Source organism: Spirochaetae bacterium HGW-Spirochaetae-1, from assembly GCA_002839375.1.
Classification (GTDB): Bacteria; Spirochaetota; UBA4802; order UBA4802; family UBA5550; genus PGXY01.
The window spans coordinates 115,344-173,014 of the sequence record PGXY01000007.1; the positions used below are offsets into that span (position 1 = coordinate 115,344).

Sequence of the window (57,671 nt, forward strand, 5' to 3'; positions counted from 1 at the left end):
GACCCATCACCGCGGTCATTACCGTCATTATTTTGGGACGGATTCGTTTGACCGCGCCGTGAACTATGGCTTCTTTCAGTTCATGAAGATTATTAAGCCTTCCGTTCTTTTTCGCATCATTATAGGATAGGTCCAGAAACAACAGCATGAATACGCCGGTCTCGGCATCGAGCCCCATGAGAGCAATCAAACCCACCCATACCGCTATGGAGGTGTGATAGCCCAGCACGTACATGAGCCAGATCGCACCCACGGCTGAAAACGGTACGGCAAGCATTACCACCGATGCCTTGAATGCTGATTTTGTATTCATGTACAAGAGCACGAATATCAGCAGGATCGTGATGGGCAGAACTATTTTTAATCGATCAGCAACCCGCTGCATGTTTTCATACTGCCCGCTCCAGGTGAGGGAATACCCGGCGGGCATCCTGATATTCTTGCGGACAATTTCTTTCGCTTCCTTTACGTATGATCCCACATCACGATCGGCGATATCGACATACACATATCCGGCCAGCCTCCCGTTTTCATCGCGTATCATTGCCGGTCCGTATGTCAGCTTGATGTCGGCCACTTCCTTCATCGGCACCTGGACGCCCTTCATTGTTGTAATGAATACACGTTCCAGATCATCCACCTGGGTACGCATTGATCGCGGATACCTGACGTTAATGGAATATCTCTCTCTCCCTTCAATTGTCATGGATACGGTATCGCCGCCTATGGCGCTCATAACGACCTCCTGAAAGTCGTCTATGTTCAGGCCGTAACGCGCAAGCGCCTCTCTTTTCGGAGTGAGGTCAACGTAAAAGCCACCCCCTACCCGCTCGGCAAAAACGCTCCGTGTACCCTTAACATTCTTAAGCACGGTCTCGATTTCACCGCCAACCCGCTGTATCTCGTTGAGGTCCGAACCGAATATCTTGATGCCCACGGGGGTCCTTACACCGGTGGTCAGCATGTCGATACGCCCTTTAATCGGCATTGTCCATGCATTACTATTCCCGGGAATCTGCATTTTCTCATCCATTAAAGCGATAAGCTCGTCATAGCTTATTTTATCGGGCCAGATCCGGCGCAGCAGCCATTTAAGCGGCGCAGGCGCCCAGGAAGAATACCAGCGGTTTTTGTCACGCCATTCTTCCTGAGGACGAAGATGTATGGTAGTTTCCATCATGGAAAAAGGCGCGGGGTCCGTAGAAGTGTCGGCGCGGCCCGCTTTGCCGAAAACCGTATGTACTTCCGGAAAGGATTTTAATATTTTATCCTGCATGAGCAACAGGTTACGCGCCTCGGTCACGGAAATGCCCGGCAGCGTTGTGGGCATATACAGTATGGTCCCCTCGTTGAGCGGAGGCATAAACTCCGACCCGAGCCGGCAATAAACGGGAATTGATGTAATAACCAGCAGCATGGCGGCGGCTATCACCCTCTTCGGGTGTTCCAGAACCCACCTGCACGGCCCGTCATAGAGCCTGAAAAGGACACTGCTTATGGGGTGTTTTTCCTCGGGATAATACTTTCCAACAAAAAGGCTGGTCATGGTCCGGGAGAGCCACGGGGGTTTAAGATGGAACGGTTCAAGCCTCGTAAAAAGCATACGCACAGCCGGGTCGAGCGTGACGGCAAGCAGAGCAGCAATGCCGATGGTCAACGTCTTTGTCCAGGCCAGCGGCGAAAAGAGACGGCCTTCCTGGTCCACCAGGGTGAATACGGGAAGAAATGCCACGGCGATCACCAGCAGAGAGAAAAAGACCGACGGCCCCACTTCCATGAGCGCTTCAAGCCTGACCTCATGAAAGTCGCCTTTGCGGCCCCCGGCAATCCATTGTTCAATTTTTTTATATGCGTTTTCCACTTCAACGATGGCCCCATCGACGAGCACTCCAATTGAAATGGCGATTCCCGCAAGACTCATAATGTTGGAAGAAATACCGAAAAAATACATGGGGATAAAAGCCAGCACAACTGATATGGGAATGGTTATAATAGGCACCATTGCCGAGGGAAAATGCCAGAGGAATAGAAGAATGACGAGACTCACGATGACCATTTCTACTATAAGCTCGTCTTTCAGGTTGTCTATGGATTTACGTATCAGATCTGACCGGTCATAGACCGTTTTAATTTCAACGCCCGATGGAAGAGTCGGTTTTAAATCCTCAATTCTTGATTTTATCCGTTCGATGACCCTCAACGCGTTCTCTCCGTGGCGTATTATAACAATGCCGCCCGTTACATCACCGAGCCCGTCAAGTTCCGCAAGCCCGCGGCGGATCTGGGGGCCCAGAGTAATCGTCGCCACGTTTTCCAGCATGACGGGGGTTCCGCCGCTTTCCTTGAGTGGTATTTTTTTAAGGTCGTCGGTGCTCTTTACGTATCCCTTGGCCCGTACCATGAACTCTTTTCCGGACCATTCAATAAGGCGTCCTCCGGCTTCATTATTATTTTTCTTGATAGCGTCAATTATATTCACCAGCGATAAGTTGTACGCATGAAGAAGGTCCGGATTGACAATAACCTGGTATTGTTTTTCAAAGCCGCCGATGCTTGCCACTTCGGCCACGCCGGGTATGCTCTGCAGTTCATATTTCAGCGTCCAGTCCTGGAAGGACCTGAGGCTTGCCAGGTCATGGGTGCCGGATTTATCAATAAGCACATACTGAAAAACCCATCCGACGCCCGTTGCGTCGGGACCCATTTCCATCTTGGCTCCTGAAGGCAGACTCCCCTGAATTTTCGAGAGGTATTCCAGCACCCGGCTGCGCGCCCAGTATATGTCAGTTCCGTCCTTAAAAATAACGTACACGTAGGAAAAACCGAAATCGCTGTAGCCGCGAATAGCCTTTACGCGTGGTGCTCCGAGAAGAGCTGTTATTATCGGGTAGGTGACCTGGTCTTCCAGGATGTCGGGACTACGGTCCCATTTCGTATACACAATCACCTGTGTGTCGGAGAGGTCCGGGATCGCGTCCAGGGGAATATTATTTATGGCATACACTGCATAGGCGAATGCCGCCGATATAAGGAGAATCACCAGCATCTTATTGTGTGCGGAAAATGAAATGATTTTTTTAATCATCGGTTCATTCCTGGTGCTGATGCCCGCCTTCAGTGCCCTTTTCATCCATGGCTCTATCGGGCTCCATACCCGATCCTTCCTTGCCGCTCACTGACCTGAAAGCGGCCTTCAGGGAAGATTCCGAATCAATAAGAAAGTTCGCCGATGTGACCACTCTCTCGCCTTCCTTTACACCGGAAATCACCTCGTAATACCCGTCAGCGGAATGAATGCCCGTTTTAATTTCATAGGGCACGATAAGATCACCCTTACCCTCGATGAAGATATAATTGAACAATCCCGTCTTCATGACCGCCTGGTCCGGAACGGCCAGCTTTTTACCCATGGTAAATGACAGTACCGCGTCCCCATACATATTTGGCTTGAGAATCAATCCCCCGTTGGGTATCTCCACCCTGGCTTTGAGAACGCGCGTCTCATCGTCCAGGAAGGGATTCAGAAAACTGATTCTTCCTTTAAAAGACTTTCCCTGCCAGTATGAAAGCGTCACATCCACGGACATGCCGATTTTGACAAAGGGAAGATCCGATTCATGAATATCCAGCACTCCCCATACACGTGAAAGATCAACAATCGACATGAGAGGATCGTTCATCATAATTTTCTGACCCTCGAGAACCATTTTCTCAGTCACATATCCCGACGCGGGGGCATACAGGATCACTACACGATCAATCTTACCCGACACTTTAATCTTATTGATTTGCGCCTCCGATATATCCAGGAGCCGGAGACGTTCGTGCACCGCCGATTCAATTTCCCTCATGCTGCGTGCGATATCGGAATTGTCATCCTCGGAAAACTTCTGAACGGCCTTGATCGCTGAAAGATATTCCTGCTGCGCCGAGAGCAGTTCCGGACTGTATATGGACAGAAGGGGGCTCCCTCTTCTGACAAATTGTCCGGTCTGATTCACATAGAGCTTCTCCACCCACCCGTTCATCTTGGTCATTACCCTGTACTGCCGGGTTTCATCGGGCACAATTTTTACTGATGTGCGTATTTCCTTCCTGATATTTCTGAACCCGACCCTTTCAAAGGACAGTCCGATCATTTCCCTCTTATCCCTGGTTATGGTCACCGGCGCCAGCCCAACGGGCGTCTTAATATCATCGACACTCCCGGGTTCAAAGGGGATCATATCCATCCCCATGGAATCCTTGCCGGGATGATCACTGATTTCGCCGGGATTCATACTGGACCGGTACATGGTCTTTTTATGCTTTGGTTCCGGCACAATGGGGACAAGCTTCATACCGCAAATGGGACAGTCGCCGGGTTTGTCCTGAACAATCTGAGGATGCATGGGGCAGGTATAAAGCTGTTTCTGCTCAGCCTGATGTAATTTATGACCCAGGGGCGTATGGTATATGATAGCATATCCCCCCGTAATAATCACCATTGCCGCCACTATGAATATTTTCAATCGACGCTTCACCGTATTACCTCTACACCCATCAGTGCATTCATTTCCGAATATGACGTATAATATTCCTTCACAGCCATGAACTGTTCTTTCCGGTACCGCAGGAGCATACGCACGGTATCCACAACGGGCATGAACTCAACGGAGCTTGTCCTGTAGCGCGCCATGGTGGTCTCCAGTGCAAGTTCCGTCTGGGGGATGAGCTTGTCATGATAAAGAAAATACAGATCCCTCCACCGTGTCATCTGGCTTGCCAGTGTTTCCGCTCTGGCAAACAGTTTATTCAGAAAATCCTCCCTCATATTTTTCGCCGATTCATTTTTTTTCTTCATCTCGTCGATCATGGGGATATTCTTTTTCCAGAACCATGCGGGAATGGAAAAAGAGACCATTGCCGAAACCATGTCGTCCCTCTTCTCAGCGCCATTGTCCTGCCGCTGCATATAGGAGACGCCGACATCCATGTCAGGCACGTATTCTGATTTTTTCAGTGATATCTCGTTGCCGCTGATTTCCACATTCAGGGAGAGCAGCTTCAGCTGCGGATTCGACGCCAGTATTTCACTGCGCACGGTTTCCATGGGGATAGAGCTGAAATCCTTCACCGGCAGTTCCGCGGCGGAAATTTTCACTGTCCTTCCGGCGAGGTAATTCAGGTTCTGTTCCATTTCCTTCTGTTTTTGTACCAGAGTAATGATTTCCCCGTCTATCAGATTATATTCAACATTAGCCTTGATGACATTCGCGATATTTCCCGTTCCCGCCTTTGTGGCCGCGACCTCGCTGTCTATTACAAGCCTGATCTGTTTTTTAATATCCTCAAGAATACCGATGGAAGAAATGGTATACATCAGTTCATAATAATACATTCTCACCATATGAAGAGTTTCAACCCTTTCAGCCTTGAGTATTGTCAGTGCTTTGTCATATTCGAGAACAGCTATTTTCCTGCGGTATGAGAGTTTGCCGAGAGGAATCATCTGTGAAAGGCCTATCTCTTTAGAAGTCATGCCTTCTTTTGAGAAGGAAAACGATGCGAGGGGAAGATTGTTAAGGCCCAGTTTCAGTTTCGGGTCTTCCAGAGCATCGCTCTGCGACACCCGTGCCTTCATCATGAGAACTTCCCCTTCCATGGCTTTAATACGCGGGTTCCCATCAAGCACCATCCTCTGCAGATCATGTATAGTGAATGATTCTCCATAAATAGGAAGCCATATCAACACAAGGGGAAGTAATAATTTTTTCATGATGAATAATTTTCCAATTTTAACTCCGTACTCCGGGTCTGCGGTTTTTCTCCATGACAGAAAATTTTGTCATCAAGATATCATTCTATTTGCCGCGCTTGTGTTTCGAATGATCCTCAGGGGCCTTTTCAGGAATTACGCCGTCTTTCCTGAGTTCCTTCATGTACTTTTCAGGGTCCTTATTAAAATTTTGCATGCAATCCTGGCAGCAGAAGTATACCCGGTTGCCCTTGTAATCCACGTATACGGTTTTATCGATGGGGCCTTTCATTACCGGGCAGATTGTCTGCACAGTGCCTTTTTTATCGGCCCCTTCCGCCGTGTGCGACATGGGTCCCATCAGCAATACTCCTCCTGCGGCAATCACTAAGAGAACGATCAATGTTTTCTTCATCGCAGTTCCTCCATAAATATTTATTTTAAAGGTCGTCTGTAAATATCGTCCGTGCCCGCGTACCGGCTTCCGAAATATGTACTTACAGTACTACTGTTCAGACATTTATTCAAGTAATTTGTTTTCGCTTTTTTCAAATACTCCTATATTTGCTTTTCACTGAATGTCTCTCTGAACATGACGATGGATAACTCGACCCCGTTCATTGATCCCGAAAAATGTCATGGATCACGACAGTATCATGCTAAATTATCGCTTGATCTGATCGCGAACATATCATATACTAGGCCGATATTTATTTCTTCCGGAGCTTGTGAATGAAAAACCTCTTCTCGCGGATATTAAAGATTTATGATGAAAGGGATTTTCTCCTTTACCAGAAGGCAAAGGTTATCGCCTCTCTCAATATCGTAATCATTGCATTAACCTGTATCACCATCGTCAGCACCCTTGCAATCCAGGTTAAGATTAAGCCTAATATAATTTTAACCGAATCAATCGTCCTCCTCTATGGTATTGCGGCTCTGGTTCTGCTCCGCAGGGGATATTATCATGTTTCGGCCCATGGAATAATAATAGCAATCATGATAGCCGTCTGGACCGTCATGTCCCTGGACAAGGCCCATATAGTAAGCCGCCTGGACAGCATCGCCTATATCCTGGCTATAATGACACTAACCTCTATTGCGGTCGTCCGGAGGAAATGGATTATTATTCTCTATGGAGCCGTAAACCAGGTTGTCCTCATAATTTATGCTTATGTTTTTCTTTTTCTTCCCGCTGAAACCCCCTTCATAGCCAACTCATCAAAATTCGATTATCTGCTGGACAACAGCATCTCCATTTTCTTAATCACTTTTGTTGCCTACAAGGTGTTCTCCATAAACCAGAAGTCGCTTGTGAGAGCGGAGGAGGAAATAGCCAGGAGACGGCTATCGGAGGAACATATCCGGGATAAAAATACGGAACTTGCCACTACAAACGAAGAACTGGAAGCAACCAACGAGGAGCTCCAGGCCACTATGGAGGAACTGGAGGCCTCCAACGAGGAATTCGAGGTGATCAACGAGGAACTGATAACGGCGTACCATAACCTTGAGGAGAGCGAAGCAAAGCTGCGCAATATTTTCATGGCGGCGCCCGTGGGCATTATCTCTGTTAAGAACAGGACCATCCAGTGGGCCAGTGACTACTTTTTCGGCATGCTGGGCTATTCCCACGACGAGATCGTCGGCAGTGATGCCCGGGTCTTCTTCGAAAGTGAGGAGGAATATAATCACCTGGGGTCCTTCGCCGCCAGGGCCCTTGAAACAGGCAAAACCATGGAGCTGGAGACGCGTTACCGGAAAAAAGACGGCACTCTCATCGACGTCCTCCTGAGCGGGCGCGCCCTGAACCCGGCGGACAGGGAACCGGATTTTATCGTCATTGCCGTGGATATTTCCAGCCTGAAAAAAATGGAAAACAGTCTCATGGAGAGCGAAGAAAAATTCCGCACCATTGCGGAACAGTCCCTCATGGGAGTAGTCATGGTACAGAATCACCGGTTCATATTCGTCAACCAGGCCGTTAGCGACATCAATGAATACAGCGTTGAAGAAATGCTGAGCTGGACGCCGGAGAAATATGCCGAAACCATTTATCCCGAGGATCTACCCCGCATACTGGAAATCACAAGAAAAAAAGAAAACGGTGAAATGCCCTATGCTGGAAACAACCAGTGGCGCATTGTGGCCAGGTCTGGCAAAACAAAGTGGGTGGAAACATCGTCAAGCCCCGTTACAATTGGAGGAAAACCGGCACTGCTGACAACCGTGATCGACATCACCGAAAGAAAAAAAGCCGAGAAAGAAAATCATGAACGGCTGCGTTCCCTGGAAATACTGGAAATGATCGACCGCGCCATCCGCGGGACACTGGATTTGGACAAGATGATGAAAAACGTCCTTACCATTCTTCTCGATATATACGACTGCGACCGGGCCTGGTTCTTCTATCCTGCCGACCCTGAGGCTGATACGTGGAATCTCCCCATGGTAATGTCCAGGCCTGAGTATAATATGGATGCACACCTGAAGATTGATACACCCATGATCAATAAAATGCGTATTGCCATCAAATCCATACTGGCGAAAAACGCCCCCACGGCAACCGTAGAACTGGAAGGGAAATCCTTATCGGAGATCACCGGAGATTACAGCATCAAATCCCTCCTGGTAATGCCCATATATCCCCGCCTGGGCAAACCCTGGCTCGTCGGGCTTCACCAATGCTCGCATGCCAGGTCATGGACCGACAGCGAAATAAATCTGCTGAAAGAAACGGGCCGCAAAATGTCCGACGCCCTTTCGAGTCTCATTTTCTTCCGCGATCTCATGGAAAGCGAAGACCGCTTCAGGACTATGATAGATCTCGCGCCCTACCCTATAGCCATGTCGGAGAAGGACGGTAAAGTCACCTACCTGAACCGGGCCTTCAGGGATGTTTTCGGCTACACCCATGATGATCTGCCGCACCTTGACCAGTGGTGGCAAAAAGCCTATCCTGATCCGGTTTACCGTGACAAGGTCAGCGCCATGTGGGATATTGCCACGCAGGAGGCCCTTCGGGAAAACCGGCCCATATCACCGCAGGAATGGATTGTCACCTGCAAAGACGGCAGCATGCGCAACATTGAGTTCCGCATGGTTCCCATCGGTGATGTATCCTTTACCGTCATGGATGACCTGACGGAGAAAAAGATCACGCAGGAAATGATGATACAATCGGAAAAAATGATGACCGTTGGCAGCCTTGCCGCGGGCATGGCCCATGAAATAAACAATCCCCTGGGCATAATCCTCCAGGGAATCCAGAACACCCTGCGGCGCGTGAATCCCGACAATGTGAAAAACGATGCCGTGGCCCGCGAGTGCGACACCGCCATCAGACAGATACACGGCTACCTGGAAAAACAGAATATCCTTTCATACCTGGACGGCATACGCGAGGCGGGAAACAGGGCGGCAAAAATAGTGGCCAGCATGCTGCAGTTCAGCAGAAAAAGCGATTCGGAAATGAAATCCGTGGACCTGAATACACTCATTGAACAGACCCTGGAAATAGCGGCCCAGGACTATGACCTGAAAAAAAGCTATGATTTTAAAAAAATCTCGGTAATGAAAAATTTCGGGCCGGCTATCCCGGCCATCCGCTGCATCGAGACGGAAATCGAACAGGTGCTGCTGAACCTGTTAAAAAACGCGGCCCAGGCCATGAACGAGATTCACGACCCGGACTATGCCCCTGAAATTCACATAACCACGGCACAGGACGGTGAGTTCGCCATACTGCAGGTTTACGACAACGGCCCCGGTATCGGAGAAGATACCATCAAGCATATATTCGAGCCCTTTTATACCACAAAAAGCGTGGGGACCGGAACGGGACTGGGGCTGTCCGTGTCATATTTCATCATAACCAATAACCATGGCGGTGAAATATCCGCCGAATCGGAACCGGGAAAAGGAGTGACCTTTACGGTAAAAATTCCCCTGGCATGGAGGATGCATGGATGATGCTTTCGCAACCTCCACCGGACCATCCTCTCACTCCCGGGGTTCTGATGAATAAGACGGGGTGCAGACATCCTTTATTTTTCATCACATACCTTGTTATCGCAGCATGTATTGCCGTTTCAAACAACAGCGTTTATGCAGCCGAGGACAGACCGACGCTGATAGTGCGCGGAGACCAGGACTATCCTCCCTTTGAATATATCAATGAGCTTGGCATTTCCGATGGATATAACATCGACATCATGACGGCAGTGGCCCGTGTCATGAACCTGGACATCAGCATAAGCCTCGGCCCCTGGGACCAGGTGAGGCGGGAACTGGAAGAGGGAAAAATCGATGTCCTCATGGGCATGTATAAAACCGTGGAAAGGGACCGCCTCGTTGATTTCAGCGTGCCCCACCTCGTTGTTTCCTACAGCATATTCGTTCGTGATGATTCCCCCCCGATCCGTTCCATTGACGACCTGAAGGGAAAAACAATTATCGTGCAGAAAGATGATCTGGGACACGATTTTATCAGGGAGCAAAAAATAACAGAGAAAATTATCATTGAAAGGGACTGGGTAAACACCCTCAAGACACTGGCCCGGGGAGCCGGCGACTGCGCCGTTGTTTCCCGGCTCCAGGGAATACGTCTCATCAAAAACCTCAATATTAAAAATATTCATGCCGTTGGTCCACCCCTGCTGCAGCGGGGCTACTGCATCGCCGTCCCCCAGGGACGCAGAGATCTCCTGGCGGAGATAAACGAGGGCCTGGGCATATTGAAGGCCACGGGGGAGTATGACCGCATTTATGAGAAGTGGTTCGGCATCTACGAGGAAAGGCCCCTGGGCCGATACATGAAATATATCTTATGGGCGCTGATCCCGCTGACATTCATGGCGTTAACGGGCTACCTGTGGTCCTGGTCCCTGCGGAAACAGGTGGCGGCCCGTACCGGCGCACTGCGGGAAAGCGAGGAAAAGTTCAGGCTCATCGCGGAACAGACCATGCTGGGCATCATCATCATCCAGGACGGAAAGGTAAAATACGTCAACCATGCCGTGGCCGAAATCAATGAATATTCCATTGAAGAAATGCTGGCCTGGGATGCACAGGATTACCTGAAAACGGTACATCACGATGATGTTCCAAAGGTGATCGATCATGCCCGGAAGACCCAGACCTTTGAAAATGCATCGGCCGTCAGCGATGAATGGCGGCTGATATCCCGTTCAGGACGGACGAAATGGATCGCCGTGTATTCCCGGCCCGTTCAATTCATGGGTCGGCAGTCCGACCTGAGCGCCGTCGTAGACATTACCGAAAACAAGCGGATGCAGGAACTCATGGTTCAGAATGAAAAGATGGCCACTGTGGGAAACCTGGCCGCAGGCATGGCCCACGAGCTGAACAATCCCCTGGGCATAATTCTCCAGGGCCTGCAGAACATGGTGAACCGTCTTGATCCCGGGAGCGAAGCGAACAGGAAAAGCGCCCTGGAATGCGGCACCACCATGGAAGCCATTCACGCATATTTCGGAAAAAGAAAAATCGACCGGTATCTGCAGGGCATCCATGAAGCGGGAGAACGGGCCAGCGATATCATCATCGGCATGCTGCAGTTCACCAGAAAAAGCGGGGTTGAAAAGAAAAAGGAAAACATCAACAGCCTGATGGATAACGCCATTGAATTTCTTGCCAGCGATTACAACTTCAGGATAAAATATGATTTTAAAAAGATAGACATTCAGCGGGAATATGAAACGGATATAATTCCCTGTCGCTGTGTGAAAACCGAGATTGAACAGGTCTTCCTGAATATCGTCAAAAACGCCGCCCAGGCTCTTACCGCAGTCAATGATGAGGAATTATCCCCCTCGATCCATATCAGGACAGCAACGCTGCCTTCATGCATCCAGATACGCATCACTGACAACGGTCCCGGCATGGACAGTGAAACAGTTCATAACATTTTTGATCCCTTCTTTTCAACAAAGGGTGCCGGCCTGGGCACAGGCCTTGGCCTTTCCGTTTCCTATTTCATCATCACGGAAAAACACGGCGGGACACTGCGTGCCCTTTCGGAACCGGGAAAGGGCACGACGTTTATCATTGAACTGCCAGTCTGAACGGGGAATCAGTCCTCCACCGGATCATATCGTATTCTATTGACTCGACTCTGGTATAAATAATTAATAATTCGCGCAAAGTCGCAGAGGCGCAAAGTTTTTTTAATGTTTTTATTTGAATCTCGCCGACAACCTTTAAATCAGGAAGTGATATACTTACATTGTTTCCAGCATAACGCTTTGCGTCTTTGCGCGATTATCTTTAAAATTCTTTATCAAACTCTAGCTTTTATTCGCGCTTCACTTTGATGCACGTAACATATCCCTGCAGGGCTGTACAAATAAAGCACATCTATTGAAAAAATAGATATATTATATAAAGAGGCTAAATATACGATTCTCTCTGCACCAGGTATTTTAGTTTTTTACAATATTTTAAATAAGGGGGATATTAGTTATGATAGCAAAGCACACTACAACTACTGAACATAAAATAAAAGACATAGAAATGTTTAAAATCCGGAAACTCATCCAGGACCAGAGACTCTACTTCGAATCGGGGGCCACGAGAAACATCAACTTCAGGATAGAACAGCTCAAAAAACTGCGCCGGGCGATTAAGAACCGCAACGATGAAATCCTGGAGGCCCTGCACAAAGACCTGCATAAACCGGCCTTTGAGGCATATATCAGCGAGATGGCCTTTATCTACGAGGAACTGGACCTGGCCATAGGCAAAACCCGCTCATGGGCCAGGTCCCGGCGCGCCGGGACCCCCTGGGTTCTGCAGCCCGCATCAAGCCGCATCGTACCTGAACCCTACGGTGTGACCCTCATCATTGCCCCGTGGAACTATCCCTTCCAGCTGGCCATGGCGCCTCTCATTCCCGCCATTGCTGCGGGAAATACTGCCATTGTCAAACCGTCGAACCAGGCGCCTGCCACGGCACGGGTCATGGCCGATCTTATCAGGGATACCTTCGACAAGGAATATATAGCCGCAGTCGAGGGCGGCCATGAAGCCGGGGAGTTTCTCCTGGATCAGCACTTCGATTACATCTTCTTTACCGGTGGCACAACGGTGGGACGGAAGGTCATGGAAGCGGCGGCGAAAAATCTCACCCCCGTGACCCTGGAACTGGGCGGTAAAAGCCCCGTCATCGTAGACAGGGACGCCGATCTTGACGACACGGCAAGGAAAATCGTCTGGGGCAAATTCTTTAACGCCGGACAGACATGCCTGGCGCCGGATTACCTTCTGGTCCACAGCGAGGTAAAGGTGCGCCTCCTGGAAAACCTGAAAAAAGTACTCCATGACCATTACGGCGACAAGCCGGAAAAGAGTCCCGACTACGGACGGATAATCAACCGCAGCCATTTTCTGCGCCTTTATCATCTTATGAAATCGGGCCGCACCGTGACAGGAGGAAAAACACATGAAGGGAATCTGTATATCGCCCCAACGATCCTCGATTCCGTCACGCTCAAGGACCCTGTCATGCAGGAGGAGATATTCGGCCCTCTTCTTCCCGTGATGGAATTTAAAGACATCGATGAAGCCGTTTCCCTGGTGAATAAAATGCCGAAGCCCCTGGGCCTGTATCTTTTTACAAAAAACCGGAACACGGAGAAAAAAATTCTGGAGTCCGTACCTGCAGGCGGTGTATCCATCAATGACGTAATGCTCCACGTGGGCAATTACCATCTCCCCTTCGGCGGCATAGGAGGAAGCGGCATGGGTTCCTATCACGGCATATGGGGATTCAACTCCTTCTCGCACCTGAAGGGCGTATTTAAAAGAAAGATGAGCCTTGACCTGCTTTTTCGGTATCCGCCCTACCGGGTACCGCTGAAGTGGTTGAGGAGGATATTCGGATAGAATGGAAAAATGAATCCAGTCCCGTAGTAATGAACGGGTTCAAACCGTTCATTACTACGGGATAGAAATCCTGCATTTACCCCACTGAACTTCGTTCATAAATTTTTTTTAATTCTATTTGACAACCGGCCGGACGGTATAACCATATTGCCAGCTTTAAGCAAGGGGACATCGGCATGAAAAAAAACAGACGGCTGATTACGGCACTCATTACTGTCATGATGATGGGATGCGCTTCCACACACTACAGTAAAGAAGATATAAAAAAAGAAGTCCAGAAAACAGGCATAGCGGAATCGCATTTCATTAAAATAGAATCCCGGAGCATCCATTACCTGGAGGCGGGCCGGGGCGAGCCCATGATCCTCATTCACGGCTGGCTCTGCTGGGGCGCCTACTGGAAAAAAATGATTCCCCACCTGAAAGACAGCTACCACCTCTACGCGCCGGACCTCCTGGGTCACGGCCTCTCGGACAAGCCCCTGGATGAAAAAATAAGCTACAACACCGAGGCCCAGGCAAAAAGAATACTGGCCATGATGGACGCCCTCTCCATAAAATCGGCATACATCGTTGGGCACAGTATGGGCGGCGAGATTGCCGCCAAGATGGCCATATTGGCCCCGGAGCGTGTCAGGGGACTGGTGCTCATCTGCGCCGCCGGCATGAAGGAAACACCGAAGAGGCTGCCCTGGTATATTCGCACGGGAAGATTTCTGCATATTGAAAGTCCCGCAGGCAGTATGCTCAACGAAACAATGATCCGCTGGTTCGTGCCGGGACTCATGTTCTACAAGGAAAATCCCATGCCCGAAGAATTCGTCGAGGATATTAAGATGACCAATCTGTCGGGGAAGAAAGACCGGAAGGCCATGGTGCGGGTCACCAAGGAAGGACTATTTCAGGATTTTCTCGATAAGCGAACAGCGGCGATAACCATGCCCACTCTCATCATTTCGGCGAAATATGATCGCGTCGTGGTGCCGGAAATGGGCGAGCGTTATCACAAACTTATTCCGCAGTCACAGTACCTGTTGATCGACCGCGCCGCCCACATGGCTCCCTGGGAAGAGGCGGAACAAATATCGACGGAAATCACGCGTTTCCTGGCGGCTCCGTAAAATATAATCTAAATCCGCTTTAACAATATTAATCTAAACCACCATAATATAGCATCCTGAAGTATATTCAAAAACTCCGGGAAAATCAATTATTTCCCTTTACTTTTGCGTTATAATATAGCACTATGAAATTAATACTCAGAATTAGTAGTATACACGAGAGAAATCTTTTCTGGGTATAATAAACGGCATAAAAGGAGATAACATGGGAGATAAAAGTCCAAAATCAATAGGTAAGAATAAAAAACAAAAAGACAACGAAAAAGTCAAAACAGCGCAGAAAGCCCAGGCGCAAATTGATGCCAAGAAGTCTAATGCAATTAATCCAAAAAAAAAGTGAGGCCGCTGATCAAAGGTAAACTTAATACCCTTTAAACTCCGGCCGCACACTGGGTCAACATAGTTGGCTCTTTTTTTTGAGATAACTATGTTGGCTCAAGGGATAACAGCATTAATACTGCCTGGTCATAGATGCGGTTTAAACATGAATCATTTAAGAAGTATTACCTGAGGATATAGATGAACAGCCGCAAAAACCGCAACCTCACAAATCGCATAAAAACTCTTCTCTTCAATGAAGAATTTCCTCAAAAATATGCTGGAGGCCCTCCCCCTCTGCGTTCAACGCTTTTCAGTGCCGAACAGATGGATAAGCACGGAAAAATCATTGCAGGCATACATATCCTCCGCCCCGAAACCGCCAGAAACCAGGATCTTCTGTCGCGCCTGACCGAAAACGAATCCATTCTGCTTGAGGTTCAAACCCTGCTCAGCGAAGCAGTCAGGGAAAACCGCAGAATTACACCAGCTGGTGAATGGCTGCTTGATAACTTCTACCTTATTGAAGAGCATATCCAGACAGGCAGAAAACATCTCCCTAAAGGTTACAGCCGTGAATTGCCCTGCCTTCAGAATGGTCAATCCGCAGGCCTCCCGCGAGTATATGACATCGCCATGGAGTTGATATCCCATGGAGATGGCCGGGTAGACCCTAATAACCTCACAAGATTCATCGCATCTTATCAAAGTATATCCGCCCTGAAATTAGGAGAACTCTGGGCGATTCCGATTATGCTGCGTCTCACCTTGATTGAAAATCTCCGGCGCGTTGCGGCATGCATAGCAGCGAACATGACCGAGCAGGACCTCGCCGGATACTGGGCAGACAGGATGCTCGACATTATCGAAAAAGATGCAAAAAGCCTGATCCTGATTGTCGCCGAGATGGCGCACTCAAATCCGAATATGACGAGCGCGTTTGTCGCTGAACTGTCGCGCCGCCTTCAGGGACAGAGCTCAGCTCTTGCATTGCCTCTGACCTGGATAGAACAGCAGCTCTCGGAAACAGGCCTGACAATCAAGCAGTTGGTGCATTCTGAAATTCAACAGCAGGCAGCGGACCAGGTCTCGATTAGCAACAGTATCGGAAGTCTCCGTTTCCTGAGCGCGATGGACTGGCATGAATTTGTCGAATCCATGAGCATAGTCGATCATACGCTGCGCGAAGATCCTGGTGGATTCTACAGCGAGATGGACTTTAAAACGCGCGATCGATATCGCCATGTGATTGAAAAAGTGGCAAAGAACAGCCGTCTAAATATAACCGAAACTGAGGTGGCACGAGAGGCCATACAGCTTGCCCGGGAAGGTGCTGAGAATAATGGAATAACTGACAGGACGGCTCATGTCGGATTTTACCTTATTGAAAAAGGGTTTTCAAGGCTCGAACGCAAAGCAAAGATCCGCTTGTCACCTAGATCGACCATTAAAAAAACAGGTGCCCGGTTCCCTTTGTTTATTTTTCTCGTTACGATCATGGCACTTACGGCAATCTTTACTATCGGGCTGTTTGCCAAGGCCCATACCGGTGGAATGAATGGGTGGATGCTTATATTGTTCACAATTCTCACCGTCCTTTGCACCGTTCATCCCGCTGTAGCCCTGACAAACTGGCTGGCAACCCTTCTTGTCAACCCCGACCTGCTTCCCCGGATGGATTTCTCCGAAGGTATCCCCTCCGAATTGCGCACTCTGGTTGTTGTGCCTACCATGATCACAAGCCCTGAAAACATAGCCGATCTTGTCGAGGCTCTCGAAGTACGCTTCCTTGCGAACAGTGATGAAAATGTATATTTTGGTCTGCTTACTGACTTGAAAGATGCTGACAAAGAGACACTGCCCGAGGATGAATTACTGACAGGGCTGGCCCGGGAGAAAATAGAGCACCTGAATAAAAAGTATCACGGATCAAAAGGAGATTCATTCTTCCTCTTTCATCGTCCTCGCCTCTGGAACAGCAAAGAGCGGTTGTGGATGGGATACGAACGCAAGCGCGGAAAGCTTGCAGATCTTAATTCACTTCTGCGTGGCGGGTCCGAGGGCCACTTCTCACTTATTGTCGGGAAAATTGAAATTTTATCGAGCATCAAATATGTGATTACACTTGATACGGATACGCAGCTCCCCCGTGATTCGGCGCGCCAGTTCGTGGGCGCAATGGCCCATCCTCTCAACCGAGCTCGCTATGATAATAAAAAGAAATATATTGTTGAGGGATATGGAATTATACAGCCGCGCGTTGCCGTTATTCTGCCTGCTGTGAACCGTTCGCGTTATGCGCGGCTGAACGGGAGTGAATCCGGGATTGACCCATATACCCGCGTTGTATCCGATGTTTACCAGGACCTGTTTCATGAAGGCTCATTCATCGGCAAGGGCATCTATGAGGTTGATTCATTTGAACAGGCGCTGAAGGATCGTTTACCTGAAAACCTTATCCTCAGCCACGATCTGCTCGAAGGCTGTTATGCGCGCGCAGGTTTATTGAGTGATGTACAGCTTTACGACGAATATCCATCAAATTATCACGAAGATGTCGTCAGGCGGCGGCGATGGATACGCGGGGATTGGCAGATCATATCGTGGATCCTCCCCTTCGTTCCGGGACATGACGGTCACCTGCGCCGCAATCCGGTTTCTCTCCTCTCCCGGTGGAAAATTTTTGACAACCTGCGCCGCAGTTTAACACCTGTGGCACTTACGCTCTTTATTTTGCTTGGCTGGATATTTCAATCTCCGGCCTGGTTCTGGACTCTTTCAGCGGCAACCATGATTCTGGTTCCCTCTCTGTTCAGCACAGTTCTCAATCTGTTTAGAAAACCCAAGGAGATGCTTTTAAACCAGCATCTCGTCTCCACCTTGCGATCCGCAGGCATGAATTTTGCACAGGGTTTATTTACCATCGTGTGTCTTCCCTATGAAGCATATTACAGCACAAATGCGATTTTGCGTACTGGATGGCGGATGCTCATCTTGCACAGACGGCTTCTCGAATGGAATCCGTCAGGCGGTATGAGAAGCAGAGCCAGTCTCATGGATTCGTACCTCGAAATGTTTATCGCACCGGTTATCGCATTAACAACCATGATCTATCTGGCAATATCAAATTCTTCAGCGCTTCCGGCTGCATTACCGATATTGATTCTCTGGGCAGCCTCTCCGGCAATCGCCTATTGGATCAGCAGGCCGATATCCCGCCGTGAAGCACATCTATCGGATGAACAAAATTTATTTTTACGCAAGCTTGCCCGAAAAACCTGGGCCTATTTCGAAAAGTTCGTAGGTCCTGAAGACAACTGGCTCCCCCCTGATAATTTTCAGGAAGCCCCGTCGGGGATAGTTGCCCACCGGACTTCTCCAACCAACATCGGGCTTTCACTCCTCGCGAATCTTACTGCGTATGACTTCGGCTATATCCCGGCAGGACAGTTGATCGAGCGCTCCGGCAATACACTTGACGCGATGAAAAAACTCGAACAACACCGCGGTCACTTCTATAACTGGTACGATACACTGACCCTGGATCCCCTGCCTCCCCTGTATATATCTACAGTTGACAGCGGAAACCTGGCAGGACATCTCCTGGTGCTCAAACCGGGCTTGATCGCACTTCCTGATCATTATATAGTCAATCCCGGACTATTTAACGGAATTGCCGATACACTCAGAATTTGCATAGATGCCGCCGAAACCGTCATTCCTCCGCCTCTCACTCAGTTCATGATAGAAATCGAATCCGTGATAAATACCAGCCCAACTACGCTCACCTCCGCCCGGCAATGTCTTGAACGTCTTATAGAATACGCAGAAAAAACCGTGTCCGCTTCGGATACCCGATTGGGAAGTGAATCGCTATGGTGGGCACAAGATTTGATCGGCCAATGCCGGGCAGCCCTTGAAGAATTAATCTACCTTGCCCCGTGGACATCACTCTACCCCACCAAAGACAAATTGCCGATAGATCAGAGAATAGACAGGATTCCGACATTGCGCGAACTAGCGCAAATGGAAATTGATATTTTACCGTCAATTCCATACCCCTCAGTTGAACCCGAAGAGTTCAATGTATCCGATGAACTTCGCAGGCTCATTCTACAGTCAATCAGCCGCGCCACGCTCAGAATTGCCGACATCGAGCGCCTTGCAGATCAAGCTGAACACTTCGCTCTCATGGAATACGACTTTCTTTACGATAAAAAACAACATCTTCTGACTATCGGCTATAACGTGGACCAGCATCGCGCTGACTCGGGCTATTACGATCTTCTTGCTTCTGAAGCACGCCTGTGCAGTTTTATTGCAATTGCCCAAAGGCAGCTGCCCCAGGAAAGCTGGTTTGCACTTGGACGCCTGCTCACTTCCGACGGAAGCGAACCTGTTCTGCTTTCATGGAGCGGATCTATGTTCGAGTACCTGATGCCGCTCCTCGTAATGCCGACATATGAAAATACCCTGCTGGATCAAACTTACAAAGCAGTTATTAAACGCCAGATCGGATATGGGAAGCTGCGCAACGTACCGTGGGGTATTTCTGAATCAGGTTATAACGCACTGGGAATCCGACTCGACTATCAGTACCGCGCGTTCGGCGTGCCGGGACTTGGACTCAAACGTGGACTTGCCGATGACCTTGTAATTGCACCTTATGCCTCGATGCTTGCCCTTATGGTTGCCCCGGAAGAGGCGGTTAAAAACCTTGAGCAGCTCTCCGCTCTTAAATTTGAGGGAAGATACGGCCTCTATGAAGCTATTGACTATACTCCATCACGACTCCCTCTTGGGCAACAACACGCGGTCGTTAAATCTTATATGTCTCATCATTCCGGTATGAGTTTGCTCTCACTTTCCTATCTGCTTCTGAACCGACCGATGCAGAAACGTTTTGAAGCCAATCCGCTTTGCAAGGCTGCCATGCTTCTGCTTCAGGAGAAAATACCTGATGCTACATCGCTTTATTTAAATGCAGCCGGGGCATCTGAAACTCAAATTGGCACCGCCCCGCCGGATATACCGATGCGCATCTTCTCAAACCCTGATAGTAAGGCCCCGGAAGTGCAGCTTCTGTCGAACGGCAGATACCACGTAATGGTTACAACCGCAGGAGGCGGTTATAGCCGGTGGAAGGATATCGCGGTTACCCGCTGGCGCGAAGACACTACCTGTGATAACCATGGAGCATTCTGCTACATCCGCGACATGGAAAGCCGGGAATATTGGTCTACCGCATATCAACCGACACTCAAAGCACCAAAGAATTATGAGGTAATTTTTTCAGAAGGCCGCGCAGAATTCAGACGCCGAGATTTTGATATTGATACGTATACCTCGATCGTTGTATCACCCGAAGATGATATCGAACTTCGCAGAGTCCGCCTTACTAACTTTTCAAAAAAAACCAGAACGATGGAAATAACAAGCTACGCGGAAACCGTACTCGCACCTTTTTATGCAGAAGCGCTGCATCCCGCCTTCAGTAATCTTTTTGTGCAGACCGAGATTGTTTCCTCAAAGCATGTTATTCTCAGCAACCGCCGCCCGCGCTCCATAGATGAAAAAACACCATGGATGTTTCATGTAATGACCTTACAGGAAGGCAACATGATCAGAGTCTCACATGAAACAAACCGGATGCAGTTTATCGGTCGCGGTAATTCCCTCGTCAACCCCCGGGCAATTTGTGATCCCGATCCCCTAAAAGAGAACGAAGGTTCTGTACTAGACCCGATTTCCGCAATCAGATATGTCATTACTCTTGAACCGGAGGAATCAGCTGTTATCGACATGGTTTCCGGAATAGGAGAAACACGTGAAGAAGCCCTGCGCCTTGCAGAAAAATACCGAGACCGGAGTCTTTCTGACCGTGTATTCGATCTTGCATGGACACACAGCCAGGTGGTACTGCGGCAGCTAAATATCACTGAAGCAGAAGCGCAATTATACGGACACCTTGCGGGTTTTATTATCCATGCACATTTATACCTGCGCGCAGATCGGAACATCATAAAAAGCAACCTTCGCGGACAGTCCGGCCTCTGGGGTTACTCCATATCCGGTGACCTGCCAATAGTACTTCTTCAGATTGAAAACGCGGTTAATATTGATCTGGTCCGCCAGCTCGTTAGCGCTCACGCATACTGGCGCCTGAAAGGGCTTGCGGTAGACCTCGTTATATGGAATGACGACCATGCCGGCTACCGGCAGATTCTTCATGAACAGATACTCGGCCTTATCGCAGCAGGCATTGAGAGCAATCCTGCCGACAGGTCAGGCGAAATATTTGTGAGAAATACCGACCAGATATCGGGCGAAGACCAGGTTCTAATGCAAACCGTTGCCCGTGCCATCATCACCGACAGGCTGGGACTGCTGGCAGAGCAGATCACAAGGAAAAACATGGCGCGAATGCCCGTTCCTCAACTTGTGCCTGTAAGAACCATACGCGCTGAAGAGCCTGCAGCAGTCGTAGAGCCGCGAACCGACCTGATCCATTTTAATGGATACGGGGGATTCACCCCGGACGGTCGCGAATACATCACTACGACCGGACAGGGACAAAATACACCCGCGCCATGGGTGAATATACTGGCTAACAAAAACTTCGGAACTGTAATTTCTGAAAGCGGTATGGGCTATACCTGGTCTGAAAACGCCCATGAGTTTCGCCTCACCCCGTGGGACAACGATCCCGTCTGCGACACGGGAGGTGAAGCTTTTTACATACGAGATGAAGAGCGCGGCCACTTCTGGTCCCCCATGCCGCTTCCGAAGCGAGGATCATCCCCGTATGTGACCCGACACGGATTCGGCTACAGCGTATTCGAACACACCGAGCGCGGCATCAGTACAGAGGTGTGGGTATATGTGGCTCTTGACGCAAGCATCAAATTTACCGTGGTGAAGATACATAATCTTTCAAAACGCCCGCGCCGCCTCTCTCTGACCGGATACACTGAATGGGTACTGGGCGACCTGCGCTGTAAATCCTCGATGCATGTGGTCACCCGGCAGGACCCCCTGACCGGTGCAATTTTCGCACACAATCAATTCAACAAGGAGTTTGAAGGCCGGACCGCATTCTTCGATGTGGACAATGATATCCGCACTATAACCTGCGACCGGACTGAATTCATTGGCCGCAACGGAACACTCAGGGAACCGGCAGCTATGACAAAAATAAAGCTTTCCAACCGTACCGGTGCAGCCCTTGATCCCTGTGCAGCCATCCGGGTTCCCTTTGATCTCGATGGAGGAGAGGAATGCGAAATAATCTTCAGACTCGGATCAGGCATGGACTCCAATGATGCCAATTCACTGCTACGACGATTCCGTGGTGCCTCCGCAGCACGCGGCTCCCTCGAAGCGGTATGGGACTATTGGAAACACACCCTGGGTGCGGTACAAGTTGAGACCCCCGATCAATCATTGAACGTACTGGCTAACGGCTGGCTTATATACCAGGTTCTTGCATGCCGCATGTGGGCACGAAGCGGATATTACCAATCAGGTGGCGCGTACGGTTTCCGCGATCAGCTCCAGGACGCCATGGCCATCATACATACCGAGCCGGGTCTCCTTCGCGAACACCTGCTCCTCTGTGCCGCGCATCAATTCGAAGAGGGAGACGTTCAGCACTGGTGGCATCCTCCGCTTGACCGGGGCGTACGCACACACTGCTCAGACGATTTCCTCTGGCTGCCTCTGGCTACTGCACGATATATCCTCTGTACCGGAGACACAGGCGTACTGGATGAACCTGTCTCTTTCATTAAAGGCCGCCCGGTAAGCGAAGACGAAGACTCATACTATGATCTTCCTATACGTTCGGATGAAACTGCTACGCTATATGATCATTGCATACGCGCCCTCAAGAGGGCACAGCGCTACGGTGTGCATGGCCTGCCGCTCATCGGCTCAGGAGACTGGAACGACGGCATGGAATTTATCGGTAAACACGGAAAAGGTGAAAGTGTGTGGCTTGCATTTTTCTTCTATAATACGCTCATGCAGTTTTCAAAGATTGCAGAGATTCATAACGACCGTCCTTTTGCCGAGCATTGTCAGACGGAAGCCGCAAAACTGCGCGAGAATATTGAAGCTAATGCATGGGACGGAGAGTGGTACCGCCGGGCTTATTTCGATGACGGCACCCCCCTCGGATCAGCAAAAAATGCCGAATGCCAGATCGATTCTATCGCTCAAAGCTGGTCAATTTTATCAGGCGCAGGGTATCCGGGCCGCTCGCGTATGGCAATGAAATCACTTGATCGGCGCCTGGTCCGCCGCAGCAGCTCACTCGTACAGCTTCTAGACCCGCCATTCGATAAATCGGATTTAAACCCCGGATACATCAAGGGATACGTTCCGGGCGTAAGAGAAAATGGCGGCCAGTACACACATGCAGCGGTCTGGGCTGCGATGGCTTTCGCGGCATCAGGTGAAGGTGAAAAAGCATGGGAGCTCATGGGCATGATAAACCCGGTCAACCACGGGAGCACATTTAACGATATTGCTACTTACAGGGTTGAACCTTATGTAATGGCTGCTGATGTATATGGCCAGGCCCCTCATACAGGCCGCGGTGGCTGGACCTGGTACACTGGCTCAGCCGGATGGATGTACCGTCTTATTATTGAATCACTCCTGGGTCTTCGTCTTGACAAACAGACTCTGCATATAGAACCGTGTCTGCACCCCGATTGGAAAAACATCAAGGTGCACTACAGATACCGGGAAACGGTTTATCATATTTCCATAATTAAGATAATCGAAGAGAGCCGTGAACCAGGGTTAACCATAGATGGAAAATCATGGCAGGGTTCGGCAATACCGCTTGTCGACGACCACAAAGAACATTCGGTTGAGGTGAGGATAATAAATACATAATACCATGCCAGCTCAGGATGAGCTAAAAGGGCTCTGCCAAAACTTAATTATCAGAGGTTCCCTTATATTATTGTCTCATCCTCAGGGGCCTTCCACACGATTCCTGCCGTTGTCCTTGGCCCGGTAAAGAGCGCGATCGGCCATATGAAGGGCCTCCTCAATTGAACATGGATTCTCGGCCTGAATGTTTACCAGGCCAAAGCTCATGGTCAGATGAATCTCCACACCGTCATGTTCGACCATGGCGTCTTCAATTCCCCGACGGAGACGCTCAGCCAGGTCACTTGCCTGGGCAAGCGTGCAGCCCGGAAGAATGATCACGAACTCCTCGCCACCGTAGCGGGCTATAAAGTCATAAGGCCTCAGGCTGTCCTTCAGTATCCGGGCGGCATGAACGAGTATGGTATCTCCGAACTGGTGCCCCCAGGTATCATTAATTTTCTTAAAAAAATCCAGGTCGGACATGATCAAACTGAAGGGACTTCCCGTTCGCCGGGACCGGTTGAATTCAGCGGAGAGCCTTTCTATCAGCGCCTGGCGGTTATGAATACCCGTGAGCATATCATGCGTTGCCTGGTGAAGCAGTTTGTGCTGCTGAGATTCCATTACCCGGTGATGGGAATAGCCGATAAAACCAAGGCCGGAAAAAGAAGCAAGGGTGTTAAAATAGAAGAGCAGCTTATTATAAAAGATATCCGTCACGGTCACAGGAGGATACATTCGCGAGTATTCGAACAATACGCCGACCAGGAAAAAGAGCGACAGGCTTACGATTATTTTTACCGCTACACGCTGCCTCGTGAGAAAGATGATACCGGCAAGCGCGATATGATAAAAACAATAACCCTGGTCCCAGCCCAGGGCTATTGAACTGACCGTAGCATGGTAGGAAATTTCCAGAATCCAGAGCAGAAAACTTGCCCGCATGCGGGAATGGGTATTGAGCCAGAAACAGAGCGCATCCAGGCCGACACATAGGATGTTGTTGAATATTACCAGGTTGTTGCCTGCATGGATAAAAAGGGGGGTAAAGAGAATATGTCCGGTTATAGAAAAGGTATAAATGTAATTGTTCACCACATATTCATAACGTTCGTTGTACGAAAGGTGCACCGGGAAACGGTATAGAATCCGGAATATTCTGGTCATAGTCGGCATCATATTCCATACAACCTTCCCTGTGCCGTTTATATGGTCAAGTACATTTACAGGTGTGATGCAACTGTCGCCGGAAAAAATAACAGTAAATAAGTGCAGGTCCGAAGCCGCTCCCGTCACTTCAGGGCTCTGACCCCCTCCTTAATACTTCCTGATTCCACAGCCTCCATGAACTCCTCTCCCAGAACACGTCCCATCTCAACTACCTTTTCCCAGTACCGGACCCGTTCCCCGTCCCTGCCCCTGAAGAGTTTAAAATCTTTTCTGTCGGGGATTTTCCCGTAGGGCAAATTCGCAATGAATTCCCTGGAGGGACAGACCATAACCACATTGGCCGTGTTCGCCTCCGACGCTCTTCGCCAGGGAAGCGTCTTGTCAAACCATCCCGGAACAATACGATGATGAAAATGAGGGTATAACACCAGTGATTCGGCAATGCCGTAGGATATGTCCAGGTGGTAATCCAGCATGCCGCCGTCACGATATATTCCCCCGGGTGCCCCGGCAATATCCCTCACTCCCGACATCGCCAGGGGAATGGACCCCGAAGCCATAACGGCATCGCGAAGGTTTTCCCCATTGAGAGGAATGCGATGCAGGGTGAAACCATCCATGTCTATGAAGGGCGGCATGTCGCGGGAGTCGAAAAACAGGGTCCGCTCGAAAAAATATCCCATACTGCTGCGACTGGCGGCATTGCACAGGGCCGCGAGGCCCAGGGCAGGTAAAAGCAGCGCCTTGCTGTCACTGGAGGTGAGCAGCCGTGAACGGTCGGCCATTATATTGAGCCGTAAAAAGGGATGATTCAGTATTTCCATCTCAGCCCTGCCACCCAGGTACCGGTCCAGCACCCGCCATCCCTCGGCAGTCACCTCTCCCGGCGAGGGTCTGGGACCGTAGCTCTGCCGGAGATAGGCCTCCTCGAGAAGATCCAGAGCCCTCATGCCGTCGGTCCGGGCCAGGGCAGCAAAGCGCCATGCCCCGATAGAAGAACCCAGCAGAAAAAGGGGCGACGTCCTCCCGCTGAAAAATGATCCGAAAATGACGCGATCCAGTGATCCCAGGACAAGCCATTTGGGTCCGCCTGCCGCACCAGCCATAATTTTCACCCGTTCCGGCCTCAGGCCTTCATCATGTATGATTTCCAGGGCCTTTACCCCGGCATAAACTTCAATATTCTTCTGCATTCCTGTTCCTCCCTTTATTCCCTGTCAACCCGTTCCCGGCTCTGACCCTCCATATGCCCCTGGGGGCTCTGACCCCTTTTTTCTTGTTTTTTCTTGAGGCCCCTCACGTTACGAACTCTTTTCCCGATATTTTGTTGACAGGCCTGATTATCTCTGCAAATATTTTATAGTCAATTAATTTACAAGGTTTTAAATTTTAAATGTTCTTTAAACAATTGAGAAATCTTGATACATATCAGCCGCATTTTTACAAATCAATGACTGTCGGACATTATAATGCTTTGAATTGCTCAATCTGCTCAATCTGCTCAATCAGGCCGGAGGGGATTGCCCGATGCTGAATTGTATAATAAATCATCTGCTTTTTTTCGGCGGGAGCCTGGCCCTGACCATGGCCCTTGTTCAGTTCGCCCAGGTTCTCCGCGACAGCAAGCACCTCTGGCTCGGAATTTTTTTTTCCTGCATTTCATTTACGGGGTTCCAGCAATACTATTTCGGCGTCTACGGTATACCCAATCTTTATCTGTCGCAATGGCCGGGCCAGGTGGTAATTTTTCTGTTAGGCCCTTCGATATTTTTCTTCTATAAGAAACTTTTTTACCATGATTTCAGGATTCGTCCCCGGCACGCCGCCCATTTCATCCCTGCATTGATCTCAATCGGTGTCGATATTGTCATGTTCTATTCAGCAGCAGATGAAAACCCGGTCCTTCCATATATTCGCGGAATAATAATCCAATATAATCTTTTCTATATATTATCGGGAGCGACAATTTTCATTTCGTATGATATCTATATTCTTCTTAAGGAAGATTTCATTTTTTTAATCAGGAGAAAAAACAACAACAAGGTTAACCGAATCGCCCTTTTTTATGTAGTCATGGTGCTCATGATCGGCATTATGCTGTTCTACGCAATCGCTGCCGGAAATGTTACGCTGGCTCGCTTTGTTATGACTCTCATGATCCTGCCATTCCTGTATATATTTCTCGTCGGTTACCTCAACCCGGAATTGATAAGCATCTTCGCCAGCGAGGTCAGAAAGAATGTGTATGAGCGCTCACTCATCAAAGGCCTGGACGTTGATGTGCTTAAAAGCCGGCTGAAGGATCTCATGGAAGTAGACAAGGTATACTGCGATGAAGACCTGAGTCTGAAACGGCTCGCCGACATGCTTTCCCTCACTCCTCACCAGCTTTCAGAATTCCTGAACAAGCATCTTGATATCAACTTCAATTATTACATCAACCGGTACCGTATTGACGAAGCAGTTAATCTCATGCAGACTCAGCCCGAGCGGTCAATCACCTCCATCTGCTATTCAGTAGGATTTAACAGCAAATCCGCCTTTTACGAAGCCTTCACAAAATTCATCGGCATGTCCCCTGCCCGATACAGAAAGAATAAAAGTAAATAGAACACGAGTATATTTTCCTGATTTATAATTCTGGAAAAAAATTTCTTCCTTTATTATCCGTCCGGACGACTTTTTTTCTATCCCGTGCATTATATTATCAGAGCCGCATGCACCTTTCACTTTTTATACGTATCGATTCTTTATCCCAGTACATAGCCATATATCATTCTTCAGTGAACAGAAATTCTATACGGCATCATATCATCATACAATTACGAGGGGCTCACTAAAGTCATCAAAATAATGTCCCTTGTGAGATTAACATCATACAAACGGAGGCAATACATGAAAGATTTACAGCTGCAGAACGTAGACATAATTGTAGTGGGTTCGGGAAGCGGCGGAGCCCGTGTCGCCAGCGAACTGGCCGGTAAAGGTAAAAAAGTGCTCATACTCGAAGGCAGCGGCGGAAACAGGATACACGGTACCTTCCTCTGGTCATTGCTTCACATATTCCTCCCCTTTAAAAGTATGCTTTTCACTCCGGAACTGCTCGGCATGGTACGCGGTCTCACTACGGGCGGAAGTTCGGTGTTTTATTACGGGACCGCGTTCCCGGTTATACACGAAGCTTTTAAAAAATATGGGATTGATATCACTGCAGAGGAAAAGGAGGCCCGAAAGGAACTGCCCATCGGCCCTCTCAAGGATGCCATGGTAACCCCCATGGCCAGGCGGATTATGGAAAGCGCCCGGTCGCTCGGATATGACTGGAAACAACTTGATAAGTTCATGTATCAGGACCGTTGGCGGCCCGGTTATCAATTCGGCTACTATGGCGACAGGAAAAACGTAAAATGGAGCGCCAAAATGGACGTTGACGAGGCTATAAAAAAAGGCGCCGTGCTGCTGAACAGGGCGAAGGTTAAAAAAGTTATTTTCGACGGGACAAGGGCCACGGGAGTTGAAATGAAATACCGGGGACGAACCGTGCAGGTGACGGCAAAAACAATAATCGTGGCTGCCGGCGGAATCGGCACACCGGTCGTGCTCCGCAAGTCAGGCATAAAGGGCGTCGGTTACAATTATTTTTTTGACCCGCTCATCACCGTATGCGGAAAGGTAAAGGATGTCAGAAAACGGAAAGATGAAATCCCCATGACGGCCGGCTGCGTTATGCGCGATGAAGGGATTGTCATGACCGATATGGCCGAGCCCTTCATGCTGGACCAGGTATTCACCGTGTCGGCTTTTCGATTCTGGAGGATATTTGAAACAAGAAAAACTCTCCGCATCATGATTAAAATCAGGGATGACCTGTCAGGAAACCTCACGGACCGCGGCGGGGTGCGGAAAAGACTCACCCCTGCCGACAGGGAAAAGCTCCGCAAGGGATACGATATGGCAAAGAACATCCTTCTTAATGCGGGCGCAAAGGGAATTTACAAAACCTGGAAGCTTGCGGCACATCCCGGTGGAACCGTCCGTGTGGGGCATATGTTAGATGCCGATCTCAAGTTGAAAGGATATGACAACCTGTATGTATGTGATTGCTCCGTGATTCCCGAACCGTTCGGGCTGCCGCCGGTGCTGACACTCGTATGCCTGGGGAAACGCCTGGCGAAGCACCTGCTGACTGAAAAAAAAGGCACTTCCAGGGCAAAAAAGCCCGCCTACGCACTCAAAAATTGAAAATACAGTTCTATGCCGGACCGTCTACTACCATTGACGGCCCGGCACACCATTGAGGAGGATGCCAGATGAACATTAAAAATACAGGTTCCGCAAAGAAGGCCGGCTACGACGGCGATGAAAACCGGGCGTTTCTCGGCAGCTTTATAAAGTCCTTCACACGGACCGAGGAATTCCGCGAAGTCGTTCACGCGGCCCTTCCTGAAGTATTCACCCTGTGGGCCGGGAAAAGCAGGATCAAGAAAAAACTTGCCGGCACCCTGGGCAGGTTCCTGGCAAAAGGATTCGCACCCCGGGGTGAATCAGCGGGAAGCCCCGTATTAGAAACCTGCGGAGACCCTGAATTCATACGGCAGGCCTCCACGCAGATGCCGGAAATTTTCAATGCCGTGATTGCCGGTCTCAACGCCTTTTCCAGGGGCCTGTCTGAAATGCCCGTGGATGAGCACCGCCGCTGCCTGAAATCGGTTATTGAAAATGCCGATGCGGGAGGAATCGGCGAGTTAATCACCAACCTGTTCAAAAGCGCCAACCTGCACCGGAGCGACCCTGATTCTCTGGTCGAAACACTCAGGCCGAAGGTCAGGTCCCTTATTGCCGGGATTGATTTTGGCGAATTAAAGGAAGCAGTGGACGGTTCGGCCGACAGCGTTACTGCTCTGACGGAAATGATCAATGAAGAGATGTGGGAATATCCCGCAAAGATGGTATGCCTGCTGTCACTCCTTCCCTCCCTGTTAAATATGGCGGTTCGGTCAGCGGTGAAAACAACGGCGCCTATCAACAGGCTGGCCCCGGATCTCCTGACCGATGTCGTCCTTTCCCTGGTACGCGAAATTGACGGTAAAAGTATAGGCTCACTTATAAACGAGCTGTGTGAAATAATAAGAAAAATCCATACCGGCAGCTCCCTTATAGGCGACAGGGGCAACCATGCCTTTTCCGCGGCAGTGTCGCAGCTTGGTGCCGCCACCCTGGGTTCCGTTGATATCCTTCTCCTTCTCAAGGCGCGGGGAATGCTTCGCGATATTGGAGACCTGGCAAGAATTTCCGCCGCAGAGATTCTCGGACAGAATCCCGCAATCGCCGCGGATTTTTTCCAGGGTCATTTCAGATCCCTGGTATCCTGGGTGCGGGCCTGGAGCCTGAAAGCCGATATCTTTGAAAGGGTTTTCACCGATGAGGACATTGCCAGGGAATTTGCCCGGGGCATGGGAGAGCTTGATGCCCAGGAGATGGCTTTCACGGCAAGCAGCATTTGCGGACTTTTCAACCAGGTTCGGCGTCTCTCGCCGGGAACGATTAAAAACTTCCTGTCGCAGTTTTTCAGTTCCCTCAATGAATCCACCGTGGCCGATGCTGCGCGTTGGTTTACCGGGGATCTTGTCCAATCAATGGAGCCTATAGCGCCGGAGATAATGCCGCCGATTATCAGCGGTATTGCAGAACTTATTGCCCCCCATGGAGAGATGTCAGCAGAAATGCAGGAAGCCTGTGAAAAACTCAGGAACGTTTTCAACCGCAAGGAGGTTTCGGCATGAATAAAGCATTCATGGAAGCGGCACTTACACTGAACAATGATTATGTCCGGGAGTGGAAACAGGCCGGCAATAAGATCATAGGCTATACCTGTTCATATGTTCCCGACGAGCTCTTTTCAGCTGCCGGGATTCTGCCGTACCGGATACGGGGATTCGGCGCGACAGAGGCAACCATTGGAGATACATATTTCGGACCCTTTATATGCAGCCTCCCCAAGGCGATGCTGCAACTGGCAGGAGAAGGAAAGTTTGATTTCCTCGACGGTGCCATAATCACCCCGGGATGCGATTCCATGAGGCGTCTCGACGAGTGCTGGCGCAAGGCCGGCGAGGATATCACGGGGATCATGCCGAAGTTTTTCTTCCACTTCGGGGTACCCCATAAATATACCGATTACTCTGTGAAATGGTTCATCGATGAGATACTGCGACTTAAATCGGCCGTAGAGACCCATTTCGACAGAACAATAACCGGGGAAAAACTCAGTGATGCCATACGGCTCTTCAATAAAAGCCGTGATCTCCTGGACGAGCTCGACAGGCTCCGGATCAGCGACGCTCCGGCCATCACGGGTACCGAGGCCATGGCGGTAATACTCGCCGGAACCACGATGCCCCGCGTCCCCTACGTGGAGCTGCTGGAGAAACTTATCAGCGACATTAAAAACAGCAATACGAGGATAAGCGGCATGACCAGGCTCATGCTTGTGGGCAGCGCCAGCGATGACGTAAATCTTGTGCAGTTAATCGAGGGAAACAAGGCCATCGTTGTAGGAGATAATCTCTGTTTCGGATCACGCTTTCATGTCGACCGCGTCGAAGAAGATGGAGACCCCATAGAATCCCTGGCAAAACGATACCTGGCAAAGAATGAATGCCCCCGCATGTACGGAGAGTATGCAGGCCGCCTGAAAATGCTCATGGACAAGGCCGGCAAGGCAAAAGTCGATGGGGTAATCTTACAGAATATCCGTTTCTGCGACCTTCACGGCTCTGAGAACGGTCTTTTTGAGCGTGATCTCGAGAAAGCCGGCATACCATGCCTGAAGATTGAGCGCGAATACGGCCCGCTGGTGGAAACGGGCCGGTTGAAAATGCGTGTCGACGCATTCCTGGAAAGAATCGGACAGAGGAGGCAAACTGCATGAGACCTGAATTAAAAGAATACAAGTTTGATACGATGCTCTGGAGCACTTTCGTTGCCGCGTCAAAATTAAAAAATGGATCGGAAAAGGAATATCGCAGCATGCTGCCCTATATCCCCTACTTCAACAGTACCGTTGACGCGCTGCTGAGATTGGGAGAACCGGGACGGCTTTTCATCGAATGCATAGCGAAGTATTTCGAGAATTATATAACGGCACGTGACAGGGGTTTTCATAATGCCGTCACGACATTCTGCTTCTCCCCGTCCATCCTCTATGCCATGGACGTATTTCCCATTTGCCTTGAGGTAATCTCCGTAGCCCAGACCTTTGCGTACAAACGGGGAACTGCTGAATTTCTCGACTATTGCAATGAAGTGGGATATACGGAAACCTCGTGTTCGTCCCAGAGGGGAACCCTCGGCGCTTTTCTTGCCGGTCTGGGCGCTGACATCGATATGATACTGACCAATACACCCGGCGTATGCGACACCAACGCGAATGCTTTCGCCTTTGCAGCGGCGTATCTCAACAAGCCGTTCTTTTCACTCGATATACCGCCGGTCCTGGTGGATCCCAGGACAGATGAATTCCAGGATTCTGATTTCAGGGCCCTCATCATTTTTCTTGAAAAGCAAACGGGCAGAAAACTCGACCGGGACCGTCTCCGCATCGTGCTCGACGAGGTCGCGAAGCAGGAGGAAATCGTTGCCGAGCTGGAAGACCTGGCGCGAATTGTTCCCAATCCGCTTCCCGTCGCCTATAATCTCATGGTCTATGCATCGCGCTTCCTCTTCTCCGGGATGAAGGAATGCACGGCAGTGCTGGAGTCAATGCGCAGGATTGGGACCGACAATGCTGATAATGGCCTTTCCGGTCTCTCCGGCGGTGTCGAAAAGATGCGTACTTTCTTCTGTTATATTGATCACTACACCAACAGCTTAAAGCTCTGGGATTTCCTCGACAGGAACGGTATCTGTTACCAGGGGAACATTCTCAGCCGTTCCTGGGCCAATACCGCTCCCCATGTAAAGGAATATCATACCGAAGCAGCGGCCTACTCTTTCGATAAAACCGACCTGGACTCCATGATCAGGACCATGGCCGACCACAACTCCCGCATGCCCATGATAAAATCGATCCGCGGGCCCTATGACGCACCGGACATGTGGCTCCAGGACACCCTGTCACTGGCAAAAATGTACAATGCCGACTGCATCATATATAATGGTACACCGGGATGCCGGAACACCTGGGGCATGGTAAAACTCCTGGCGCGGGACACCGAAAAGGCCGGTATTCCAACATTCATCATGTATGGCGATGCCTTTGATGACCGGGTTGAATCCTGGGAGGCGTCACAGGACCGGCTTGAAGAATTTTTCCGAGTACGGAGGTTAATGGCATGATAGTAGCCGGATGCGACGTGGGTTCCCTCACATCAAAAGCAGTGATAATGAAGGAGGGGAAAATAATCGAATCAATGATAATAAAGTCAAAGGCAAAGCCCGGTGACTCGGCAGATGAAGTCATGCGGCAGGCCCTTTCCAGGGCAGGACTCACCATGGAGGATATTTCGTATTGCGTTGGTACGGGATACGGCCGTGACAGAATTTCTTTTGTAAACGAGGCGCTTACCGAGATCGCCTGTCACGGCAGGGGCGCCCAGTGGCTGATCCCATCGGCACGAACCGTCATCGATATCGGCGGGCAGGACTGCAAAGCGCTGCGGCTCGACGCGAACGGCAACATGGTGAAGTTCACCGCCAACGACAAGTGCGCGTCGGGTACCGGCCGTTTTCTCGAGGTCATGGCGCGGGTTCTCCATGTGGAGCTTTCCGATCTTGGACAGTTATCCTCAGCATCAAAGAGCCCCATCAACCTGGCATCGGCCTGCACGGTATGGGCCCAGGCCGATGTTATCCAGCACCTTAACAACGGCGTTCCCGTGGCAGACATCGCAGCGGGCATCAATAGCGCCATGGCTGCCCGAATGTCGATCATCGTGAACAATATCGGCTTCGAACGGGATGTTGTCATGACCGGCGGCGTTGCCAAAAATACCGGCGTGGTATCAGCCCTTGAAAAATTGCTTGGATTGCGCATCAAGCGTGTCACCAAATCGGACCCGCAGCTCGCCGGCGCCATCGGTGCGGCACTCTACGCAGAGGATAAGTCAAAAGGAGGAAAAGCATGATTGTAGCAGGGTGTGATGTGGGCTCACTGACCGCGAAGGCAGTCATCATGCAGAACAATGAGATAATGTCATCGGCAGTTGCCCTGGCAAAGCAATCACCGGAGGAATCGGCCCGCGAAGTCATGGACATGGCCATTAAAGCAGCGGGGCTTAGCATGAAGGACCTGGCATGCTGTGTCGGCACCGGGTACGGCAGGAAACATATTTCCTTCGTCAACAGCATAGAATCGGAAATAGCCTGCCACGCCCGGGGCGCGGTATGGCAGGCTCCGACCGTCAGAACGGTCATTGATATCGGCGGCCAGGATGCAAAAGCCATCAGCGTCGATGGATCGGGCGCCGTGATCCGCTTCATCTATAACGACAAATGCGCATCGGGGACCGGCCGATTCCTGGAGGTTATAGCGGACGCCCTTGAGGTCAGGCTTGATGATCTGGGTGATATCTCAAAAAAATCAACGAAGAAAATAACCCTTTCGAACCAGTGCGTCGTTTTTGCCGAAACGGAGATCATCTCCCTGGTCAATGACGGCGCCGAAATCCCCGATATCATCCATGCCCTCCATAATGCCGTAGCAAACAGGGCCGCCGCCCTGGCGAAAAGCATCGCCGTAGGCGGAGATGTTGTCATGACCGGGGGTGTTGCCAGGAATACGGGGATGTTCGAGTCCCTGAAGAACGCCATGGGCGTAAACCTTATCATGGTAAAAAACCCGCAGATAAACGGCGCCATCGGTGCCGCTATCATGGCAGAGGACTCCCTGCGTACGGGCGAAAGGGATGCAGCGCACCGGAAAGAAGAAGTCCCTGCGAATTGAGGCGCATTGAAACTTTTCGAAAATATCATCACCGGTCTCAGGTCATGGATGGATGACATGAAGGGATCATCCGCCGTCTATAATGAACGCTCTGTCGTTCATGGGACCTGGCCGGCAGGCGAACGGGGCAATATAGTATTGCAGAACGATACCGCCGTGGAGCTGGGCAATCCCCGCGATGAATCGGCATCATTCCTGTTATGGACAGACGACGGGGACCTGGTCCACGACGGCATGTTTACCTGCATCGGACCGGAAATATCATCCTATTCCCCCAGCCGCCTGCCCCTGGGCAAGGCGGTCATACTTGCCGTTACAGGCTTCACCGAGGACAACTGTTATGAGCGATACCGCGAAATTGAATTGATACGGTATGATCTCAACCTCAGGGGCTACATGCTGCGTGCCGTATCCCAGCACATGCGGGAATGGAGCCGGATAAGCAGGCAGGCCATGGAGGACGGGTTTTCTCTCGAGATACTCGCTTCGGTCCTCATGGAGCGGTACCGCCGGCTTGACTATGTTATAGCCGTGGAGATTCTCTTCGTGACCTCATCACCGGAGGATGTACGCTCACTCCGGCACATGGGCGAAGGGGCAATGCGCCTTATAGGGGCAATGAATAAGATGGCCCGTGAGCTTTCCTTCGATTGCGGGACATGCGACTATACTGACATCTGCGCAGAAATTGAAGGTTTGCGCTCAATGCGTAATTCAACAAAAAATAAGATTTCCTGTTGAATGATACAATTCCACGAGGAGTGAATATATGAAACAATCCGCCGATATTTCCCTGTTTGACGATCTCCTGGATGAACCATTAAACCGCCTCGTTGAACAGGCCATGGATGAGAAGCGAGTCCCCGTGGGCTACACCTGCAGTTATGTCCCTGAAACACTCCTTTCCGCGGGAAAGCTTTTCCCGGTGCGCCTGAGGGCTCCCGGACTTACGGGGACCGAGCTGGCCGATACGTATCTCTCCAACGTCATCTGCTCCTATACCAAGAGCCTCCTGGAATATGCCCTGGGCGGAGGCTATGACTACCTGGGCGGTATCGTCTTTACTGCAAATTGCGATCATATGCGTCGCCTCATGGATAACATTGAGTACCTCCGGAAACCGTCCTTTATCCACACCCTTGACGTTCCGCACCGGCGTGGCGAAGCTGCCCTTGACTGGTTCACAGAAGAACTGGCCGTCCTTGCTGAAAAGCTTTCAGAACATTTCGGCATAGATGCTTTCGGCGACAATCTCGCGGGGGCAGTCAGAAACCGCAACATGTTTTCCCGTCTCATCAGGGCAATCGGTGAACTGAGAAAGCATGACCCTCCCCTCATCACGGGTGGAGAGTTTCAGCGGATAATGATAGCCTCCCAGGTCACTCCCGTTGATCTCCTCGTACCGCTGCTGGAGGATTTTCACCGGGAGGCGATCGAACGGGATGGAGTCGGCCATTACCGGGCACGGATCATGGTTGTGGGCGGCGAGCTTGACGATTCTTCCTTTATCGATATCATCGAATCCACGGGCGGTCTCGTCGTGGCTGACCGGTTCTGCACCGGGTCCCTTCCCGCCCTCGATCCCGTTCCGGAGAACGGTGATCCCCTGAGGGACATCGCGGAACATACACTCAACAAAATCCTCTGCCCGCGGATGATGGAAGAATTCGGTGAACGCGCCTCGGCGATCAGGAGCAATGTGCTGGAATACGGGGCTGACGGCGTGATCATACAGGCAATAAAGTTCTGCGACACCTGGGGTGTCGAAGGAAGCACGCTGACCTCGGAACTCCGTTCCACGGGAATCCCCGTGCTGCGCCTGGACCGGGAATACCGTCCCGGTGCCGAGGGACAGCTTCGCACTCGAGTGCAGGCCTTTATTGAAAGCATGGGGAAATGAAATTTTGACCGGGGAAAAAACTATGAATAAGAACAGGCCTTCCGTAAGCGATTATCTTACACATGCCAGGCATGTTGTACTAATTTTATCCAGCTTCGCCCTTCTCGCTCTCAGGCTCGGCCCATTGGGCCTGGTGCGGAATATCAGGCGGTATCCATGGATACTGATTCTCCTGCGGGCGCCTTTCCTCATGGGACGGCTTGCCCGGGGCAGGACGGGCCTGTACCGCGAGGCCAATGAACTGGTCATTTCCTTTATCGTAAGCAGAATGGCATCGCTGATTTACCATACATTGAGCGGAAAAAGCAATTGCATAATGCACCAGGAAATGGTGCCGCCAGAAATATCCCATGCCATGGGGCTTTCCGTATGGCCGGCGGAAATCCTGTCGATTCTTTTGCCTATTATTGATACCCACGCAGCGGAGCGCTATATCGACCGTTGTGAAAACGAGGGCATACCCCCCGATATATGCAGCCATGTGAAAATGACACTGGGTGTCGTGCTGAACGGCGAAATGCCTCCCGCATCCATAATAGTCAGCTCGAATCTTCCCTGTGACGGGAATATGACGGGGTATGAAATCACGCGGCGGTATAATGACGCCTCCATCTTCAGGCTCGACATCCCGTTCAATTTCTACGATGAGCGGGCTGCCGGGTACTTCGCCGGGGAGCTGAGAAGGATGGTCTCCTGGCTGGAAGAGAACACCCCGGGACGCATGGACTGGGACCGCCTTCGCAGGATATGCGAGGAGCGGAACCGCATGGCGGAAGCGGAGATCGAGCTCTGGGATATGATCAGCGCCCGCCCGGCGCCACTTGCCGCAGAACCGGTATACCTGAGTCACCTATGGGCGTTCAACATTGATCCGGGCAACCGGATCGCCACCCGTCACTTCATGCGGCTCATCGAAATGGCCAGGCGCAACCTCTCCATGGGCGTTCCGGCAGTGCGGGAAGAACGTTTCCGCGCCGTATTATGGAACCCTCCCATCCTCCATTTTGCCGACCTGTTCCGCTGGGCCGAAGAGGAATACGGCGTGGCCCTGATCATCGACAGCATGAGCTACAATTCTCAGCCCCTCATAGACACGACTTCATCAGATACGATTTTACGCGACCTCGGTAAAATCGTCATGCAGGGGCCCATGGCGCGTCATACCAGGGGGCCGGCCGTTAATTATATCGATGATATATTCAGGATATATCACCGCTTCAACCTTGACATGGTTTGGGTGGCGGGGCATATCGGATGCAAAAATACCATGGCCCTGAACCAGATGCTGCGCGAGGCATGCAGGGAAAAAGGAGTACCGCTCCTCATTATCGAATACGATCTTTCCGATCCCCGCATCTGTTCCCACGAAGGCATCATCCGCCAGATCGACCATTTCATGGAAAACGTCATGAAGACGGGACGGCTCGAAAGAACCGTCGAGCTTGCTGCACAATAATAAAATGAAGGAGGCGGTGATGGAAAAATATTATTACGGCGGCTGCGATGTGGGCTCCACCACGGGAAAGGCGGTAATCATGGATGATACGAGGATAGTGTCCAGTTCCATAGTTCCCAGCGAAGTGGACCCGGAAATAACGGCACGCAATGCCCTGAACGCGGCGCTCGAGGGCCTCTCGGACGTGAAAGATCTTCGCGACCTGGTCTATCTCATCGGTACCGGTTACGGCAGGAACGAGGTTCCCTTCGCCGATGAAAACATTTCGGAGATAACATGCCACGCCAGGGGAGCCTTCTTTTCCGATCCATCCATCAAGACCATCGTTGATATAGGCGGCCAGGACATGAAGGGCATTGCCGTAGCCGATGACGGGTCGGTCCTTGAATTTATAATGAATGACAAGTGCGCGGCAGGAACCGGACGCTTCTATGAGGCCATGAGCAGAATATTCCGAATGGATCTCCCGGAATTTTCTTCCCTGTCCCTTACGGCAAAAAAGATCATACCGGTGACGGCGCAGTGCAGTGTTTTTGCGGAAACGGAGGTAATTAGCCTCCTGGCAAAAAAAAATCCCCCCGAAAATATATGCGCGGGCATCCAGGCAGCCGTTGCCAAGCGATGCTTCACCCTTTTAAAGAGGGTCGGCCTGCGACCGAAACTGACAGTGACCGGAGGCTGTGCAAAAAACCGGGGGCTGCTGAAATCACTGGAGGAACTGCTGCGCGTCGACATTGCACCTCTTAATCACGACCCCCAGATCATGGGAGCCGTGGGTGCCGCCATCCTGGCCAGGGAAAAGGCCCGCATGAAAACCGGCACTGCGGCAACGGAAGAAAAACGTCATGCCATAAATAAATGATTCAATCTTATTGATTCTGTATAGTTAAAACAGCTTTATAACATAATACCGCAATAGTAGAGTTTATTCATCGGAGAAAATATTGATGACATCAGTACACTGAAAATGGTTTCGTATAACTTCTCTGGTCATGGAGCAATAAATTTATGCAGACGATGCATTATATGCTTTACAAAATAACGGATATCCTTCTCTATCATGACATGGACTTTTTCAGCAAACATATAGAAAAAATAAGGTCATTTATAGAAAGAAAGAAGCAAAACGGCTCAGTATCGGAGCTTTCTTTTGATCAAAATTTGACATGGCCCGAAGGTAATAACAGAAACATAGTGCTTGCTCCGGACATGGCCGTTGAACTGGGAAACCCCCGTGACACCTCGACATCTTTCTTCCTCTGGACCGACGATCCTGATAAAGTTCGCAACGGTCAAATAACCATAGTGGGACCGGAACTGAAAAAATGCCAGGGTAAAAGCCTGCCCTTCGGGAAAATAGTTCTTGTTTCAGGCCGTGATTTCAACGAAGACAACAGCTACGAGCGTTACCGCGAAATGGAAAGCCTGCGCTATGAGCTGAACCTGAAGGGGTACATGCTCCGTGCAGCGTCGCAATACAAGCGTGAATGGAGCCGTATAAGCAATGAGGCACTGGACAAGGGATTATCCTTCGCCGTGCTGGGAAGCGCCCTGATGAAACAGCTCTATGCCTTTGAATATATCGAAGCAGTGGAAGTGATATTCATCACCTCGAGCCGTGACGACGTCTTCGAGATGTGGTCCGTCAATGAAGAGATAAGCAGGATAATCGGCGCCATGAACAAGATGATGCAGGAGCTGTCCTTCGACTGCGACAGCTGCGATTTTACCGATGTCTGCAGCGAGGTGTCGGACCTGCGCCACATGCGGGATTCCATGATGAAGAAGGTATGACCATGGGAAAAACCGGGAAAGCTAAAACTATGATAATGGCCGTATGCGGCAAAGGCGGCGTGGGCAAAACCTCCATCAGCGCCTCCATCATCCGCATCCTGGCTGAAGACCTGAACCGGAAGGTGCTGGCCATCGACGCTGACCCGGCTGTCGGCCTTGCCACGGCACTGGGTTTCACCCCCGCAAGGACCGTGGACGAAATCCGCAATGATCTCATCAGCAGGGTGGAAAAAGGCCAGGGCGGCGATAAAAAAGAGCTCCTGAAACAGCTTGACTATGAAATATTCGAGGCCCTCACGGAAAAAGGCAACCTGGCCTTCCTTGCCATCGGCCGGCCCGAGAAAGTGGGCTGCTACTGCCAGGTGAACGATTTTCTCAAGGACGTCATTGAAACCATCGCCATGAATTTCGATTATGTTGTCATCGACGGCGAGGCCGGCATCGAGCAGGTCAACCGGCGCGTCATGGAATCAGTCACGCACCTCCTCCTTGTCTCCGACGCATCCATGAAGGGAATCACCGTGATAAAGACCATCAAAGAAGTTTCCGATTCAGCCATAGCCTACGATGAGGCGGGCCTCATTCTGAATCGTATCCGCGGCAGCGAAGAGGCGGACCGCCTGTCGATCCCCGAAGGAATCAGGCTCATCGGCTGGGTCCCGGAAGACGACATGATCCGCGAGACCGATATCCAGGGAAAGAGCATCATGAACATGGCCGAATCACCGGCCATCAGGGCGGTGCGCAAAATCCTGCTTTCCTTCAATTTCCTGCAGCACGATACGGGCGTGGCTGTATGACGATTTCCCCGTTGTAACAAAGGAGACAGGTCAGTCGGTGCCCTTTGTGAAGCCGTGGAAATTCACCGACTGACTCATACCATCCACTAGAAATAGAATGAAATCGACGGCCGCAGAAACAATCCGCTCATATTTATTTCTTTGCCTACATTGTTCTGAAGGCTGATGAGGTGCCACTGGTTAGCAAAGTCAGGCTCCATCTTCGCCAGGTCATATCCAACCTGGAACGAGATGGCGAGCCGGGGCGTCACGAAAAATTCCGCGCCGACACGGAATAGTCCAGCCACTACCTCTTCCGAGAGCTCGGGGCCGTACTGATTCACGCCGAACCCCTTTCCCCCGCCACCGGAACTCTCTTCGAAATATCCCAGAAGTGTTATTTTTTCATAGGCCACACCGACACCAGCAAAGACATTGAAGCGCCGTGTAACATTATAGTTGAAGTAAATCATGACGGGGATATCGAATCCCTTTGCATCAACAATAAACTTGCCTGTTCCAGTATTATTCGGATCAAGAGGAGCAATAGTAGATACATCCCATGCCTGATTCGGCACATAGGCGAGCTGGCCCCAGATGCTGTCAAAGCCGAAACCCGCCATGAGCCATTTCGTGAAACGGTACCTGACTTCAATGCCGAACTGGCGCTGGAGTCCCGTATTTTCAAATCCCAGGGCTGGGCTGAAGGTGGAATTATTGCCGCAAACCGTGATGCCCATGACATTGAGCGTGATGCCCACACCCATCTTCTGCACATAGGCCATGTCCAGGAGGTATTCCCTGGTTTCGATGAGGTCTTCTTTGGGCACGGAAATGGTTTCGGCCAGGACCTCACCGGTCTCCACATCGGTGAGCTTCACCGTGATGGTGAAGGTCTCGCCCACTTCACTGACACTGCCAAAAAGCAGGGCCTGGGCGTCGAGAAGTTTGCCCGCTTCCGCCGCCTTGCCGCCGTCCGTGGCACCCGAGAGCTGCAGGGACTGCTCCTGAAAAATTGTGCCCAGGTTCTTTCTTTCAACGACGCGGAACAGGGTGGACTGGGAAAACTCCGCGGAGAAGAGCTCGGCCATGGCCTCACCCAGGCTGTTTTCCTTTGCAGCGGCGCCCAAGTTCTCGAAATCAGCGATGGCAATGGCCTTTTTGAAATTTATGGTCCGGTTTTTCCGGTACGACTGGGACAGCTTTTCCGACACGTCAGCGATTTTTCCTTCAATTTTATTGTTCGCCGCTGAAAGACCCGCGGCGGAAAATACTACAAGACAGATGACAGATAATAGTTTTTTCATATAACCTCGATACCAGTTATGCAGAATATTTAAACGGCATATAAATAACAACCCGGTGATATTTTTCAAGCATTTTCTGTCACGCGGGCATATATTCTATCCCATAAGATACGCAAAGATCTGCCACGGTCATTGAAGGCGGTTAATGAAGTCACTATCTGTATAACTATCGGATATAGTTTTGAGAGAAAAATAAATTAACGGGGGGAGGAAAAAGCCTCCCCCGTCAATAGTAATGTTATGGATATTGAATACCGGTTACCGCTGAAGTTGTACCGACGGTACATACCGGATCATACTCGCCCATGCCGGAACTGAGCGGGTTTCTGTCCGTGTCATTACCTGATGCCGGCGTTGTGATGGTGACACTTCCCGGCGATGAGGAAAGGGCATTTGTGTTTATAGCCATTGAGCCCGCATCACCGTCAACATCGAGTCTGAGAAGCCATACATTGTTGTGAGTTGTGTCGCTGTCGCCATAGAAGGTTGATCCCGCAACGGCGAACCAGCCGTCGGCAGTTTGAATTCCCGTCTGTGCTTCATCGTGATTGGCGTTTCCAAAGGCCTTCTGCCATTGAATTGAACCGGCGCTGTCCAGCTTTACCACCCATATGTCGTCGCCTCCGTGTCCGGCCGTTGTCGTTCCCGTGAACATATATCCGCCGTCCAGACATGCTTTGATGGAAGATGCCGACTCGTTTCCCGCGGCGGTCCCGTAGGTTTTTTGCCATTCAATGGAAAGGTTTATGTCAAGTTTAATTACCCAGGCGTCATAACCACCGGCGCCGAAGGAATTGGTGCGGCCGGCGCAAATAATGCCGCCGTCATCCGTGGCAATCAAGGAATTAACGGTATCATTACCGGTTCCGCCGAAGGCCTTACGCGGGAGCGGTGTGCCGCCGCCCAGAGCAATGCTCCCGGCTGCGGTCATTTTCATGATCCACGCATCTGTCCCGTCGACGTCATAGGCTTTGGTTTCACCGGCTACGATATAGCCTCCATCTGTGGTTTCAATGACGGAGTGCCCCACATCATCCATGTTGCTATCCTGGTGCCCGTATCTGTACTGCCACTGAAGATGACCGTCGGTGTCCAGTTTCCCTATCCAGATATCAGAGGAATTAAATTCAAACGACCCGTCATTGGTTGAACCGATGAACATATAACCGCCGTCGGATGTTTGAATGACATCCTTTATAGTGTCATACATATTCCCCCCAACTGTACCGAAAGACCTGTTCCATTCAACGCTGCCTTCAGCATCCAGTTTCACCACCCAGGCCTGATATAATGTGTCTTCATTGCCTCTGTTGCCTCCGATGATAAAACCGCCATCACGAGTCATGTGTACTGATCTTGCCATTTCATCTTGCCCGCTATCCAGGGATTTCTGCCATTGGATTGTTCCCTTTTTGTCCAGTTTGATCACCCATACGTCACCATCGGTTCCAAATGATGATGTGCCGCCCGCGATAATATAGCCTCCATCAGGAGTCTGGCACAGTCCGTATCCCGAATCACCTGATGTTCCTTCATAGGTCTTCGCAAAGGCAGGCGGGAGATTTTCAGGATCAAAGGGATTATCCTGCTCATTAGCGAGGTAGCAGCCCGAAAAAAAAGCAGTCAGGATAGAGATTGCGCAGCAGAGCGCCATTAAGACTTTATTTGATTTTTTCATACTAGTGTCTCCATTACTTAAAAACGTCTGGTTATGCCCAGTACCAGTGAGTCTTCGACTGATTCAGGGATTGTCCTGCTTAAAGAGGAAATAATGAAATCAGTGCTGTTGTCGATGACCAATCCTGTCTGGTTCGGGTCGTTCCTGAAATCCGGTTTTGAAAAAAATACGATATCGATAATATTGGCGACATAGACAAACGAAAATACACCCGTGGCTATCCATGCCATGGTGGCCGCCTTCTGGCTCGCGTCATATTTTTCATTGAAAACCGCCGTGGGCGTTCCCGCGCCAAGATCCTCATATTCGCTTCGTTTCTGCGTATAATTATATAAAGCGTATCCCAGAAATCCGCCGGAAGCGGCGAAAGCGCCGATAAAGGCATAGCCCTTAACCGGTTGTTCTGCATATAGCTGACCCCATCCGGGAACGAGCCCTCGAAGGTAATAACCGGTATTTGTTTTTGATGCCCTTGACATGTCCGCGTCAATTTTTACCTGTATCATGCCTGCGAGTTTTCGGGCAATGGTTTTTGATGCGGCGCGAATCGTTTCCTGCGTCGCCGTTTCATCCGCGGCAAAATCCGATGTGCCGCGTTCCACGTCGACTATCCGAATGGTAATGATGATTGATTTTCCCACCGTGTTGACCTCGCCAAGGAGCATCATCCTGGCTGAAAGCAGGCGGCCCACTTCCACGGCGCAAGCCTGATCGGTGCAGCCGGTCATCTGCAGACCCTGTTCCTTGATTATCTGATCTATTTGCGCGCGTTCCACAACGGTAAACTGACCGGAATTGACAATTTCAGTGCGGATCAGAGATGTTATCGTACCGGTAACCGCGGCGGATGTATTTTTCCCCTGAAGATCCATGATCGCAATGCGCATTTTTTCCTTCGCCATGGCCGACGGCGGAAAAAACAATAATGCTGTCATGAAGACAGTGAAAGAAATTGCGGAATAAAATGCATGTTTCATAAAGCAGTATTCCTCCTTAGTTATGACATTATTCTGTATGATATATGTTTGGTATGTGTATAGAGGGAAGCTATTCCTAGTGTGGCGGGTACAATAAAAAATAGCGAAGGGAAGGATTTCCATGATAAATACTGATTGTGGTTAACATTTCTATTTTCTTCCATTAAATGAATTTAAATACACATATCTGAATTATTAATGATTCCGTCAATAGTAATTTACATTTATTGATATGATATACAGGAATTTCCGCCATGATAAACCATTCCAGGGAACACAACGCGGATCATAGAAACCCGTTCCTGACGACCGAAATGTCAAATTATTTGCGGAAAATTCCCGGCAGGTAAAGTTTTTTGTTTTTAGTATTAATATCAACGAGGCTGACATGCGGCAGGAAATCGCGAGAGGATTGGTCCGGCATCCAGGCGTAAATCAGGCCTGTCCAAGAATTTTCTGGAGAACTTCCTGTACATCCTCCATCCGGTACGGCTTTGTGATGACATCGATAAAACCGTATGCGCTGAAATTCGCCATTATCGGGTCGTTTGAATAACCACTGGAGACAACGGCCTTGACGTGCGGATCCATATCCCGCAGACGGGCGATAGTCTCGATTCCATTCATTCCGCCCGGTATAGTCAAATCCAGAATAACGAGGTCTATGGTGTTTCGTTCCTTCATATGACTTTTATATATCCCTAAGGCCTCGGCTCCATCTTTTGCCGCCAGAACATCGAGCCCCAGGCGCTGCAGCATGTTCGCGGCTGTCTCCCGCACCATATTGTCATCATCCATCAAAAGGACCCTCCCCCGAAACGTGTCGGTTGTTTTCACTGCAGGGGCTTCATCACCGATCGCCTGATTTGTCGCTGGAAGAAATATCTCAATCCGGGCTCCGGTTCGTATACTCCTGTCGGCCCGCATAATCCCGCCGTGTTTCTTGACGATTGAATAGGATACGGCAAGTCCCAAACCGTTGCCGTCGCTTTTTGTTGTAAAGAAAGGATCGAAGATTTTATCGATACATTCATCGCTGATTCCGTCACCCTGATCTTCGATGGCTATGTGAATAAATTTTTCATCGGCCCCGCCGCTGATTCCCCGTGGACCGGCACTGTTTTCCGCCCATATGGTCAACTCCCCTCCCGAAGCCATGGCTTGACGGGCGTTGAGTACGATATTCTGTATTACCTGGCCTATCTGTCCCACATCCACGAAGGCGTTGTGCAGATCGTCGGCGATTTGATAATTGCATTTTACATTTGAACCGTGAAGAACGAATTTTGATGTCGACCGGAGGAGCGCGGAAATCGAGGCGACTTTTTTAACAGGATCACCGCCTCTTGAAAATGTCAGGAGCTGATGAGTGAGATCCTTCGCCCTCCATGAGGCGTTCTCGGCTTCAGAAAGAATCGCGTATCCGGGGCTTTTAGGGTCGATGTCATATTTCGCCAGGGAGATACTTCCCATTATGGCCATGAGGAGATTGTTGAAGTCATGGGCGATGCCGCCCGCGAAGATCCCCAGGGATTCTATTTTGCTGGCCTTGATAAGAGCCTCTTCCGATTTTTTCCGCTCCGTAATTTCAACCATGAAAACGGTTATTCCTGATATGGCCCCTTCCCTGTCGATGATGGGATTGAGCATCATCTCATAGCAATAGTCGTTCTGTTGTCTCCGTATCTCCTGGATGAGTGTTACCTGGTTTCCAGCCTTGGCCTTCAGGAACTGTTCTTCCGCCTGGGAGAAATATTCCAATCCTATGACATCCTGGAGATTTTTATCGATATGAACTTCGATACTGAAAAGCTGGAGAATAAGTTCATAAAAATTTGAGTTGAAGGCCGTAATGCGATACTGGAGGTCAACTGAAAAGATGGCGATATTGGGAGGGCTTTCAATTATGGACGAAAGCATCGAAACTGTTTTTTCCAGAATGATATTGGTATTCCTGTTTTTTTCCGCTTCCACGTTGGCTTTGGCCAGCGCTTTTCTATGTATGTTGAATATCTGATAGGAGATGAAAGCGGAAAAAATCATGCCTACAGATATATCGGAGATAAAATCGTTAAAACTGAAAGGGGGCACAGTCATCCGAAAATCAGATAAAAACATGAAGGCGAAGAATATCAGGATGTTGACACCATAATAGATAAAAATGATGTACTGTCTGATCAGGACAATAAGTGGAGTGAATGTCAATAAAATATAGATGTAAATGATGGAATCGCCCCGCGCCAGGGGTTCGGATTTATCGAGAAAAATAATGACCCAGAGCATAATGAAAAGCATGATCACAATGGAATGGGCAAAGAGTGAGAAATAGCCTCTCTTGAAAATAAGAAGAGCAAACAGGGTAAAAAAGAACGCGATCACGGAAGGAATGAGAAGCTCCGGGGTTCTGTTGCCGATTATTACCACAGCGTAAAAAACCACTATCGGTATAAGGATCAGGATTGAAAGGGCCATGATGAAAAGATTACGGGCTTTTTGCTGAAGGAGGAAATCTTTGTCGCTAAAGGAATCCATAAAGTATTTAAAAACTTCTCTCATCATAACCTCTAATTCCCGATTGGAACCCTCCAAATGTCATAAAGTCAGAACCGGCACCCTGTTGTCACGATAATGCAGGAACGGGCCGGTCTTGAATGCTTCATTTTCCACGATAAATGCAGATATTGCAACGATAAAAAATTCGATTGCAGATAAGAAGTTTCCGAAAAAAGGCGAACCGGCGGCGATGGTCTTCCAGTGGTGTGTGTCGATAATAATAATTATCAGGATAGCCAGTAATTTTCGCCGGAAACCAGTGCCGGACAGACAATGCTTTTTAAATTTTATTGATATGATGCAGATTGATGCCATTCACGGACAGATAGTCCTTGATGAGAGGATCTATACGGTCAATCCTGTGAAATGCCGTCTTTCCCGTACAGGCAACGTTGAATGCGATGTCGTCGGAGTATCGGGACTTATTAACACGATGGTAGTCATGGATAATAATACTTTTATCCGGTATTCCCGTAAGAGAAACACCTTAATGCCGAGAAGTGCAAATGATGTTATTCGACGGAAATAATGACATGCAATTCACCGGCAGTTTTACTGATTTTTTCCGAAAGATCGCGAACCTCACCGGTATATCCGGCAATTTCCAGGGACATTTCAGACAGCGTCTGAATGGTTTTTATATTTTCTTCCATGGCTGCATGTTGCATTTCCGTCGACTGTGCGATATTGATTGCGTTGTGCGATATGTATCTTTCCTGTTCAAGCACATTGTTCATAACATTTCTCTGTTCATTCATGGCTTCCCGGACTTCCTCAAGGCGTGTGTTTATTATCTCAATAGCTGAAAAAATATTTTCCATTGAAACACTGGTTTCCCTCGCCAGGTGAAGACCTTCGCCGATATCTGAAATTATCGTAGTTATTTTTTTCCGTATTTCCTTTGAATTATCAGCCGTAGCCGAAGCAAGTTTGGATATTTCGTCAGCGACTACGGCAAATCCCCGTCCCTTATCACCGGCCCGTGCCGCTTCAATGGCCGCGTTGAGTGAGAGAAGGTTTATCTGATCTGCAATATCATTGATAATGGCAAGAAAATTCTGGATATCTCCCCCTCCCTGGCTGATTATTCCCATTTTTTCAGACATACGGCCAATGGATGTCCGTGTTCCATTAATAAGACTGGATATCTGTGACAGATCATCAATATTATGCATAACTGAATTATTAACACTATCACTGGTAATGATGAGAGCCTGTCCCGATTCTTCGGATGCGCGGCCCTTTTGCTTCTGTTCCTGCATCGATGTATTAATTGACTCGTTGGAAGACATGAGTTCTTCATATGAAGCGGAAAGTTCCTCGCTTATGGCCGCCTGGTTCTGGCTTATTTCCGTAAATTTTTCGATAAGAGAGAATTGTTCAATGCTGATATTTCGAAGATTCACGATGACAGATTCAGCTTTCCTGATAATGCTTTCAAGATTGAGTCTTTTGTTGTCGGCGTTTTTTTCATTTTCAACAGCCTCACTGGCGAATGAATTGAGGTTTTTTATGACGATAAGGGAAACTGCCGTGACGGAGATAAACAGGATAATCCGGATTATCTCATTATCCAGCATAATATGTCCCGATACATGTGGTCCGGTGGAATAAGGTATTCCCCACCATTGTATGGCAATAACAATCAGGGTGGCATATTCCAGCACGATTGTGGTTCCGGCAACGAGGGATAATCGCCAGTTGTTCTGAAGAATGGTGAGTATAAAAATAAAAAAGTAAAATGATGACATTATGGTTTCATTAATTACAAGGTGCGGTGTACCGGCGAAATAGTGAGAAAACTTCATAAGGGTGGGAAGGCTCACTTCAATAATTACGGTAAGATAAACAAGTGTTCTCCTCACCATGCTGTTTTTTGAAGGAAAAAGGTTCATAACGGTAAATGCTATGAAAAGAACAAGAGACAGGGTGTAGAGGATATTCATTGAGGGAGGATTTTTTGATATAGTGGACAGGATTATCCCCAGCAACGCTGCGGCGAGGAAAAGTCTTATCCGGTTTGCTGTTACTGTCCCCTTCCGGGAAATATCCATAATTTTGCCGGAATCAGTGTCTTGAATTATCATACTAACCTCTTTTCCTCCTGAAGTCATTGAGTACGACCGGACAGTCAAATTTATGAAGGCCCGTCATCACAAGGACAATTCTATGGAATTGATATACAAGGAATTTCCGTTACCAAAAACCGGTTCATGAGACACAAGGCGGGTTACTTGTACTGAGCCTGCCGAAACAACGTAACCCGTTCCCAATGACCAATATGTTAAAGTATTGGTAAAAATTTCCAGACAGGCAAGACTTTTTTAAATTTTATGCAATAACTCTGCACTGTATCTTCAATCATGTCCCTTTTACGCGGCCCACAATCAATATTTTACGATCTTGACTTTTTAAACAAAACTGAATACAATACATTACTCAGCGTGAGTTATTTTTTGAATCGATAAAAAAGTACAACACGAAAAGATGGCAGGTCTGATTCTTTAAACAGCAAAAATCCTTAGAGGAGATTGCAATGAATCGATATTATAGATTTCGAATGGTATTAATACTTATCATTACAGTATGGGGCGGGCTTTCTCTATTTGCTTCAGAGCCGCTAATAATTGATAATCAGCACTATACCTATACGGTAGGAAAAAATTTTGAAATTCTGGAAGATAAAAATCATATCTATACATATGAAAAACTTATTAAAGACCGTAATAGTATACAATTTAAAACGAATGATACTCCAAAGCCGAATTTCGGATTTACCAATTCCATATACTGGGTCCGCTTTAAGGTGGAGAACAGGTCTGATTACAAGGATTTTATCCTGGAAATCGCATACCCTCAATTGGATTATATCACCCTTTATTATCAGGACAAGGGGGGGGCAGTTGTAAAAGAGGCGGGTGATCAATTGTCCATTGCTGTCCGGGATGTTAAAAACCGCAACAGCGCTTTTAGATTGAGCCTTAAACCGGGAAGCGTGAATGAATTTTATATCAAAATAAAAAGTGAAGGGAACATGCTTATGCCAGTAATACTATGGGAGGCCCACGCTTTTTATGCCAAGGACCATTACGAACAGATAATACTGGGCATTTTGTACGGCCTTATCCTGGTAATGATTTTATATAATTTTTTTATATTCATATCAATAAAAGACATAAACTATCTCATCTATGTTTTTTTTCTTGTGTCTTTTTTTCTTTTCAGCGGAACTATCAGCGGGGTTACATATGAATATTTTTTATATAACTTTCCATTTCTTATAAACAAACTTATGGCCTTCAGTATTTCCGCTGTCATTTTTACCTCATCCCTTTTTGCCATGTCCTTTCTGCAAACGAAAATAAATCAGCCGCGGGTCCACAAAATACTTATTGGGGTCCTCTCCTTTTCATTTATTTTAATGGCCCTGAGTTTTTTTGTTAAATATATATTTATCATCCGCGTATCCGCGATATCGGTAATTTTTCTTTTTGTATTTCTATTTGCGGTAGCTATAAAAAGTTTGGTTAACAAATACAGGCCGGCCCGTTTTTATGTGCTGGCATGGTCAATCGCCTATGTAGGGTATATAATTTTTGCCTTAAAAAACTTCGGGATTATACAATCAACCTTTGTCACGGAATACAGCTCTCAAATAGGCACGTCAATACTGGTGGTTCTTCTATCTCTTGCTCTTGCCGACCGTATCAATATTTCAAAAGAGGAAAAAGAAAAGGCCCAGAGTGAATTAATTGAAAATCAGAAGAAATCCCTGGAAGACCAGATAACCATGACACGGTCTTTTGAGCGTTTTGTTCCCAAAGAGTTTTTAACCTTATTAAATAAAAAGAGTATTCTCGATGTCACACTGGGGGACAGCGTAGAGCTTGAAATGACGGTCATGTTTTCAGATATCCGTGCCTTTACAACTCTGTCGGAAAATATGACCATTGAAGAGAATTTTAAGTTTGTTAATTCATATTTAAAGCGCGTTAATCCTATCATTGTGGACAATTTCGGATTTATAGATAAATATATTGGTGATGCGGTCATGGCTCTTTTTTACCGGAAGCCGCTTGATGCAGTCAAAGCCGCGGTTGAAATTCAAAAAGAAGTGCAGGTATATAACGGGCACCGGGCCAGCGTGGGCTATAATCCGATTCAAATAGGCGTGGGACTGCATCTTGGGACATTGATGCTGGGGACAATCGGTCAGGAAAGCAGGATTGACACAACTGTAATTTCTGATTCAGTCAACCTTACATCACGGCTTGAAGGTTTGAACAAACTCTATGGGGCGGGGATTATTATTTCAGAAATGATTGTCTCCGCTGCTCCGGACCTGCCCTTTGCCGTCAGGTATCTTGACAATGTGACGGTTAAAGGAAAGAATAAACCCATTGCTATTTATGAAGTAATTGACGGGCTGCAGGAAGAGGTCGCGGCCCTGAAAATAAAAACAACGGACCTTTTCAAACAGGGTGTTGAAGTGTTGCAGGAGAAGGGGTGCAACAAGGCCCTTGAATTATTTAATGAGATTCTGACAATCAACCCTGATGATAAAGCAGCCATGCTTTACAGGGACCGGTGTAATTATTTTATCGAACACGGATTCCCGGAAGACTGGTGTGGAGTGTGGGACATCAAAGAGAAGTAGTATCTATGAGCTTGTTGTAAAGGCGATTCATAAATCGCCTTTACAACAAGCCCCTTACAGCTATTTTTTCCTTGCCATATGATCACGTTCTTTTTATGTATCCTTTATTCATCAAATACTATACTGAATTTCAAGAAAAATCAGTTGTAAAATCATGTCAGAAAAGAATCAAAAAAAGGCCGAAATACTGGCCCCGGCGGGAAACCGGGAGAAACTGCGCTTTGCCGTAAAATACGGCGCCGACGCCGTGTATTTCGGCGGCGATGAATTCAACCTGCGCGTTCGGGCCGGCAATTTCAGCCCCGGAGACATTGAAGAGAGCATTGACTTCTGCCGTTCGCACGGCGTGCGCACCGTTTTCCTCATGAACGCCTTCCTCCACGAGGACGACCTGCCTGCGGCCCGGGTCTACATCGAACGGATAAAGAAATATCCCTTTGACGCCGTCATGGTCTCGGACCCCGGCATGCTTCTTCTGCTGAAAGAGGCGGGAGTTACGGCGGAGTTTCACCTGTCGACACAGATGAATACCCTGAATCACCTGTCCATGCGCTTCTGGCGCGAGGCCGGTTTCAGCCGCGTGGTCCTGGGACGGGAAGCCACCCTGGATGAGGTGCGGAAAATAAGCGCCCGCACCGACATGGAGATCGAGGTCTTCGCCCACGGCGCACTTTGCGTGGCCTATTCGGGCCGCTGTCTCCTCAGCCGATACCTCTCGGGCCGTGACGCCAACCAGGGCGACTGCGCCCAGCCCTGCCGCTGGGACTACAAGCTCGTAGAAATGAAACGGCCCGGCAACTATCTTGACATCATCGAACATGCGTCGGGCACGGAGATTCTCTCTTCGAAGGACCTGTGTCTCATACAGCACCTGGAGGAATATCTTGACGCCGGCGTCCATGCCTTCAAAATAGAAGGACGGATGAAATCCCTGTATCACGCAGCCAATACCACTCGCGTATACCGTCACGCCTTGAGCGTTGCCGGTACGGATGATTTCAGGAAGCACCTTCCCTTCTGGCTCAACGAGCTGGATCTCATCAGCCATCGACCCTACACCGACAATCTCTTCAACGAATTCGGCAATGCGGCCTTTGAGGGCGTGCCCTATGTAAAAAAGGCCATGTTCATGGGATACAAAGAGGGAACGGGTGACGACGCACGGCAGGCCCTTGTCAGAACGTCGAATCCCATTTACCGCGGCGAGAACCTTGAAGGCATATTTCCCATTCATGATGTAATCAGGGATGATATATTCCAGGTAATGGCAATACGCGACGCCGAAGGCAATGATGTTGATATGGCCCGGCCCAACAGCCTGTATACGATTGTTTTCGATAAAGACGTAGATGAGGATGCCATTTTCCGCAAGAGAATAGGCCAGTAAAACAGCTCCCTTGCCCCCGGCGGATACATCTCACCTTTTAAAAAGGCATCTCCGCCGCCCCCGAAGGGGGCATTGTACTTTTGAATTTATAACAATGGAAATGATCCATTCTTTAGTCCATTAACCCCCTTCGGGGGTGGCGACTATCAGTATATACTGAATCTTGATTTCACCGCCGGGGGAAGTAACGAGACTGCCGTGTCTCCATATCTATATTGTAATAACAATTATTTATAAAAAATATACATGACATGATTGACAGAATTACGGTATGAATAATAATTCCTTCAATCGAAGATATTTGCGCAAAGGAGAACATGACATGATTCAGAAACCGCCGGGAGTGGAGGATATTTTCCCCGACAGGATAGACCGCTGGAACCACATCACAGACGCGGCACGCCAGGCCTTCCGCCTGCATAACTTCCGTGAAATCATCATTCCCATAATGGAATACACCGAGGTCTTTGCCCGGGGACTGGGCGACGAGACCGATATCGTCTCCAAGGAGATGTTCACTTTCGAAGACCGCGGCGGCCGCAGCCTCACCCTGAGGCCCGAGGGAACAGCCTCGGTCGTGCGCGCCTATGTGGAAAACGGGGAATACAACCGGCTTTCCCTGAACAAGTTTTTCTACATGGGGCCCATGTTCCGTGCCGAACGTCCCCAGCGCGGCCGTCTGCGCCAGTTCAACCAGTTCGGTGCCGAGGTTTTCGGCAGCGAAGATCCCTATTATGATTATGAAGTCATCGCCATGATGGACAGCATCACAAAAATGACCGGCATTGAAGACTATGAACTGCTCATCAACTCCATCGGCTGCCCGCGCTGCCGCGAGGAGTACCTGGCGAAACTCCGTAATTATTACCACGACCGGGAGGAACAGCTCTGCAAGGACTGCCGGCAGCGCCTGAATAAAAACACCCTGCGCCTCCTGGACTGCAAGGTTGAATCGTGCCGCGAAATCCGCAGCGGCGCCCCCCTCATCACGGATTACCTCGATGATGAGTGCCGCGATCACCATGAGAAGCTGAAAAAATACCTGACTTCAAACAACATCGCCTTCCGGGAAGACCCCTTCCTGGTGCGCGGCCTTGATTACTATATACGAACCACCTTTGAGTTTGTCGCCAACAGGCTCGGGGGCCAGAACGCCTTTGCCGCGGGAGGCCGCTACGATCAGCTGGTGGAGCACTTCGACGGGAAACACACCCCGGCCGTGGGCTTTGCCGCGGGTATAGAACGAATGTTTTTGCTTATCGAAGAGAAGGAAATTCTTCCCCGGGGCATCGACGCCTTCGTCATCCATACGAGCGGTGAGACCCTGGCCAGGGCCCTGGAGATCACCTCAATGCTGCGGAAAGCGGGACTTTCAGCCGACATCGATCCCAACGGCAAAGCTTTCAAGGGACAGTTTAAAAAGGCCGAGAGGGACAGGGCTCATTACTGCATCATCATCGGTGAAGATGAGCTGAAAAACGACACCTGCACGCTCAAGGACCAGGCATCGGGCATCCAGATAACCATCACCCTGAAGGAACTCATGGAGAAGATGCAGGCCTGAACCGGATCACCGATCCGACGGGGACTGTTTCATGCGGGAAACATAAGCCGTTCTTCCACTTTTAAAGCACGTCAAAAACGATCAGGCATATGTCGTCGTCGAAGGTTTCGGCGGCGCCGTATTCCCTGAGGTGTGCCATTATATTCGCCGAAATCTTTTCCGGGGCCAGCCCATGGTGCGTACGGAGAAAGTCCATGAGCCCCTCCATGCCGAACATTTCCCTCTGCGGCGACATGCATTCGATTATTCCGTCGGTATAGAGGACCAGGCGGTCGCCGCGGCGCAGCTGCAGCGAAGCTTCCCGGTACTGCGGCGAGGCGAACCATCCCAGGGGGACTCCCTTTGTATAGAGATTGAAAAATTCATCGCTTTCATGGCGGTAAACAAGACAGGGGAAATGCCCTGCGCTGCTGTAGGTGAGGATATTGCTCCCGCGGTCCAGGCGGCAGTAGAAGGCCGTGACAAAGTTACCGCGCACCGTAGATCGCAATATAACACTGTTTATCCGCGCCAGAACCTCTGTTATTGCCAGTCCGCTGTCCAGGCTTTCCAGGGACATTTTGGTCACCGTGGAGAGGAAGGCGCCGGGCAGTCCGTGGCCTGAAACGTCGGCGATGAATACGCTCACGGTTTTTTCATCGGCGGTAATATCATAGAGGTCCCCTCCCACCTTGTCCATGGGCTGATAAGTTACATGCACGGCATATCCCTGGAGCTCCGGCAGCGATCCAGGCAGAATCCTGTCCAGGAGAAGCCGGGCCGTCTCCAATTCATCCTCGATAAGGCTGTTCCTCTCGGTGATTATTCTCTGGTAGTCGTAGAGTTTGATAAGGGACCTGATCCGGGCCAGGAGCTCCCGCGGGTTGAAGGGCTTGGTTACATAATCATCGGCGCCGAATTCCAGTCCCTCGATCTTATGGGTTATTTCCGTTTTAGCCGTGAGAAGAATAACGGGGATCAAGGCGATTTCCTTTTCCGCCTTCAGCCTCCTGGTCATTTCGAATCCGTCCATTTCGGGCATCATCACATCGGATACTATAATGTCGGGCCTCTCTTCACGGGCGGCCTTCAGAGCCTCACGGCCGTCGGCGGCGAAAACAACATTGTAAAGACCTGCCAGGATGGAGGCGATGAATTCCCTCATTTCGGGATTGTCATCAACGATCAGGACCGTGTGGTCAGCTGGGCCGTACTCCCGGCCTTTCCCGTAATCTCCGTCGCTTTGACCGCTTCTGTCTTCGTCCATTTTGAATTCCCGCAATTCCCGCATTCCCATGGCCGGGCGGACCTGCGAAGAGGAGAGCATTTCATCTCCATGTCCGTCGGAAAAATCCACGTCGTCCCGTCCCTCCAGGTGCTCCCGCCCCCGGGGGAAAACCATGGTGAAAGTCGTACCGTGATCCCCGGGATTTTCCGAGACATGCCTGCTTTCCACGGAGATGGTGCCGCCGTGGAGCTCCACGAACTCCCTTGCCAGGGCCAGCCCGATGCCCGTACCCTCGCCCTGGGCCGATACGGCGCGAGCGAAGCGGTCGAAGATGAGATGAAGCTGGTCACGGGGAATCCCCGTGCCCGTATCGGAAAAAACGATGGTCACCGTCGCCACATCGGCCATAACACCGATGGAAATGATGCCGTCGCGGCCCGTAAACTTCACGGCATTGGAGAGAAGATTCATAAGGATGGTCTCGAACTTTTCCGTGTCCATGTACAGCTCGATACCGCCCTGTTTTGTCTCCATGTTCAGGGTTATATTTCGTGAATCCAGGGTGGAACGAACCATGAGGGAGAAATTATCCAGGAACCGTTCAACATCCACCTTTCTCGCGGAAAGCCTCATTTTCCCGGCGTCAAGACGGGAGAAATCCAGGAGGTCGCTCACAAGCCTTAGCAGGCGTATGGCGTTTCTTTCGATGGTGCGAAAAAATTCGTCATCCACGGAACCGCGGTAGTCCTTTTGCAGCACCGATTCAACGGGTGAAAGAATGAGCGTGAGCGGCGTCCTGATCTCATGGGAGATATTGGCGAAAAAATCCGTCTTTAGCCGGTCCAGTTCCTGGAGCTTTTCATGGGCCTCGGCTATCTTCCTGCCGCTGTTGTGGAGCTCCGTGTTTCTCTCCTCCAGTTCCCGCGTCCGCTCGCCCACCTTGGCCTCCAGGGCCCGGTTCAGAATGTTCAGTTCTTCAGTCAGCCGTTCATTGACGACAAAGGCCCGGGAAAAACGCAGGGAAAGCAGGAAGGACTGGGAAAAAATGAATATGAAGAGCCCGTAGGGCGTGAGAAAGGCCGTGTGAATAATCTGCGCCGCGTGGAACATATCGTTGATAACCGTGCCGAAAAAGAAAAGAAGCCCGGCCAGAAATATCCCCGCCCCTTCCCTGTGGGCCTTCACCACCCCGATAAGGATGTACATGGCATAAATGATGGACGCGATGACCATCACCTGGAATGGGTCTATGCTGTATGAATACCACCTCAGGGAGGTGATGCAGGTCAGAAAGACAAACAGCGCCGATAACGATGCCAGAAGTATCACTAC

At 49.6% G+C, this 57,671-nt stretch carries 35 protein-coding genes (2 of these 35 cut by a window edge); 22 read left to right on the forward strand and 13 right to left on the reverse strand.

Annotated elements, in window-relative coordinates:
• From CVV44_14125 to CVV44_14140, 4 genes are all read right to left on the reverse strand, one after another.
• Nucleotides 1-3,085 carry the 5' portion of a CusA/CzcA family heavy metal efflux RND transporter gene (locus tag CVV44_14125; GenBank protein ID PKL37856.1) on the reverse strand. 152 nt of this gene lie to the left of the window's left edge, so only the first 3,085 of its 3,237 coding nucleotides appear in the window; its start codon is at nucleotides 3,083-3,085; its stop codon lies off the left edge, out of view.
• 4 nt (nucleotides 3,086-3,089) lie between these two features.
• Entirely contained in the window at nucleotides 3,090-4,511 is a 1,422-nt protein-coding gene (locus CVV44_14130) for a hypothetical protein (protein PKL37484.1), read from the reverse strand.
• Nucleotides 4,512-4,519: 8 nt separating this feature from the next.
• Nucleotides 4,520-5,758, reverse strand: coding sequence for a hypothetical protein (locus tag CVV44_14135; GenBank protein PKL37485.1), 1,239 nt, complete (start codon nucleotides 5,756-5,758; stop codon nucleotides 4,520-4,522).
• A gap of 85 nt (nucleotides 5,759-5,843) precedes the next feature.
• A complete protein-coding gene (locus CVV44_14140) occupies nucleotides 5,844-6,152 on the reverse strand; it encodes a hypothetical protein (GenBank protein PKL37486.1) in 309 nt (102 codons plus the stop codon).
• Nucleotides 6,153-6,469: 317 nt separating this feature from the next.
• Between CVV44_14140 and CVV44_14145 the strand changes: the two genes are divergently transcribed.
• The 5 genes from CVV44_14145 to CVV44_14165 all read left to right on the forward strand — a co-directional run bounded on the left by CVV44_14145 (nucleotide 6,470) and on the right by CVV44_14165 (nucleotide 23,985).
• Nucleotides 6,470-9,709, forward strand: coding sequence for a hypothetical protein (locus CVV44_14145; GenBank protein PKL37487.1), 3,240 nt, complete (start codon nucleotides 6,470-6,472; stop codon nucleotides 9,707-9,709).
• On the forward strand, nucleotides 9,691-11,823 hold the full coding sequence (locus CVV44_14150; GenBank protein PKL37488.1) for a hypothetical protein: 2,133 nt from the start codon (nucleotides 9,691-9,693) through the stop codon (nucleotides 11,821-11,823). Before CVV44_14145 ends, CVV44_14150 begins: the two co-directional genes overlap by 19 nt.
• A 397-nt stretch (nucleotides 11,824-12,220) precedes the next feature.
• Nucleotides 12,221-13,642, forward strand: a complete 1,422-nt coding sequence (locus CVV44_14155; protein ID PKL37489.1) for an aldehyde dehydrogenase family protein — start codon at nucleotides 12,221-12,223, stop codon at nucleotides 13,640-13,642.
• Between the two features lie 176 nt (nucleotides 13,643-13,818).
• Nucleotides 13,819-14,763 (forward strand): hypothetical protein, encoded by a 945-nt coding sequence (locus tag CVV44_14160; GenBank protein ID PKL37490.1) that lies wholly within the window; start codon nucleotides 13,819-13,821, stop codon nucleotides 14,761-14,763.
• A gap of 519 nt (nucleotides 14,764-15,282) precedes the next feature.
• Entirely contained in the window at nucleotides 15,283-23,985 is an 8,703-nt protein-coding gene (locus CVV44_14165) for a cyclic beta 1-2 glucan synthetase (GenBank protein PKL37491.1), read from the forward strand.
• Between the two features lie 81 nt (nucleotides 23,986-24,066).
• Here the strand turns inward: CVV44_14165 and CVV44_14170 are convergent, their stop codons facing one another.
• Complete coding sequence (locus CVV44_14170) at nucleotides 24,067-25,263, reverse strand: hypothetical protein (protein ID PKL37492.1); 1,197 nt, start codon at nucleotides 25,261-25,263, stop codon at nucleotides 24,067-24,069.
• A complete protein-coding gene (locus CVV44_14175; protein PKL37493.1) occupies nucleotides 25,260-26,330 on the reverse strand; it encodes an alpha/beta hydrolase in 1,071 nt (356 codons plus the stop codon). Before CVV44_14175 ends, CVV44_14170 begins: the two co-directional genes overlap by 4 nt.
• Before the next feature lie 334 nt (nucleotides 26,331-26,664).
• On the opposite strand from CVV44_14175, the gene CVV44_14180 reads away from it, so the two are divergent.
• The 13 genes from CVV44_14180 (at nucleotide 26,665) to CVV44_14240 (ending at nucleotide 41,030) form a co-directional block, all read left to right on the forward strand.
• The gene (locus CVV44_14180; GenBank protein ID PKL37494.1) at nucleotides 26,665-27,747 is read left to right on the forward strand and encodes a hypothetical protein; all 1,083 of its coding nucleotides are present in this window, start codon (nucleotides 26,665-26,667) and stop codon (nucleotides 27,745-27,747) included.
• A 285-nt stretch (nucleotides 27,748-28,032) separates the two neighbouring features.
• The gene (locus CVV44_14185) at nucleotides 28,033-29,379 is read left to right on the forward strand and encodes a glucose-methanol-choline oxidoreductase (GenBank protein PKL37495.1); all 1,347 of its coding nucleotides are present in this window, start codon (nucleotides 28,033-28,035) and stop codon (nucleotides 29,377-29,379) included.
• 68 nt (nucleotides 29,380-29,447) lie between these two features.
• Nucleotides 29,448-30,920: a hypothetical protein gene (locus tag CVV44_14190; GenBank protein PKL37496.1), complete on the forward strand. Its 1,473-nt coding sequence runs from the start codon at nucleotides 29,448-29,450 to the stop codon at nucleotides 30,918-30,920.
• Nucleotides 30,917-32,068: a 2-hydroxyacyl-CoA dehydratase gene (locus CVV44_14195; GenBank protein ID PKL37497.1), complete on the forward strand. Its 1,152-nt coding sequence runs from the start codon at nucleotides 30,917-30,919 to the stop codon at nucleotides 32,066-32,068. Before CVV44_14190 ends, CVV44_14195 begins: the two co-directional genes overlap by 4 nt.
• Nucleotides 32,065-33,474 carry a 2-hydroxyacyl-CoA dehydratase gene (locus CVV44_14200; protein PKL37498.1) on the forward strand — a complete coding sequence of 470 codons (1,410 nt, stop codon included), beginning with the start codon at nucleotides 32,065-32,067 and terminating at the stop codon, nucleotides 33,472-33,474. The genes CVV44_14195 and CVV44_14200 overlap by 4 nt, the downstream gene beginning before the upstream one ends.
• Nucleotides 33,471-34,262, forward strand: coding sequence for a 2-hydroxyglutaryl-CoA dehydratase (locus CVV44_14205; GenBank protein PKL37499.1), 792 nt, complete (start codon nucleotides 33,471-33,473; stop codon nucleotides 34,260-34,262). Before CVV44_14200 ends, CVV44_14205 begins: the two co-directional genes overlap by 4 nt.
• Nucleotides 34,259-35,080, forward strand: a complete 822-nt coding sequence (locus CVV44_14210) for a 2-hydroxyglutaryl-CoA dehydratase (protein ID PKL37500.1) — start codon at nucleotides 34,259-34,261, stop codon at nucleotides 35,078-35,080. The genes CVV44_14205 and CVV44_14210 overlap by 4 nt, the downstream gene beginning before the upstream one ends.
• Before the next feature lie 6 nt (nucleotides 35,081-35,086).
• Nucleotides 35,087-35,821 (forward strand): hypothetical protein, encoded by a 735-nt coding sequence (locus CVV44_14215; GenBank protein PKL37501.1) that lies wholly within the window; start codon nucleotides 35,087-35,089, stop codon nucleotides 35,819-35,821.
• Nucleotides 35,822-35,849: 28 nt separating this feature from the next.
• A complete protein-coding gene (locus CVV44_14220) occupies nucleotides 35,850-36,980 on the forward strand; it encodes a hypothetical protein (GenBank protein PKL37502.1) in 1,131 nt (376 codons plus the stop codon).
• A 22-nt stretch (nucleotides 36,981-37,002) separates the two neighbouring features.
• Nucleotides 37,003-38,436: a 2-hydroxyacyl-CoA dehydratase gene (locus CVV44_14225; GenBank protein ID PKL37857.1), complete on the forward strand. Its 1,434-nt coding sequence runs from the start codon at nucleotides 37,003-37,005 to the stop codon at nucleotides 38,434-38,436.
• A 19-nt stretch (nucleotides 38,437-38,455) separates the two neighbouring features.
• On the forward strand, nucleotides 38,456-39,298 hold the full coding sequence (locus CVV44_14230; protein ID PKL37503.1) for an activase: 843 nt from the start codon (nucleotides 38,456-38,458) through the stop codon (nucleotides 39,296-39,298).
• Between the two features lie 146 nt (nucleotides 39,299-39,444).
• Nucleotides 39,445-40,230 carry a hypothetical protein gene (locus CVV44_14235; GenBank protein ID PKL37504.1) on the forward strand — a complete coding sequence of 262 codons (786 nt, stop codon included), beginning with the start codon at nucleotides 39,445-39,447 and terminating at the stop codon, nucleotides 40,228-40,230.
• 2 nt (nucleotides 40,231-40,232) lie between these two features.
• Nucleotides 40,233-41,030 (forward strand): cobyrinic acid a,c-diamide synthase, encoded by a 798-nt coding sequence (locus CVV44_14240; GenBank protein PKL37858.1) that lies wholly within the window; start codon nucleotides 40,233-40,235, stop codon nucleotides 41,028-41,030.
• Nucleotides 41,031-41,116: 86 nt separating this feature from the next.
• On the opposite strand, the gene CVV44_14245 is transcribed toward CVV44_14240, so the two are convergent.
• The 5 genes from CVV44_14245 to CVV44_14265 all read right to left on the reverse strand — a co-directional run bounded on the left by CVV44_14245 (nucleotide 41,117) and on the right by CVV44_14265 (nucleotide 47,839).
• Nucleotides 41,117-42,316, reverse strand: coding sequence for a hypothetical protein (locus CVV44_14245; GenBank protein PKL37505.1), 1,200 nt, complete (start codon nucleotides 42,314-42,316; stop codon nucleotides 41,117-41,119).
• Between the two features lie 238 nt (nucleotides 42,317-42,554).
• Complete coding sequence (locus CVV44_14250; GenBank protein ID PKL37506.1) at nucleotides 42,555-43,994, reverse strand: hypothetical protein; 1,440 nt, start codon at nucleotides 43,992-43,994, stop codon at nucleotides 42,555-42,557.
• Between the two features lie 17 nt (nucleotides 43,995-44,011).
• A complete protein-coding gene (locus CVV44_14255) occupies nucleotides 44,012-45,094 on the reverse strand; it encodes a hypothetical protein (protein PKL37507.1) in 1,083 nt (360 codons plus the stop codon).
• 312 nt (nucleotides 45,095-45,406) lie between these two features.
• On the reverse strand, nucleotides 45,407-47,530 hold the full coding sequence (locus CVV44_14260) for a hypothetical protein (protein ID PKL37508.1): 2,124 nt from the start codon (nucleotides 47,528-47,530) through the stop codon (nucleotides 45,407-45,409).
• Between the two features lie 33 nt (nucleotides 47,531-47,563).
• Nucleotides 47,564-47,839 carry a hypothetical protein gene (locus CVV44_14265; GenBank protein PKL37509.1) on the reverse strand — a complete coding sequence of 92 codons (276 nt, stop codon included), beginning with the start codon at nucleotides 47,837-47,839 and terminating at the stop codon, nucleotides 47,564-47,566.
• Here CVV44_14265 and CVV44_14270 point away from each other — a divergent pair.
• Nucleotides 47,823-48,053, forward strand: a complete 231-nt coding sequence (locus tag CVV44_14270) for a hypothetical protein (protein PKL37510.1) — start codon at nucleotides 47,823-47,825, stop codon at nucleotides 48,051-48,053. The two genes, CVV44_14265 and CVV44_14270, sit on opposite strands and share 17 nt — an antisense overlap.
• Here CVV44_14270 and CVV44_14275 read toward each other — a convergent pair.
• Nucleotides 48,037-49,638, reverse strand: a complete 1,602-nt coding sequence (locus CVV44_14275) for a hypothetical protein (GenBank protein PKL37511.1) — start codon at nucleotides 49,636-49,638, stop codon at nucleotides 48,037-48,039. The genes CVV44_14270 and CVV44_14275 overlap by 17 nt on opposite strands.
• 422 nt (nucleotides 49,639-50,060) lie before the next feature.
• Here CVV44_14275 and CVV44_14280 point away from each other — a divergent pair, with 422 nt between their 5' ends.
• From CVV44_14280 to CVV44_14290, 3 genes are all read left to right on the forward strand, one after another.
• Entirely contained in the window at nucleotides 50,061-52,181 is a 2,121-nt protein-coding gene (locus tag CVV44_14280) for a guanylate cyclase (GenBank protein ID PKL37512.1), read from the forward strand.
• 154 nt (nucleotides 52,182-52,335) lie between these two features.
• Nucleotides 52,336-53,568, forward strand: coding sequence for a peptidase U32 (locus tag CVV44_14285; GenBank protein ID PKL37513.1), 1,233 nt, complete (start codon nucleotides 52,336-52,338; stop codon nucleotides 53,566-53,568).
• Between the two features lie 322 nt (nucleotides 53,569-53,890).
• Nucleotides 53,891-55,132: a histidine--tRNA ligase gene (locus CVV44_14290; protein PKL37514.1), complete on the forward strand. Its 1,242-nt coding sequence runs from the start codon at nucleotides 53,891-53,893 to the stop codon at nucleotides 55,130-55,132.
• Nucleotides 55,133-55,193: 61 nt separating this feature from the next.
• On the opposite strand, the gene CVV44_14295 is transcribed toward CVV44_14290, so the two are convergent.
• A protein-coding gene (locus CVV44_14295; GenBank protein PKL37515.1) for a hypothetical protein crosses the window boundary here: on the reverse strand, nucleotides 55,194-57,671 show its 3' portion. 915 nt of this gene lie beyond the right edge of the window; the window shows 2,478 of its 3,393 coding nt (coding positions 916-3,393); the start codon falls outside the window, past its right edge; the stop codon is at nucleotides 55,194-55,196.

What these genes read in the sequence shown, in the direction of transcription:
- CVV44_14135 (PKL37485.1), bottom strand. Translation starts at nt 5,758, where the DNA reads ATGAAAAAATTATTACTTCCCCTTGTGTTGATATGGCTTCCTATTTAT.
- CVV44_14140 (PKL37486.1), bottom strand. Translation starts at nt 6,152, where the DNA reads ATGAAGAAAACATTGATCGTTCTCTTAGTGATTGCCGCAGGAGGAGTA.
- CVV44_14145 (PKL37487.1), top strand. Translation starts at nt 6,470, where the DNA reads ATGAAAAACCTCTTCTCGCGGATATTAAAGATTTATGATGAAAGGGAT.
- CVV44_14150 (PKL37488.1), top strand. Translation starts at nt 9,691, where the DNA reads ATGGAGGATGCATGGATGATGCTTTCGCAACCTCCACCGGACCATCCT.
- CVV44_14155 (PKL37489.1), top strand. Translation starts at nt 12,221, where the DNA reads ATGATAGCAAAGCACACTACAACTACTGAACATAAAATAAAAGACATA.
- CVV44_14160 (PKL37490.1), top strand. Translation starts at nt 13,819, where the DNA reads ATGAAAAAAAACAGACGGCTGATTACGGCACTCATTACTGTCATGATG.
- CVV44_14165 (PKL37491.1), top strand. Translation starts at nt 15,283, where the DNA reads ATGAACAGCCGCAAAAACCGCAACCTCACAAATCGCATAAAAACTCTT.
- CVV44_14175 (PKL37493.1), bottom strand. Translation starts at nt 26,330, where the DNA reads ATGCAGAAGAATATTGAAGTTTATGCCGGGGTAAAGGCCCTGGAAATC.
- CVV44_14180 (PKL37494.1), top strand. Translation starts at nt 26,665, where the DNA reads ATGCTGAATTGTATAATAAATCATCTGCTTTTTTTCGGCGGGAGCCTG.
- CVV44_14185 (PKL37495.1), top strand. Translation starts at nt 28,033, where the DNA reads ATGAAAGATTTACAGCTGCAGAACGTAGACATAATTGTAGTGGGTTCG.
- CVV44_14190 (PKL37496.1), top strand. Translation starts at nt 29,448, where the DNA reads ATGAACATTAAAAATACAGGTTCCGCAAAGAAGGCCGGCTACGACGGC.
- CVV44_14195 (PKL37497.1), top strand. Translation starts at nt 30,917, where the DNA reads ATGAATAAAGCATTCATGGAAGCGGCACTTACACTGAACAATGATTAT.
- CVV44_14200 (PKL37498.1), top strand. Translation starts at nt 32,065, where the DNA reads ATGAGACCTGAATTAAAAGAATACAAGTTTGATACGATGCTCTGGAGC.
- CVV44_14205 (PKL37499.1), top strand. Translation starts at nt 33,471, where the DNA reads ATGATAGTAGCCGGATGCGACGTGGGTTCCCTCACATCAAAAGCAGTG.
- CVV44_14210 (PKL37500.1), top strand. Translation starts at nt 34,259, where the DNA reads ATGATTGTAGCAGGGTGTGATGTGGGCTCACTGACCGCGAAGGCAGTC.
- CVV44_14220 (PKL37502.1), top strand. Translation starts at nt 35,850, where the DNA reads ATGAAACAATCCGCCGATATTTCCCTGTTTGACGATCTCCTGGATGAA.
- CVV44_14225 (PKL37857.1), top strand. Translation starts at nt 37,003, where the DNA reads ATGAATAAGAACAGGCCTTCCGTAAGCGATTATCTTACACATGCCAGG.
- CVV44_14230 (PKL37503.1), top strand. Translation starts at nt 38,456, where the DNA reads ATGGAAAAATATTATTACGGCGGCTGCGATGTGGGCTCCACCACGGGA.
- CVV44_14235 (PKL37504.1), top strand. Translation starts at nt 39,445, where the DNA reads ATGCAGACGATGCATTATATGCTTTACAAAATAACGGATATCCTTCTC.
- CVV44_14240 (PKL37858.1), top strand. Translation starts at nt 40,233, where the DNA reads ATGGGAAAAACCGGGAAAGCTAAAACTATGATAATGGCCGTATGCGGC.
- CVV44_14245 (PKL37505.1), bottom strand. Translation starts at nt 42,316, where the DNA reads ATGAAAAAACTATTATCTGTCATCTGTCTTGTAGTATTTTCCGCCGCG.
- CVV44_14250 (PKL37506.1), bottom strand. Translation starts at nt 43,994, where the DNA reads ATGAAAAAATCAAATAAAGTCTTAATGGCGCTCTGCTGCGCAATCTCT.
- CVV44_14255 (PKL37507.1), bottom strand. Translation starts at nt 45,094, where the DNA reads ATGGAAATCCTTCCCTTCGCTATTTTTTATTGTACCCGCCACACTAGG.
- CVV44_14260 (PKL37508.1), bottom strand. Translation starts at nt 47,530, where the DNA reads ATGATGAGAGAAGTTTTTAAATACTTTATGGATTCCTTTAGCGACAAA.
- CVV44_14270 (PKL37510.1), top strand. Translation starts at nt 47,823, where the DNA reads ATGCAGATTGATGCCATTCACGGACAGATAGTCCTTGATGAGAGGATC.
- CVV44_14265 (PKL37509.1), bottom strand. Translation starts at nt 47,839, where the DNA reads ATGGCATCAATCTGCATCATATCAATAAAATTTAAAAAGCATTGTCTG.
- CVV44_14275 (PKL37511.1), bottom strand. Translation starts at nt 49,638, where the DNA reads ATGACTTCAGGAGGAAAAGAGGTTAGTATGATAATTCAAGACACTGAT.
- CVV44_14280 (PKL37512.1), top strand. Translation starts at nt 50,061, where the DNA reads ATGAATCGATATTATAGATTTCGAATGGTATTAATACTTATCATTACA.
- CVV44_14285 (PKL37513.1), top strand. Translation starts at nt 52,336, where the DNA reads ATGTCAGAAAAGAATCAAAAAAAGGCCGAAATACTGGCCCCGGCGGGA.
- CVV44_14290 (PKL37514.1), top strand. Translation starts at nt 53,891, where the DNA reads ATGATTCAGAAACCGCCGGGAGTGGAGGATATTTTCCCCGACAGGATA.